52 protein-coding genes (2 of these 52 running past the window's edge) are annotated in these 57671 nt (G+C 72.9%); 26 read left to right on the top strand and 26 right to left on the bottom strand.

Annotation, left to right across the window (positions count from 1 at the left end; all coding sequences use genetic code 11):
* Together icmF and H4O22_RS17995 are read right to left on the bottom strand one after the other, a co-directional pair.
* Positions 1-2236 carry the 5' portion of a fused isobutyryl-CoA mutase/GTPase IcmF gene (gene icmF / locus H4O22_RS18000; protein ID WP_182524685.1) on the bottom strand. The gene continues 899 nt to the left of window position 1, outside the view, so only the first 2236 of its 3135 coding nucleotides appear in the window; its start codon is at positions 2234-2236; the stop codon falls past the left edge of the window.
* 195 nt (positions 2237-2431) lie between these two features.
* A complete protein-coding gene (locus H4O22_RS17995; protein WP_244963019.1) occupies positions 2432-2932 on the bottom strand; it encodes a MarR family winged helix-turn-helix transcriptional regulator in 501 nt (166 codons plus the stop codon).
* Between the two features lie 50 nt (positions 2933-2982).
* On the opposite strand from H4O22_RS17995, the gene H4O22_RS17990 reads away from it, so the two are divergent.
* The 4 genes from H4O22_RS17990 (at position 2983) to H4O22_RS17975 (ending at position 9572) form a co-directional block, all read left to right on the top strand.
* Positions 2983-4305, top strand: coding sequence for an MFS transporter (locus H4O22_RS17990; RefSeq protein ID WP_182524684.1), 1323 nt, complete (start codon positions 2983-2985; stop codon positions 4303-4305).
* A 251-nt stretch (positions 4306-4556) separates the two neighbouring features.
* Positions 4557-5468, top strand: a complete 912-nt coding sequence (locus H4O22_RS17985; RefSeq protein ID WP_220451206.1) for an LLM class flavin-dependent oxidoreductase — start codon at positions 4557-4559, stop codon at positions 5466-5468.
* Positions 5469-5518: 50 nt separating this feature from the next.
* Positions 5519-6160, top strand: coding sequence for a hypothetical protein (locus H4O22_RS17980; RefSeq protein WP_182524683.1), 642 nt, complete (start codon positions 5519-5521; stop codon positions 6158-6160).
* A 223-nt stretch (positions 6161-6383) separates the two neighbouring features.
* Entirely contained in the window at positions 6384-9572 is a 3189-nt protein-coding gene (locus H4O22_RS17975; RefSeq protein ID WP_220451205.1) for a reprolysin-like metallopeptidase, read from the top strand.
* Between the two features lie 97 nt (positions 9573-9669).
* Here the strand turns inward: H4O22_RS17975 and H4O22_RS17970 are convergent, their stop codons facing one another.
* The 6 genes from H4O22_RS17970 to H4O22_RS17945 form a co-directional block, all read right to left on the bottom strand.
* The gene (locus H4O22_RS17970) at positions 9670-10677 is read right to left on the bottom strand and encodes a TIGR03617 family F420-dependent LLM class oxidoreductase (RefSeq protein ID WP_182524682.1); all 1008 of its coding nucleotides are present in this window, start codon (positions 10675-10677) and stop codon (positions 9670-9672) included.
* 51 nt (positions 10678-10728) lie between these two features.
* On the bottom strand, positions 10729-11763 hold the full coding sequence (locus tag H4O22_RS17965) for a LacI family DNA-binding transcriptional regulator (protein WP_182524681.1): 1035 nt from the start codon (positions 11761-11763) through the stop codon (positions 10729-10731).
* A gap of 19 nt (positions 11764-11782) precedes the next feature.
* Positions 11783-13255: a glycoside hydrolase family 1 protein gene (locus H4O22_RS17960; RefSeq protein ID WP_182524680.1), complete on the bottom strand. Its 1473-nt coding sequence runs from the start codon at positions 13253-13255 to the stop codon at positions 11783-11785.
* Positions 13252-14094: a carbohydrate ABC transporter permease gene (locus H4O22_RS17955; protein WP_182524679.1), complete on the bottom strand. Its 843-nt coding sequence runs from the start codon at positions 14092-14094 to the stop codon at positions 13252-13254. The genes H4O22_RS17960 and H4O22_RS17955 overlap by 4 nt, the downstream gene beginning before the upstream one ends.
* Positions 14091-14933, bottom strand: a complete 843-nt coding sequence (locus H4O22_RS17950; protein ID WP_244963018.1) for a carbohydrate ABC transporter permease — start codon at positions 14931-14933, stop codon at positions 14091-14093. Before H4O22_RS17950 ends, H4O22_RS17955 begins: the two co-directional genes overlap by 4 nt.
* Positions 14934-15231: 298 nt before the next feature.
* Positions 15232-16533, bottom strand: a complete 1302-nt coding sequence (locus tag H4O22_RS17945) for an ABC transporter substrate-binding protein (RefSeq protein ID WP_244963017.1) — start codon at positions 16531-16533, stop codon at positions 15232-15234.
* A gap of 291 nt (positions 16534-16824) precedes the next feature.
* Here H4O22_RS17945 and H4O22_RS17940 point away from each other — a divergent pair, with 291 nt between their 5' ends.
* The gene (locus H4O22_RS17940; protein ID WP_182524677.1) at positions 16825-17925 is read left to right on the top strand and encodes an ABC transporter ATP-binding protein; all 1101 of its coding nucleotides are present in this window, start codon (positions 16825-16827) and stop codon (positions 17923-17925) included.
* A gap of 116 nt (positions 17926-18041) precedes the next feature.
* Here H4O22_RS17940 and typA read toward each other — a convergent pair whose 3' ends face one another.
* On the bottom strand, positions 18042-19934 hold the full coding sequence (gene typA, locus H4O22_RS17935; RefSeq protein ID WP_182524676.1) for a translational GTPase TypA: 1893 nt from the start codon (positions 19932-19934) through the stop codon (positions 18042-18044).
* A gap of 56 nt (positions 19935-19990) precedes the next feature.
* Positions 19991-20905 (bottom strand): hypothetical protein, encoded by a 915-nt coding sequence (locus H4O22_RS17930; protein ID WP_182524675.1) that lies wholly within the window; start codon positions 20903-20905, stop codon positions 19991-19993.
* A gap of 231 nt (positions 20906-21136) precedes the next feature.
* Here H4O22_RS17930 and H4O22_RS17925 point away from each other — a divergent pair, with 231 nt between their 5' ends.
* Together H4O22_RS17925 and H4O22_RS17920 are read left to right on the top strand one after the other, a co-directional pair.
* Positions 21137-21277, top strand: coding sequence for a hypothetical protein (locus H4O22_RS17925; RefSeq protein WP_182524674.1), 141 nt, complete (start codon positions 21137-21139; stop codon positions 21275-21277).
* Positions 21278-21315: 38 nt separating this feature from the next.
* Complete coding sequence (locus H4O22_RS17920; protein WP_182524673.1) at positions 21316-22617, top strand: protealysin inhibitor emfourin; 1302 nt, start codon at positions 21316-21318, stop codon at positions 22615-22617.
* A gap of 123 nt (positions 22618-22740) precedes the next feature.
* Here the strand turns inward: H4O22_RS17920 and H4O22_RS17915 are convergent, their stop codons facing one another.
* Positions 22741-23430 (bottom strand): aspartate/glutamate racemase family protein, encoded by a 690-nt coding sequence (locus H4O22_RS17915; protein WP_182524672.1) that lies wholly within the window; start codon positions 23428-23430, stop codon positions 22741-22743.
* Between the two features lie 4 nt (positions 23431-23434).
* Positions 23435-24193 carry an SDR family NAD(P)-dependent oxidoreductase gene (locus H4O22_RS17910; protein ID WP_182524671.1) on the bottom strand — a complete coding sequence of 253 codons (759 nt, stop codon included), beginning with the start codon at positions 24191-24193 and terminating at the stop codon, positions 23435-23437.
* A 93-nt stretch (positions 24194-24286) separates the two neighbouring features.
* Here H4O22_RS17910 and H4O22_RS17905 point away from each other — a divergent pair, with 93 nt between their 5' ends.
* The 3 genes from H4O22_RS17905 (at position 24287) to H4O22_RS17895 (ending at position 26587) form a co-directional block, all read left to right on the top strand.
* Positions 24287-24676: a hypothetical protein gene (locus tag H4O22_RS17905; RefSeq protein WP_182524670.1), complete on the top strand. Its 390-nt coding sequence runs from the start codon at positions 24287-24289 to the stop codon at positions 24674-24676.
* A gap of 118 nt (positions 24677-24794) precedes the next feature.
* Positions 24795-26054 carry a D-inositol-3-phosphate glycosyltransferase gene (mshA, locus tag H4O22_RS17900; protein WP_425325967.1) on the top strand — a complete coding sequence of 420 codons (1260 nt, stop codon included), beginning with the start codon at positions 24795-24797 and terminating at the stop codon, positions 26052-26054.
* Positions 26054-26587 (top strand): type III secretion system chaperone family protein, encoded by a 534-nt coding sequence (locus H4O22_RS17895; RefSeq protein ID WP_182524669.1) that lies wholly within the window; start codon positions 26054-26056, stop codon positions 26585-26587. Before mshA ends, H4O22_RS17895 begins: the two co-directional genes overlap by 1 nt.
* Before the next feature lie 95 nt (positions 26588-26682).
* Here H4O22_RS17895 and H4O22_RS17890 read toward each other — a convergent pair whose 3' ends face one another.
* From H4O22_RS17890 to pilM, 4 genes are read right to left on the bottom strand one after another with little or no spacing between them, the layout of a single operon-like run.
* The gene (locus H4O22_RS17890) at positions 26683-27540 is read right to left on the bottom strand and encodes a prepilin peptidase (RefSeq protein WP_244963016.1); all 858 of its coding nucleotides are present in this window, start codon (positions 27538-27540) and stop codon (positions 26683-26685) included.
* On the bottom strand, positions 27537-28208 hold the full coding sequence (locus H4O22_RS17885) for a hypothetical protein (RefSeq protein ID WP_182524668.1): 672 nt from the start codon (positions 28206-28208) through the stop codon (positions 27537-27539). The genes H4O22_RS17890 and H4O22_RS17885 overlap by 4 nt, the downstream gene beginning before the upstream one ends.
* Entirely contained in the window at positions 28205-28987 is a 783-nt protein-coding gene (locus H4O22_RS17880) for a PilN domain-containing protein (protein WP_182524667.1), read from the bottom strand. The genes H4O22_RS17885 and H4O22_RS17880 overlap by 4 nt, the downstream gene beginning before the upstream one ends.
* The gene (pilM, locus tag H4O22_RS17875) at positions 28984-30024 is read right to left on the bottom strand and encodes a type IV pilus assembly protein PilM (protein WP_182524666.1); all 1041 of its coding nucleotides are present in this window, start codon (positions 30022-30024) and stop codon (positions 28984-28986) included. Before pilM ends, H4O22_RS17880 begins: the two co-directional genes overlap by 4 nt.
* Before the next feature lie 216 nt (positions 30025-30240).
* Here pilM and H4O22_RS17870 point away from each other — a divergent pair, with 216 nt between their 5' ends.
* From H4O22_RS17870 to H4O22_RS17830, 9 genes are all read left to right on the top strand, one after another.
* Entirely contained in the window at positions 30241-31362 is a 1122-nt protein-coding gene (locus H4O22_RS17870) for a type IV pilus twitching motility protein PilT (RefSeq protein WP_244963015.1), read from the top strand.
* On the top strand, positions 31359-33194 hold the full coding sequence (locus H4O22_RS17865; RefSeq protein WP_182524664.1) for a GspE/PulE family protein: 1836 nt from the start codon (positions 31359-31361) through the stop codon (positions 33192-33194). The genes H4O22_RS17870 and H4O22_RS17865 overlap by 4 nt, the downstream gene beginning before the upstream one ends.
* Positions 33181-34398: a type IV pilus twitching motility protein PilT gene (locus tag H4O22_RS17860; protein WP_280530168.1), complete on the top strand. Its 1218-nt coding sequence runs from the start codon at positions 33181-33183 to the stop codon at positions 34396-34398. The genes H4O22_RS17865 and H4O22_RS17860 overlap by 14 nt, the downstream gene beginning before the upstream one ends.
* Entirely contained in the window at positions 34395-35615 is a 1221-nt protein-coding gene (locus H4O22_RS17855; RefSeq protein WP_182524663.1) for a type II secretion system F family protein, read from the top strand. The genes H4O22_RS17860 and H4O22_RS17855 overlap by 4 nt, the downstream gene beginning before the upstream one ends.
* A gap of 4 nt (positions 35616-35619) precedes the next feature.
* Positions 35620-36930, top strand: coding sequence for a carboxypeptidase regulatory-like domain-containing protein (locus H4O22_RS17850; protein WP_227466484.1), 1311 nt, complete (start codon positions 35620-35622; stop codon positions 36928-36930).
* Positions 36927-37646 (top strand): PulJ/GspJ family protein, encoded by a 720-nt coding sequence (locus H4O22_RS17845; protein WP_182524661.1) that lies wholly within the window; start codon positions 36927-36929, stop codon positions 37644-37646. Before H4O22_RS17850 ends, H4O22_RS17845 begins: the two co-directional genes overlap by 4 nt.
* Positions 37643-39385, top strand: a complete 1743-nt coding sequence (locus H4O22_RS17840; protein WP_182524660.1) for a hypothetical protein — start codon at positions 37643-37645, stop codon at positions 39383-39385. Before H4O22_RS17845 ends, H4O22_RS17840 begins: the two co-directional genes overlap by 4 nt.
* Before the next feature lie 129 nt (positions 39386-39514).
* On the top strand, positions 39515-39907 hold the full coding sequence (locus H4O22_RS20450; protein WP_220451204.1) for a type IV pilin protein: 393 nt from the start codon (positions 39515-39517) through the stop codon (positions 39905-39907).
* A 102-nt stretch (positions 39908-40009) separates the two neighbouring features.
* On the top strand, positions 40010-43393 hold the full coding sequence (locus H4O22_RS17830) for an Ig-like domain repeat protein (RefSeq protein ID WP_182524659.1): 3384 nt from the start codon (positions 40010-40012) through the stop codon (positions 43391-43393).
* A gap of 10 nt (positions 43394-43403) precedes the next feature.
* Here the strand turns inward: H4O22_RS17830 and H4O22_RS17825 are convergent, their stop codons facing one another.
* The 3 genes from H4O22_RS17825 to H4O22_RS17815 all read right to left on the bottom strand — a co-directional run bounded on the left by H4O22_RS17825 (position 43404) and on the right by H4O22_RS17815 (position 46392).
* Complete coding sequence (locus H4O22_RS17825; protein ID WP_244963014.1) at positions 43404-44342, bottom strand: DMT family transporter; 939 nt, start codon at positions 44340-44342, stop codon at positions 43404-43406.
* 236 nt (positions 44343-44578) lie between these two features.
* Positions 44579-45256, bottom strand: coding sequence for a response regulator transcription factor (locus H4O22_RS17820; RefSeq protein WP_182524658.1), 678 nt, complete (start codon positions 45254-45256; stop codon positions 44579-44581).
* On the bottom strand, positions 45253-46392 hold the full coding sequence (locus H4O22_RS17815) for a sensor histidine kinase (protein WP_182524657.1): 1140 nt from the start codon (positions 46390-46392) through the stop codon (positions 45253-45255). The genes H4O22_RS17820 and H4O22_RS17815 overlap by 4 nt, the downstream gene beginning before the upstream one ends.
* Before the next feature lie 122 nt (positions 46393-46514).
* Between H4O22_RS17815 and phoU the strand changes: the two genes are divergently transcribed.
* On the top strand, positions 46515-47171 hold the full coding sequence (gene phoU, locus H4O22_RS17810) for a phosphate signaling complex protein PhoU (RefSeq protein ID WP_182524656.1): 657 nt from the start codon (positions 46515-46517) through the stop codon (positions 47169-47171).
* 120 nt (positions 47172-47291) lie between these two features.
* Here phoU and H4O22_RS17805 read toward each other — a convergent pair whose 3' ends face one another.
* The 3 genes from H4O22_RS17805 to H4O22_RS17795 form a co-directional block, all read right to left on the bottom strand.
* Positions 47292-48035 carry a phosphoglyceromutase gene (locus tag H4O22_RS17805; RefSeq protein ID WP_182524655.1) on the bottom strand — a complete coding sequence of 248 codons (744 nt, stop codon included), beginning with the start codon at positions 48033-48035 and terminating at the stop codon, positions 47292-47294.
* A complete protein-coding gene (locus tag H4O22_RS17800) occupies positions 48035-48544 on the bottom strand; it encodes a hypothetical protein (protein WP_182524654.1) in 510 nt (169 codons plus the stop codon). The genes H4O22_RS17805 and H4O22_RS17800 overlap by 1 nt, the downstream gene beginning before the upstream one ends.
* 102 nt (positions 48545-48646) lie before the next feature.
* Positions 48647-49441, bottom strand: a complete 795-nt coding sequence (locus tag H4O22_RS17795) for a UbiA family prenyltransferase (protein WP_182524653.1) — start codon at positions 49439-49441, stop codon at positions 48647-48649.
* A 211-nt stretch (positions 49442-49652) separates the two neighbouring features.
* On the opposite strand from H4O22_RS17795, the gene H4O22_RS17790 reads away from it, so the two are divergent.
* Both H4O22_RS17790 and H4O22_RS17785 read left to right on the top strand, forming a co-directional pair.
* On the top strand, positions 49653-50138 hold the full coding sequence (locus H4O22_RS17790; protein ID WP_182524652.1) for a CarD family transcriptional regulator: 486 nt from the start codon (positions 49653-49655) through the stop codon (positions 50136-50138).
* 82 nt (positions 50139-50220) lie between these two features.
* On the top strand, positions 50221-50814 hold the full coding sequence (locus tag H4O22_RS17785; RefSeq protein WP_182524651.1) for a 2-C-methyl-D-erythritol 4-phosphate cytidylyltransferase: 594 nt from the start codon (positions 50221-50223) through the stop codon (positions 50812-50814).
* A 10-nt stretch (positions 50815-50824) separates the two neighbouring features.
* Here the strand turns inward: H4O22_RS17785 and H4O22_RS17780 are convergent, their stop codons facing one another.
* Positions 50825-51508: an IspD/TarI family cytidylyltransferase gene (locus H4O22_RS17780; protein WP_182524650.1), complete on the bottom strand. Its 684-nt coding sequence runs from the start codon at positions 51506-51508 to the stop codon at positions 50825-50827.
* A 109-nt stretch (positions 51509-51617) separates the two neighbouring features.
* Here H4O22_RS17780 and nirD point away from each other — a divergent pair, with 109 nt between their 5' ends.
* Complete coding sequence (gene nirD / locus H4O22_RS17775) at positions 51618-51974, top strand: nitrite reductase small subunit NirD (protein ID WP_182524649.1); 357 nt, start codon at positions 51618-51620, stop codon at positions 51972-51974.
* On the opposite strand, the gene H4O22_RS17770 is transcribed toward nirD, so the two are convergent.
* Positions 51947-52882 carry an alpha/beta fold hydrolase gene (locus tag H4O22_RS17770; RefSeq protein WP_182524648.1) on the bottom strand — a complete coding sequence of 312 codons (936 nt, stop codon included), beginning with the start codon at positions 52880-52882 and terminating at the stop codon, positions 51947-51949. The genes nirD and H4O22_RS17770 overlap by 28 nt on opposite strands.
* A complete protein-coding gene (gene ispF, locus H4O22_RS17765; protein WP_182524647.1) occupies positions 52879-53379 on the bottom strand; it encodes a 2-C-methyl-D-erythritol 2,4-cyclodiphosphate synthase in 501 nt (166 codons plus the stop codon). The genes H4O22_RS17770 and ispF overlap by 4 nt, the downstream gene beginning before the upstream one ends.
* Positions 53380-53412: 33 nt before the next feature.
* Between ispF and H4O22_RS17760 the strand changes: the two genes are divergently transcribed.
* Together H4O22_RS17760 and H4O22_RS17755 are read left to right on the top strand one after the other, a co-directional pair.
* Positions 53413-54951: a molybdopterin-dependent oxidoreductase gene (locus tag H4O22_RS17760; protein ID WP_244963013.1), complete on the top strand. Its 1539-nt coding sequence runs from the start codon at positions 53413-53415 to the stop codon at positions 54949-54951.
* A complete protein-coding gene (locus H4O22_RS17755; protein WP_182524645.1) occupies positions 54948-55763 on the top strand; it encodes an SDR family NAD(P)-dependent oxidoreductase in 816 nt (271 codons plus the stop codon). Before H4O22_RS17760 ends, H4O22_RS17755 begins: the two co-directional genes overlap by 4 nt.
* Positions 55764-55917: 154 nt before the next feature.
* On the opposite strand, the gene H4O22_RS17750 is transcribed toward H4O22_RS17755, so the two are convergent.
* Complete coding sequence (locus H4O22_RS17750; RefSeq protein WP_182524644.1) at positions 55918-57180, bottom strand: peptidase C39 family protein; 1263 nt, start codon at positions 57178-57180, stop codon at positions 55918-55920.
* 93 nt (positions 57181-57273) lie between these two features.
* Here H4O22_RS17750 and cysS point away from each other — a divergent pair, with 93 nt between their 5' ends.
* Positions 57274-57671: the beginning of a cysteine--tRNA ligase gene (gene cysS, locus H4O22_RS17745; protein WP_182524643.1), read on the top strand. 997 nt of this gene lie beyond the right edge of the window; only the first 398 of its 1395 coding nucleotides appear in the window; its start codon is at positions 57274-57276; the stop codon falls past the right edge of the window.

The following is a 57671-nucleotide window of genomic DNA, read 5'->3' as shown; positions in this document are numbered from 1 at the left end:
GGGTGAACGCGAGCTGGCTGATGGGGTTCGCCCCGGCCTCGGCGATGTGGTAGCCGGAGATGCTCACCGAGTAGAAGTTGCGGACCCCCTGGTCAATGAACCACTCCTGGATGTCGGCCATGCAGCGCAGCGAGAACTCGGTGGAGAACAGGCAGGTGTTCTGGCCCTGGTCCTCCTTGAGGATGTCGGCCTGGACGGTGCCGCGGACGGTCTTGAGCGCCTCCACCGGGTCGACCCCCTGCTCGCGCGCCTGGTCGAGCACGGTGTTGAGGAAGAACGCGAGCACGGTGGGCGCCGGGCCGTTGATCGTCATCGACACGCTGGTCGTCGGCGAGAGCAGGTCGAACCCGTCGTAGAGCTGCTTCATGTCGTCGAGCGTCGCGACGGAGACGCCGGACGTGCCGACCTTGCCGTAGATGTCGGGGCGCTCGTGGGGGTCGCGGCCGTAGAGGGTGACCGAGTCGAACGCCGTGGACAGGCGGGTCGCCTCGTTGCCCTCGGAGAGGAGCTTGAACCGGCGGTTGGTGCGCGCGGGGTCGCCCTCGCCGGCGAACATCCGGGCCGGGTCCTCGCCCTCGCGCTTGAACGGGAAGACGCCGGCGGTGAACGGGAAGAACCCCGGGAGGCCCTCGCGCCGGAAGAAGCGGACCAGCTCGCCGTGGTCGGCGTACGTCGGCAGCGCGACGCGGGGGACGGTGTTGCCGGAGAGCGACTCGCGGCCGGGCTTCTCGGCGTACGCCCGGATGGTGTCGGGCCAGCTGGCGAGCTGCTCGGCGACGGTGGGGTCGAGGTTCGTGCGAGCCTGCTCGAGGAGGCCGTCGACCTCCTCGCGCGCGGTGAGCTCGCCGGCGACCGCCTCGAGGCGCTGCACGCGGCGCGCCTGCTCGGCGACCTCCTCGGTGCGGGCGTGGTAGCCGCGGACCGCGTCGGTGATCTCGGCGAGGTAGCGGACCCGGTCGGCGGGCACGACCTGGCGGATCGTGGAGGAGTGGCGTACGTCGACCGGCGCGAGCGTGCCCTGGTCGAGGGGGAGCCCCTGCTCGCCGAGGAGGCCGCGCAGGTGCTGGTAGAGCGCGGTGACGCCGTCGTCGTTGAAGGTGGCGGCGGAGGTGCCGAAGACCGGCATGTCGGCGGGCTGCTTGCCGAAGGCCTCGCGGTTGCGGACCAGCTGGCGGCCGACGTCGCGCAGCGCGTCGTGGGCGCCGCGGCGCTCGAACTTGTTGATCGCGACGACGTCGGCGAAGTCGAGCATGTCGATCTTCTCCAGCTGCGAGGCGGCGCCGAACTCCGGCGTCATCACGTAGAGGGAGGTGTCGACGAAGGGCACGATCGCGGCGTCGCCCTGGCCGATGCCGGGGGTCTCGACGATGACCAGGTCGAAGCCGGCGGCCTTGATGACGGTGAGGACGTCGTCGAGGTGGTCGGGGAGCTCGTGGGCGCCGCGGGTCGCGAGGCTGCGGAAGAAGACCCGGTCGCCGTCGACGGAGTTCATCCGGATCCGGTCGCCGAGCAGCGCGCCGCCGCCCTTGCGGCGGGTGGGGTCGACCGCGAGGACCGCGACCCGCAGCTTGTCCTGCTGGTCGACCCGGAGCCGGCGTACCAGCTCGTCGGTCAGGGAGGACTTGCCGGAGCCGCCGGTGCCGGTGATGCCGAGGACGGGGGTACGCCGGCGCGCGGCGGCGTCGCGCAGGGTCGCCAGGGCGTCGGCGGGGAGCCGGCCGGACTCGGCGCCGGTGATCGCGCGGGCGATCGCGGCCCGCTCGCCGGCGAGGACCTGCTCGGCGGTCGCCTCGCGGTGGGCCCAGAGGTCGACGTCGCAGTCGCGGACGACCGAGCTGATCATGCCGACCAGGCCCATCCGCTGGCCGTCCTCGGGGGAGAAGATCGTGACGCCGCTCGCCCGCAGCCGCTCGATCTCGTCGTGGACGATCACGCCGCCCCCGCCGCCGACGACCTTGACGTGGCCGGCGCCCTGGGCGCGGAGCGACTCGACGAGGTACTCGAAGTACTCGACGTGCCCGCCCTGGTAGGAGGAGACCGCGACCCCCTGGACGTCCTCCTCGAGCGCCGCGTCGACGACCTCCTGGACGGAGCGGTTGTGGCCGAGGTGGATGACCTCGCAGCCCTGGCTCTGCAGGATCCGCCGCATGATGTTGATCGAGGCGTCGTGGCCGTCGAAGAGGCTGGACGCCGTCACCAGGCGGACGGGGTGCTGGGGGACATGGAGCTCGGGCACGGGGGCCTCCGGGGAAATGGTTGGACGTCCAACCATCTGATGGTAGGCGGACCTCGGCGTACCGGGAAGTAGCCAGAACTAGCCGGACACTGTGCGGACTGATCCGCCGAGTCGGCGCTTGTGTTCGCTTTCCCCACAGGCCCGCTGTGGAGAACCCGGACACAAGCGCCGACTCGGCGTTCCTTCAGTGCGGGCTCAGCCGTCGACGAGGTCGCCGGCGCTGGCGCGCAGCTCGCCGAGCAGCGCGGTCAGCGCGGTGACCTGCTGCGGCGCGAGGCCCGGCCGCTCGAACACGTCGCGGTTGAGGCCCTCGGTCGCGGTCTCGACGACCTCGCGCCCGGCCTCGGTGATGGAGGCGACCACGACCCGGCGGTCGTCGTCGCGCCGCGCGCGCCCGACGTACCCCTGCTTCTCGAGGCGGTCCACCGCGCTGGTCACGCTGGTGGCGTGCACCTGCAGCAGCGAGCCGAGGCGGGTCATCGGCATGCCGCCGGCGGAGGAGAACGAGAGCAGCCGCAGCACCTCGTAGCGGGCGAACGTCAGGTCCAGGGGACGCAGCACCGCGTCGATCCGCTCGAGGAGCAGCTGCTGGACCCGCACCACGGACGTCACCATGGCCATCCCGTCGGCGGCGTCGCCCCACCCGTGGCGCGTCCACTGCCGGTGCGCCTCGCGGATCGGGTCTCGCTCGCTCACGCCCGACAGCGTAGGGAATGCCCGGGGCGTCGTGGGGGTTCTGAGACGACGTGGCCTCCGACGACTCCCGACGCGTCTCGCTGCTGCTCGGGCTGCTCTTCGGCCTGACCGGCATGGGCTCGGCGTCGGCGGCGATCGCGCTGCCCGCGGTGGGCGCGCACTTCGGGATCGGCGTCGGCGACGCGGCGTGGACGATCAGCCTGTACGCGCTGATGCTCGCGGTCACGACGGCCGTCTACGGCCGGGTCTCCGACCTGGTCGGGGTGCGGACGCCGCTGCTGGTGGGCATCGGGCTGATGACCGCGGGCGCGCTCGTCGCCGCCTTCGCGCCGTCGTACGGCGTGCTGCTGGCGGCCCGGCTGCTGCAGGGCGCCGGGGCGGCCGCCGTACCCACGCTGGGGGTGGCGATCCTCAGCGCCAGGTACGACGGGTCGGTGCGCGGGCTCGCCTTCGGTCGGCTGGCCGGTGTGGCCGCCGCGGTCTCGTGCCTCGGCCCGCTGCTCGGCGGCGCGGTGGAGCACGCCTTCGGGTGGCGCGCGGTGATGGCGATCCCGGTGCTGGGGCTGCTGGTCATCCCGTTCCTGTGGCGCGCGCTGGTCGGCGACGGCTCCGGCGCGAGCCTCGACATCCTCGGCGCGGTGCTGGTCGCGCTGACCGCCGCTGGGCTGGTGCTGCTGGTGCAGTCGCCGTCCACCGGCCTGGTCGTCGCGCTGGTCGGGGTCGTGCTGATGGTGCTGGGCGCGCCGCTGGTGGCGCTGCAGGTGCGGCGCCGCCCGCTCGACGGGTTCCTGCCGCTGTCGGTGATCGGCAACAAGACCGTCGTACGCAGCGCGCTGGCGGCCGCGGCGGTGCCCGCCGCGTGGTTCGGCCAGCTGATCGCGGTGCCGGCCGTGCTCGTCGCCGACGGCTGGGAGCCGTGGCAGGTCGGGCTGCTGCTGGTGCCGAGCGCGGTCGTCGCGCTCGCCGTACCCCGGGTCGCCGGGCCGCTGCTCGACCGGATCGGCGCCTCGGCGTCCCTCGCCGTCTCCGGGGTCGCCGCCTCGCTCGCGCTGCTGGTCGCCGCGCTCGGCGCCGCGCTCGACCTCCCGGCGGTGCTCGGCGTCGCCGTACTGCTGGTGACGCTCGCCTTCGGGCTGGGCCAGCCCTCGCTCAGTGCCGCCGTCGGCGCCGCTGTCCACGTCGACGTCCGCGGCGTCGCGCTCGGCATCGCCACGCTGGTGTTCATGACCGGCGGCTCGGTCGGCTCGGCCGTCGTCGGCGGGGCCGGCGACGTGCTCGGCGTACCCGTCAGCCTCGCGCTCCTCGCCGTACTGCCCCTCCTCGGCCTGCTCGCTCTCCTCCCCGAGCTGAAGCGGGTCCCCGAGCCGGTCTGAGCTCCTCGCGGGATAGTCCGGCACGATCCGGTCGCGATCTGGGCCGGGGAACAACCGAAACGTGCCGGACTACCCCGGAGCGGTGCTGGTCGGGGTAATCCGACACATCCGTGCTGTTTTCCACCGCCGAAACGACCAGGGAGTGGCGGACTACCCCGACCGAAGTAGTCCGGCACGATCCGGTCGCGATCCCGGCCGGGCAACAGCCGAAACGTGCCGGACTACCCGGGAGACGGTGGCAGGGTGGGCGCGTGCAGGTGGGGATGACGTTGCCGGTGATGGAGCCGGACCTCTGGGCGGACGAGGGGACGCTGGAGGCGTGGGCCCGGGCGACGGACGAGGGGCCGTTCTCGTCGGTGTGCTTCGGGGAGCGGGTGGCCTTCGACAACCCGGAGACCCTGACCCTGCTGGGGGCGGTGGCGGCGTGGACGCGGCGGGTGCGGATCGCGACGACCGTCGTCGTGCCGCAGCTGCACGACCCGGTGCTGCTCGCGAAGGCGCTCGCCACCGGTGACCGGCTCAGCGGCGGCCGGCTCTCGGTGGGGTTGGGGGTGGGCGGCCGCGAGGAGGACTACCGGGCCGCGGGCGCCGACCCGGCGACGCAGACGATCCGAGAGCTGGCCGACCGCGCCGCGGTGCTGCGCGCGGTCTGGCGCGGGGAGCACGACACCGGGTCGGTACGCCGTGTCGGCCCGCCGCCGGCGCAGGACGGCGGCCCGGAGCTGCTCGTCGGCACGATGGGTCCGCGGACGATCCGGAACGCCGCGGGCTGGGCCGACGGCCTGGCCGGCGTCACCCTCGACCTCGACACGGCGGCGGTCGGCCGCCTCTTCGACCTGGCCCGGACGGCGTGGGCCGACGCCGGCCGTCCGGCGCCGCGGCTGACCACGTCGTTCTGGTTCGCGCTCGAGGAGACCTCGGACGGCGACCCGCGCGCCCAGGTGCACCGGCACCTGCGCCACTACATGAACTGGCTCCCTGCCGGCCTCGTCGACGCGATGGCACCGGCCACGGGCTTCGCCGGCACCGGCCGGCAGCTCGTCGAGACGCTCCGGCGGTTCGCGGACCTCGGCACCGACGAGGTGCAGCTGATCCCGACGTGCTCGGACGTCGCCCAGGTGCACCGGGTCGCGGAGCTCATCGCCTCCGCACCGGCCGGGTGAGAAGTCCGCATAGCGGCCCACGCGGGGCGCCCGCCCCCTACCTTGTCCGGATGCGCAACGAGTGGGTCCCGGCCTCGGCAGCCCTGCTCGTCACCGGCGCGATGGCCCTCGCGCTCGCGTCGATCCTGACGCCGGACGGCTCGAACGCCGCCGAGACCCTGCGGCTGGTCCGCGAGCAGGACAGCCGCTGGCTCGCCGTGTCCGCGATCTACTTCCTCGCCGCCGCCATGCTGATCCTCGGCCTGCCGTCGCTGCTGGTGCTGCTCGACCGCCCGCGGGGACGGTACGTCGGGCTCGCCGGCGTCGTCTCGCTGGCGATCGGCTTCGTCGGGGTCGCCGGCTACGCCGCGCTGCTGGTCTTCTTCCGGGCCCTGGTGAAGACCGAGGCGATCCGCGACCAGGCCCTGGACGCGCTGGGGGAGGACGTGGGCCTGCGGATCTTCCTCTACGGGTGGATCGTGGCGTTCCTCCTCGGCGAGCTGCTGCTGGCCGCCGCGCTGCTGCGGGCGCGCAGCACGCCCCGGTGGGCACCGCTGCTGATGCTGGGCCACGTCCTGACCGTCCCGCTGGCTGCGCTGCTGCCCGACGCGGTCACCCGGACGACGGCCCTGGCCTTCGCGCTCGCCTTCGCCGGAGTCGGGGTCCGGGCGGCCGACGCGCACCTGGGGTCGGTACGCCGCCTCGTGGTCTAGACCACTAGGCGACTGTGAGCCAGGCCACCCCAGGGTGGATTCCGGGCCGGGCCCTGGGGTGCGACACCCCACCCGGTGTCGGCCGGCGACGCCGACGCTGAGGAGTTGGTCACAAAGAGGGGTCCCTATTGCCCGGTTGTCTGACAAAAGACAGGATGCGGGGGCCCGCTGTCGGCAATGCTGCCGACGTTCGCGGGCGGATCCCACTACCCCGAGGACCTCTGTGCAGAAGACACGATCCCGGACCTGGCGCGCTGGCGCCGGTGTCCTCTCGGTGGCCGCCCTGGCCGCCGCCCTCCTCCCCGCCGCCGTCTCCCAGGCGGCACCGGCACCGGCCGCACCGGCCGCCGCGCCGGACTCCGACCTCTGGACGCCCTTCGCGGCGCGTCTCCCCGAGACGAGCAGCGGCAAGCCCCGCCGCGTCGACCCGAGCAAGTACGCGGCGTACACCCTCGACGCCGCCGGCCTCGACGGCCTGCTCGACACCGCGCCCCGCGAGGAGAGTGGCCGTGCGGGCTCCCTGCTGACCGTCCCCTCGCCCGAGGGTGACCTGGTCGAGTTCCGCATCGTCGAGTCCCCGGTGATGGAGGCCGGCCTCGCCGCCGCCCACCCGGAGATCGAGACGTACGCCGGCGTTGCCGTCGACTCCGCCGCCTCGATCCGCCTCGACGTCACGCCGATGGGCTTCCACGCCTCCGTGCGGTCCCCGGGCCAGGCGTCCTGGTACGTCGACCCCGCCTTCAACGGCGACGACAGCGTCTACCTGTCCTACCTCGGCTCCTCGCTCCCCGCGCCCGAGAAGGGCCTGATCGAGCCCGAGGGCATGGCCGCCGAGCACGCCCAGCAGATCGCCAAGGGTGCCAAGGCCGGCGAGGCCGCGCCCGGTGACCCGGTGCTGCACCGCACCTACCGGCTCGCGCTGGTGACCGACACGAGCTACGCGCGCTACTTCGGCACCGAGAACGTGCTCGCCGAGAAGGTCACGCTGATGAACCGCGTGAACCAGATCTACAACGACGACTTCGCGATCCGGATGATCCTGATCGACGAGACCGACAAGCTCAACCTCGACACCGCGGAGAAGGCCTGGGGCGCCAACGGGCCCTGTGGGCCGGTCGGCTGCTTCGCGCCCGACCAGTTCACCGCCGGCTGCACCGGTGGCCTGCTGAACCGCAACCAGTTCGCGCTGGGTCAGCTCGTCGGCCCGGAGAACTACGACGTCGGCCACATCGCGCTCGGCAACAACGGCGGCGGCGTCGCCGGCCTGGGCGTCGTCGGCGGCAACGGCAAGGCCCGTGGCTGCACCGGCCTGCCCCAGCCCGAGGGCGACTACATGGCCATCGACTACGTGGCCCACGAGATCGGTCACCAGTTCGGCGGCAACCACACCTTCAACGGCACGCAGGCCAGCTGCGGTGGCAACAAGGCCGCCCCGTCGGTGGAGCCGGGCTCCGGCTCGTCGGTGATGGCCTACGCCGGCATCTGCCAGCAGGACAACATCCAGCCGCACACCGACCCGTACTTCTCGCAGTGGTCGCAGCAGGAGATCACCGCCACGATCACGGCCACCCCGGTCGTGAGCGAGGTGCAGACCGTGATCCTCAGCGGCTTCGACACCGACGGTGAGTCCTTCACGCTGTCGTACGGCGGCCAGACGTCCGCCCCGATCGTTCGCGGCGCGGCGACCTACACCACCGCGACCATCGACGCGGCCCTCGAGGCGATCCTGCCCGCGGGCGGCACCGTCACCGTGGCCGCCCTCGGCGGCAGCGGCACCCTCTCGGACGCCGGCTTCCAGCTGACGTTCAGCGGCACCACCAACACGCTCGCCGGCACCGACCTGCCGGCCGTCGGGGTCACCCCCAGCGAGGGCGTCACGGCGATCGTCAGCGAGACCACCAAGGGCGCCATGCGCACCAACGGCGGCCGCACCGTGGAGACCATCGCCAACCGCACGCCGGTCGCCTCGGCGCCGGCGACGGCCAGCATCCCGCTGCGTACCCCCTTCCAGCTCACCGGGTCTGCGACCGACGCGGACAACGACTCGATGATCTACCTGTGGGAGCAGTCCGACCGGGGCGCCGGCACCGGCACCTCGCTGGTCAGCCAGACGAAGACCAACGGCCCGCTGTTCCGGGTCTTCGGCACCTTCGCCAACGTCACCCCGGCCGGCACGCTGCTGCTCGACAGCCCCGGGTTGAACATCGCCGACGGGAACCCGACCCGGACCTTCCCGGACATGAAGCAGATCCTCGAGAACAACACCAACGCCGCGTCCGGCGTGTGCCCGGCTGCTCCGGCGGCCCCGGCCTCCGGTGGCGCGAGCAACGTGCCGATCCCGATCGTGGACTGCTTCTCGGAGTGGCTGCCGACCGCCGACTACGTCGGCAGCACCCAGGCCGGCAACAGCGACCCGGTCGCGCTGAACTTCCGGTTCACCGCGCGTGACATGGACCCGCAGGGCGGCGGCTACTCGTTCGCCAACACCAAGGTGCTCGTCGACAAGACCGCGGGCCCGTTCCTGGTCAACTCCAAGAACGCCGCGGCAGCAGCGATCGCCGGCCGTACCGAGGCCATCACCTGGGCGGTCGCGGGCACCAACAAGCCCACGCTGGCCGAGAACGTGAAGATCTCGCTCTCCACCGATGGCGGCGCGACGTTCCCGGTCGTGCTGAACGAGAGCACCCCGAACGACGGCACCGAGCCGGTCACCTGGCCGAACATCGGCACCGAGAAGGCCCGGATCAAGGTCGAGGCCGTCGGCAACGTCTTCTTCGACGTCAACAACGCCGACTTCCAGATCGTGGCCAAGGCCGTCGAGGCGCCGGAGACGACCATCACCTCCGGTCCGGCCGACGACAGCATCCTGCTCTCGCGGAAGACGTCCTTCGGGCTGTCCTCCTCGGTGGACGGGGCGAGCTTCACGTGCACCCTCGACGGGGAGGCCCGGAAGTGCGGCACGCTGCGCGGCCTCGCCGCCGGGACCCACGTGTTCACCGCGGCGGCCACCGCCGAGGGCGCCACGGACGCCACGCCGGTCACCCGGACCTTCACGGTCCCGCTGAACGACCGGCAGCTGCAGGATCGCGGGCCGTGGAAGAACAAGACGGCCGGCGACGCCTACCGCGGCACGTTCTCCACGGTGGCGAAGAAGGGTGCTCGCCTGACCACGAAGGTCAGCGACGCCGAGCGGCTCGCGCTGGTCGTGGGCACCTCGCGGAAGGCCGGCCGGGTGTTCGTGCTGGTCAACGGTGACCGGATCGGCGCCGTCTCGCTGAAGGGCAAGAAGGCCGGCAAGAAGGTCATCGAGCTGCCCGCGTTCGACGAGGCGCTGTCGGGCCGGGTCGCGATCGTGACCGCCAACGGCCGCACCGTCCGCATCGAGGGACTCGCGGTGGTCACGGGATCCTGATCCCGAGCCTCACCTAGCAGCACCAGCAACAACGAGGGCCCGGTGCCCGGCGGTCACCCGTCGGGCACCGGGCCCTCGCACGTGCTCAGCCCAGTGCTCAGCCGAGCGCCCGCAGCGCCGCCGCGAGCTCGCCGACCTGCGCCAGCGGCGCGTCGTACCCGGGGAAGTAGCAGCAGACCCGCTCGGCGATCGCGCCGAACCGCCGGCCCAGCTCGGCCGCGCACTCCTCGGGGGTGCCACGGACCCCGATCGTCGCGACCATCTCGTCGGTGACCAGGTCCATCATCGCGACGACGTCGCCCTGCTTGGACAGGGCGTTGAGCTCCGGCTGGAGGTCGCCCCAGCCCTCGACGTCCAGCACCGCGCGGTACGCCGGGGTGGAGCCGTAGAACGCGAGCAGCCCGCGCACGCCGGTGGTGGCCGCGGCCAGCTCCGCCTCGGTGCGGCCCATCGCCAGGATCGCCTGCGGGAAGACGTCGAACGACGTGCGCCCGCTGCGCTCCAGGCCCTCCGCGATCGCGGGTAGCGTGCGCTCGGCGAGGTGCCTCGCGCTGTGGAACGGCATCACCAGCAGCCCGTCGGCGACCTCGGCGGCGGTGCGGGTCATCACCGGGCCGAGCGCGCCGAGCAGCACCGGCGGCGGGCCGTAGGGGTTCGGTCCCGGGACGAACGTCGGCGGCATCAGCGTGTGCCGGGTGTGCTCGCCGCGGAAGTCCAGCCGGGTGCCGTCCTGCCAGGAGCCGAGGATCGCCTTCACCGCCAGCACGATCTCGCGCATCCGCGCGGCCGGCGGCGACCAGGTCGCGCCGTACCGCTTCTCGACGTGCGGCCTGATCTGCGAGCCCAGGCCGAGGCGGAACCTGCCGCCGGACATCAGCTGCAGGTCCCAGGCGGTGTGCGCGAGGTGCATCGGCGAGCGCGGCATCGCGATCGCCACGTTGGTCATCAGGTCGGTCTCGACCACCCCGGCGGCCGCGGCCAGGGGCAGGAAGACGTCGTGCGGCCCCTCGAAGGTGAACAGCCCGTCCACCCCCGCCGCCACCAGCGCGCGGGCGCGGTCGGCGGCCTGGTCGGGGCGGGCGTCGAGCTGGACGTCGAGGAGCATGGGCCGAACGTAGGGCACCGTGCGGCAAAGTGGAACAGGTTCTACTTCTTCTCAGGCGCTCGCCCGCCGGACCAGGGACGGCGGGAAGATCACCCGCATCGCCGAGGCCGACCGCTCGCCGTCGACCTGCTCGAGCAGCAGCCGGGTCGCCTGCTCGGCCATCTCGCGGATCGGGTTGCGGATCGTGGTGAGCGGCGGGTCGGTGCGCTCGGGGACGCCGAGGTCGTCGTACCCGATCACCGCGACGTCGTCGGGGACCTTCCGCCCGGTCGCGGCGAGCACCTTGAGCGCGCCGGCAGCCATCAGGTCGGAGGCGACGACGAGGCCGTCGAGGTCGGGGTGCCGCCCGAGCAGGGTGGCGGCCGCGCGCTCGCCGCCGGCCTCGGTGAAGTCGCCGTGCTCGACGGCGTCGGTGGCCAGGCCGGCCTGGCGCATCGCGGAGTACCACCCGTCGAGGCGGTCGACGCCCGCGGTCATGTCGGCCGGGCCGGCGACCGTGCCGATCCGCCGGCACCCGCGCTCGACCAGGAACTCGGTCGCCTCGCGACCGCCGGCGACGTTGTCGGCGTCGACGTAGGCGACCTTGTCGGCGCTGGTCCACGGCCGGCCGACGAACGCGCACGGCAGGTCGAGCGCCGCGAGGTGGTCGGCGAGGCTGTCGCTGCGGTGGTGGGAGACCACCAGCGCGCCGTCGATGTGCCGGTTGCGCAGGTAGCGGAGCATCCGCTGCTCCTCCTCGCCGGGCCGCGCGAGCAGCAGCACCAGCTGCAGGTCGCGCTCGGAGAGCACCCGGGTGGCGCCGCGCAGCGTGTGGGCGAAGAACGGGTCGGAGAAGACCCGCTCGTCGGGCTCGGGCACGACCAGCGCGACCGAGTCGGTACGCCGGGTCACCAGGCTGCGCGCGGCCGGGTTGGGGGTGTAGCCCAGCGTCCGGACGGCGGCGTCGACCGCGGCCAGCGCGGCCGGGCTGACCCGGTTGCCGCCGTTGATCGCCCGCGACGCGGTGGCCCGCGAGACCCCGGCCAGGCGGGCGACCTCGTCGAGCGTCGGCGAGCCCCCGGGTCCGAGGCCGCTGCGGGTGCTCACGCGGGCCACGCTACCGACCTCACGGGGTGCCCTCGGGCAGCTGTCCGGTGCGGGCGGCCTCGGCGTAGTAGCGGGCGCTGGCCTTCGGCGTCCGGACCTGGGTGTCGTAGTCGACGTGCACGATGCCGAACCGCTGCCGGTAGCCGTAGGCCCACTCGTAGTTGTCGAGCAGCGACCAGGCGAAGTACCCGCGCACGTCGACGCCCTGCGCGATCGCGGCGTGCGTGGCCCGCAGGTGCGCGTCGATGAAGCCCAGCCGGTCGGCGTCGTCGACGGCCCCGTCGGGGCCGACCTCGTCGTCGTACGCCGCGCCGTTCTCGGTGATGACGAGCGGCGGGGCGGTGTACTCGTCGCGGAGCCGCAACAGCAGGCGGGTCAGCCCCTCGGGCTGGACCTCCCAGTCCATCCCGGTGACCGGCAGCCCGCGCCGGGGGAAGCTGACGTCCTCGCAGCCCGGGAACGGCGTGCCGACCGGCCGCGGCGCGTGCTCGATGCGCGACCCGAGCAGCTGCGACCCGTCCTCGACGGGGCGGCCGCACGCGGCGTCGCCGTGGTAGTAGTTCACGCCCAGGACGTCGAGCGGCGTGCTGATCAGCGCAAGGTCGCCGTCGTGGACGAAGTCCTGCCACTGCTTGCCCTGGAAGGTCATCCCCCCGGTGTCGCCGGCGAGGTCGTCGGCGTACCGGCCCCGGAGGATCGGGTCGAGGAAGACCCGGTTCCAGAAGCCGTCGATGCGGCGGGCCGCGTCGAGGTCGGCGGGCTCGGCGGGGTCGAACGGGTCCGCCACGGTGAGGTTGAGCGTGATGCCGAGCTGCGCCGTCGTCTCCCGGCGGCGGAGCTCGTTGACGACCAGCCCGTGGCCGAGCATCAGGTGGTGGGCGGCGACGACGCCGGCGACGCCCTCCTGGCGGCCCGGCGCGTGCTGCCCGCCGGTGTAGCCGAGGAACGCCGAGCACCACGGCTCGTTCATCGTGGTCCAGTACGGCACCCGGTCGCCCAGGGCGTCGTGCAGGGTCAGCGCGTAGTCGGCGAAGCGGTAGGCGGTGTCGCGGTGGGTCCAGCCGCCGGCCTCCTCGAGCGCCTGCGGCAGGTCCCAGTGGTAGAGCGTGATCCACGGCGTGACGCCCTGGTCGAGCAGCTCGTCGACCAGGCGGGCGTAGAAGTCGATGCCGGCCTGGTTGGGCGCGCCGCCGTCGGGACGGACCCGCGGCCACGCGGTGGAGAAGCGGTACGCGCCGAGGTGCAGCGAGCGCATCAGCGCGACGTCCTCGGGGACCCGGTGGTAGTGGTCGCAGGCCACGTCGCCGGTGTCGCCGCCGAGCACCGCGCCCGGGACCCGGGCGAAGGTGTCCCAGATCGACGGCGTCCGGCCGTCCTCGGCGGTGGCGCCCTCGACCTGGTACGCCGCGGTCGCCGCGCCCCAGAGGAAGTCGGGGGGGAAGACCAGCGGCCCGGGGGTGGCCGGCGTGGTCGTGGTGGGGGAGAAGATCATCCCTTCACGGCTCCTTGCATGATGCCGGCGACCAGCTGGCGGCCGCTGACGATGAACAGGACGAGCAGCGGGATCGTGGCGAGCCCGGTGCCGCAGAGGACGAGTGCGTAGTCGGTGGTCTGGCCCTGGCCGCTGATCGCCAGCTCGTCCAGGGCGACCTGGAGGGTCTGGTTGTCCTTGAGCGCGACGAGCGGCCACATGTACTCGGTCCAGACCGTCATGAAGGTGAACAGGAACAGGATCGCCATCGCCGGCCGGGCCGCCGGGACGGCGACGGTCCAGAAGGTGCGGAGCATCGAGGCGCCGTCGACCCGCGCCGCCTCGATCAGCTCGCCGGGGATCGCGTCGACGAGGAACTGCCGCATGAAGAACACGCCGAACGCCGTGACCAGCGTGGGCAGGGCGACCGCGAGCAGCGTGTCGTAGAGGCCGTAGTCGGTGATGATGATGAACAGCGGCACGATCGCGAGCTGGGTCGGGACCGCCATGGTGAGGATGACGAAGCCCATCAGCGCGTTGCTGCCGCGGAACTGCAGCTTGGCGAAGCTGTAGCCGGCCAGGGTCGAGAAGAAGACGACCGAGGCCGCACAGGCGGTCGACACGATGACGCTGTTGGCCATCGCCTGCCAGAAGTCGATGGTGTCGAACACCCGGCCGGCGTTCTCGAGGAAGTGCCCGCCGGGGAGGAGCGGCGGAGGCATCTCCATCGCCTCGGTCTTGGTGTGCGAGCCGATCACGAACGACCAGTAGAGCGGCAGGGCCGACCCCAGGACGAAGGCGGCGAGCAGGGCGTAGACCACCCAGCTCGGACGGTTCACCAGTCTGCTGCGCCGGCTCATGAGGTCCTCCTCGTGACGTAGCGGGTGAGGGCGAAGTTGAGCAGGGCGATGCCGACGATCACCAGGAAGAGGACCCACGCGGCCGCGGAGGCCCGCCCGTAGAAGCCGTCGACGATGCCGCGGTCGTAGATGTAGAGCGCCAGGGTCATGTACTGGTGGTCGGCGCCGCCCTCGCGGCTGATCGAGTCGTCGAAGAGACGGGGCTCGGTGAAGATCTGCAGGCCGCCGATGGTGCTGGTGACGATGACGAAGATCATCGTCGGCCGGATCATCGGGAGCGTGATCGACCAGAACTGGCGCAGCCGGCCCGCGCCGTCCAGGGCGGCGGACTCGTAGAGGTCCCGGGGCACGGCCTGCATGGCCGCCAGGAAGATCAGGGTGTTGTAGCCGGTCCAGCGCCAGTTGACCATGCTCGAGATCGCGACGTGGCTCCAGAGGCGGTCGACGTGCCACCGGATGGGCTCGAGGCCGACCTCGCGGAGGATCGCGTTGATCAGCCCCGACTGGTCGGCGAAGAGGCTGCCGAAGATGAGGGCGGCGGCCGCGGGTGCGACGGCGAACGGCAGCAGGACGCTCATCCGCCAGAAGGTCGCGGCGCGGAGCCGGTTGTCGAGGAGCGCCGCGATCGAGACCGCGAGGACGACCTGCGGCACCGACGACATCACGAAGATGCTGAAGGTGTTGACCATCGCCTTGCGGAAGATCGGGTCGGCCAGGACGAACTCGAAGTTCTCCAGGCCGGTGAACTCGCCGCGCTCGCGGTAGAGCTTGTCCCAGTCGTGCACCGAGAGGTAGCCGGTGTAGAGGAGCGGGAAGAGCCCGACCAGCGCGAACAGCACGAAGAACGGGGAGATGTAGAGGTAGGGGGAGAACCGCAGGTCCCAGCGGGACCGCCGCCGGCTGCGAACCAGTCGGGCCGCCCGCGCCGGGTCGTCCGCGGTCGCCGTCCCCGGGGGTCGGTGGGCGCGGCGTCGGGGCCGGGTCGTTCATCGGTGAGCATCGGCGCCCTTCCTGTGGGGGTCCTCGGCACGTCGTCGTGGGTGGCGGCGGGTGGAGGTCGGGCCGTCCGGGAGGCGGTCCCGGACGGCCCGACGGTCTGTCCGCTCCGTCAACCGGAGCGAGATCAGCGGGGCGCGATCACTGCAGCGAGGCGACGTCCTGCTCGAAGGTCGCCCACGAGTCATCGGGGCTGGTGCCCTGGTCGACGCGGTTGATGGCGTCCTGGAACTTCTGCAGGATGTCGGAGTACAGCGGACCGTGGTGCGGCTGGACGGTGATCGCCGCGGCCCGGTTGGAGAAGATCTCGCCGGCCGGTGCGCCGTTGAAGTACTCGTCGGTGGCCGTGAGGACGGTCTCGGACTCGAGCGCCTCGACCTGCGAGGGGAAGTTGCCGGTCAGTTCGAAGACCGCGGCCTGCTGCTCGGGAGCGGTGATCCAGGTGATGAACTCCATCGCCTCGGTCTGGTGGGTCGAGGTCTTCGGGATGGAGAGGTACGACCCGCCCCAGTTGCCGCCGCCGCCCGGGAAGACGTCGGCGATGTCCCAGACGACGCCGTCGGGTGCGGGGTCGCCGGTGTTCTCCTTGATGTTGTTGCGCATCCAGCCGGGGCAGGCGATGGTCGCGATGCCCGGGTCCTTGAACCCGGCGGTCCAGTCGGGGCTCCACTGGACGGCCTTGCTGCCGAGGTCGGTGTGCGAGGTGACGGTCTCCCAGACGTTCGCGAGCTCCTCGCTCGTCACGTCGACGGAGTTGTCCTCCTGCTCGAAGGGGTACTCGACCTGGTTCAGCATCGCCTGGGCGATCGACCCGCTGGCGTCGTAGAAGTGGGCGTCCGAGTTCTTCTTGAACTCCTCGCCGAGGGCGAAGTAGTCGTCCCAGGTGCCCATCCGGGCGGCCACCTCCTCGCGGTCGGTCGGGAGGCCCGCGGCCTCGAACAGGTCCGCGCGGTAGCAGATCGCCTCCGGGCCGGCGTCGGTCGCGTAGCCGAGCAGCTGACCGTCCGCGCTGGTGGCGTCGGTCTCCTTGAACTCCAGCCAGCGGCCCTCGACCTCGGGCTGGGCCAGGTCGACCCAGACGTCGGGAGCGGCGACGATCGCCGGCATGTAGTCGCCCTCGACGGCGACGATGTCGGGGAGGCCCTCGCCGCCGGCCTGGATGCTGGTGGTGATCTCGGCCTTCCAGTCGTCCCACTTCGACACCTTGGTCTGCTCGACCTGGATGTCGGGGTGCTCCTCGTTCCACTGGTCGATGAGCGCGTCGTAGCCGAACTCGCCGAACGTGGTGAGGGTGACGGCCTCGCCCTCGGCGAGCTCCTCCTGCTCCGCGGACTCCTTGGGGTCGCTGTCGCCACCGCAGGCGGCGGTCAGCGCGATGACGAGGACGCCGACGGCGGCGCCGGCGAGGGACCGGCGTACCGGTCGAGAGGTTGAGTTGCGCACGGTGACACTCCTTGACTTGCACGGATCGCATGGGTGCATGGATGGCGTCGATCGGAGGTCCCGGGCGGGGGTGGAATGGTGAGAGCGCTTCCACGGATCGACGTCGTCACCATGACATGCGTCACATCGGGTGTCAACGGGTCGCCCGGATCGGCGCGGGGTTGCCGGGTGATGGGCGTGGAAACGCTTCCACTAGACGCCATCCCAGTGGCGTCGTACTGTGGCGGTCAGATGACCCACGTCACACCGCCGAGCGGCTCTCGCGGCGGGTGACCTCCGGAGAGGAACGTCATGGCCACGGTGCGGTTCGAGCACGCCGAGCACGTCTATCCCGGCGCTGAGCGGCCGGCTGTCAACGACCTGGAGCTCACCGTCGAGGACGGCGAGCTGATGGTCCTCGTCGGTCCGTCCGGCTGCGGGAAGTCCACCTCGCTGCGGATGCTGGCCGGGCTCGAGGACTGCACCTCGGGATCGATCTGGATCGGCGACCACGACGTCACCCACGTCGCGCCGAAGGACCGGGACATCGCGATGGTCTTCCAGAACTACGCGCTCTACCCGCACATGAGCGTCGCCGACAACATGGCGTTCGCGCTGAAGATGGCCGGCGTCAGCAAGGCCGAGCGGGCGACCCGGGTCGCCGAGGCGGCGCGGCTGCTGGACCTGGAGGACTACCTCGGCCGCAAGCCCAAGGCGCTCTCCGGCGGCCAGCGGCAGCGGGTGGCGATGGGCCGGGCCATCGTGCGCCAGCCGCAGGTGTTCTGCATGGACGAGCCGCTGTCCAACCTCGACGCCAAGCTGCGGGTCTCCACCCGCACCCAGATCGCCGCGCTGCAGCAGCGGCTGGGGATCACGACCGTCTACGTCACCCACGACCAGGTCGAGGCGATGACGATGGGCGACCGGGTCGCGGTGCTCAAGGACGGCGAGCTGCAGCAGGTCGACACCCCGCTCGCGCTCTACGACAAGCCCGCCAACCTCTTCGTCGCCGGGTTCATCGGCTCACCGGCGATGAACCTGCTGACCGCGAAGACCTCCGGCTCCGGGACCGCCGTCGTCGACGGCTACACGCTGCCGGTCGACCGGTCTGCGGCCGCCCGCTCGACCGGGGCGGTGACCCTCGGCGTACGTCCCGAGTCGTGGCGGCTCGCCGCCGACGGCGAGGAGGGCTACCCGGTCAAGGTCGCGGTCGTCGAGGAGCTCGGCGCCGACGCCTACCTCTACGCCACACCCGCGGACCCGACGTACGAGTCCGGCGAGCTGCTCTCCCAGGTGGTCGCCCGGATCGACGCCCGGATGTCGCTCACCAAGGGCGAGGTCGTCCGCCTCACCACCACCCCCGACAAGGTGCACGTCTTCGACACCGCCACCGGGGAGCGGCTCACCGCCTGACCCCAACGCCGAGTCGGCGTGAGTTCACGTGCGAGTCGGCGTGAGTTGTGCGGTCACCCGCAAACTCACGCCGACTCGGCGTACAACTCACGCCGACTCGGCGTACATGCTGGGGGCTACTTGGCGGACTTGCGGGCGCGGGAGGCGATCTTGGCGCGCTCGTTCTGGTCCAGGATGACCTTGCGGATGCGGACCATCTCGGGGGTGACCTCGACGCACTCGTCGTCGCGGCAGAACTCCAGGCACTGCTCGAGGGAGAGCTTCTTCGGCGGGATGAGCTTCTCGAAGTTGTCGGAGGTGGCGGACCGGATGTTGGTCTGCTGCTTCTCCTTGGTGATGTTGACGTCCATGTCGTCGGCGCGGGAGTTCTCGCCGACGATCATGCCCTCGTAGACCTCGGTGGCCGGGTCGACGAACATGACGCCGCGCTCCTGCAGCGAGGTCATGGCGTACGCCGTGGCCGCGCCCTTGCGGTCGGCGACCAGCGAGCCGTTGTTGCGCGAGCGGATCTCGCCGGCCCACGGCTCGTACTTCTCGAAGATGTGGTGCGCGATGCCGGTGCCGCGGGTGTCGGTGAGGAACTCGGTGCGGAAGCCGATCAGGCCGCGCGCCGGGACCAGGAACTCCATCCGCACCCAGCCGGTGCCGTGGTTGGTCATCTGCTCCATGCGGCCCTTGCGGGTGGCGAGCAGCTCGGTGATCGCGCCGAGGTACTCCTCGGGCGCGTCGATCGTGAGCCGCTCGACCGGCTCGTGGACCTTGCCGTCGATCTCGCGGGTGACCACCTGCGGCTTGCCGACGGTGAGCTCGAAGCCCTCGCGGCGCATCTGCTCGACGAGGATCGCCAGCGCCAGCTCGCCACGGCCCTGGACCTCCCAGGCGTCGGGACGCTCGGTCGGGAGGATCTTCAGCGACACGTTGCCGATCAGCTCCTGGTCGAGGCGGTCCTTGACCAGGCGCGCGGTCACCTTGCCGCCCTTGGTGCGACCGACCAGCGGCGAGGTGTTGGTGCCGATGGTCATCGAGATCGCGGGCTCGTCGACGTGGATCAGCGGCAGCGCGACCGGGTTCTCCGGGTCGGCCAGCGTCTCGCCGATGGTGATGTCGGGGATGCCGGCGATCGCGACGATGTCGCCGGGGCCGGCCATCTCGCCGGGCTTGCGCTCGAGGCCCTCGGTGATGAGCAGCTCGGTGATCTTCACGCGGTTGACGGTGCCGTCGCGCTTCATCCACGCGACCTGCTGGCCCTTGCGCAGCTCGCCCTGGTGGACGCGGACCAGCGCGAGGCGGCCGAGGAACGGCGAGGAGTCGAGGTTGGTGACGTGCGCCTGCAGCGGCGCGCCCTCAACGTACGTCGGCGCGGGGATCGTCTCGAGGATCGTCTTGAACAGCGGCTCGAGGTTGTCGGAGGCGGGCAGCTCGCCGTTCTCGGGGGCCTCGAGGCCGGCGACGCCGGCGCGGCCGGAGGCGTAGACGACGGGGAAGTCGAGCGCGTCCTGGCTGTGCGAGTCGTCGAGCAGGTCCATGAACAGCTCGTAGGTCTCGTCGACGACCTCGGTGATCCGGGCGTCGTGGCGGTCGGTCTTGTTGACCACCAGGATCACCGGCATGTCGGCGTTCAGCGCCTTGCGCAGCACGAAGCGGGTCTGGGGGAGCGGGCCCTCGGAGGCGTCGACGAGCAGCACGATGCCGTCGACCATGGACAGGCCGCGCTCGACCTCGCCACCGAAGTCGGCGTGGCCCGGGGTGTCGATGATGTTGATGGTCATCGGCTTGCCGCCGGCCGCGGGACCCGCGTAGTGCACCGCGGTGTTCTTCGCGAGGATCGTGATGCCCTTCTCGCGCTCGAGGTCGCCGGAGTCCATGACCCGGTCGGCCACGCTCTCGGCCTCGTGCTCGGTGAACGCGCCGGCCTGGCGGAGCATCGCGTCGACCAACGTGGTCTTGCCGTGGTCGACGTGCGCGACGATCGCGACGTTGCGCAGGTTGGCGGTCCTGGTCTCAGACATGGGCGTACAGGGTCACTTCCGGTGGGTGGCGAGGGGCCCGACGGGCCTCGTCGAGTCTACTGGCGCGCGGGGCTGCCGCCGATTTGACGGACGTCGCCCCCGTGGAAGTGGGCCGTCACCGCCGGCACGTCCATCCGGAGGTACGGCGCGTAGCGGCCGGCCAGGGATCCGTCCGGCCAGAAGCGCGCCTCGTGCAGCACGCCGTCCTCGGTCCAGCTGCACCGCCAGATCCCGCCGGTGCGCTGCACCTCCGGGCGCCGGCGCCGGGGCGCGTCCGGCGGGTCGACCGGGGCCCGGCCGGCGGCCGCGCGCCAGGCCTCGCCCAGCAGCGCCACGAGCGTGGTCTCCGCGAGCGGTCCCGGCGGCTGGAAGGTCGCGAGCTGGCGCTGGTCGCCCGCCTCGTCGACCCGGGCGATCCGGCCCCAGTAGCCGTCGTGGCGCACGACGTACTGCTGCCCGTCCGCCGCGACCAGCCGGCAGTACGACGGCGCGTGCACCTCGATCCGGCCGCCGAGGTCCCCGACGGCCGCCACCGTGTCCGGGCCGAGCAGCCGATCGGTGGTCGCGCCCGCGCGCTCGCGGGCCGTCGCGTCCTCGGCCGCCCAGTGCCGGCGGTACCCCTCCTGCCGCATCGCCTCGCGGTCGGGCAGCCGGCCGCTGAGCAGCGACTCCAACAGCAGCTCGGGCGGGGCGCTCGCCCAGTAGTCGAAGCGCACCGTCGTGACCTGGAGGTCGGCCAGCGTCCGGTCGGCGTCGCGCAGGACCCGCATCTGCTCCTCGGCGTACATGCCCACCCAGTCGCCGTCGACGCGCACCACCCAGGTGCCGGACCCGCCGCCGACCGAGACGCCGGGCCGCATGTGCGCGAGGAACGCGCCCAGGGTGGTCTCCCCGGGCACCTCGAGCACCCGGTCGTGGGAGACGGCGTCGTCGCCCATCGTCACGCTGTCCCGGTCCACCGTCACCCGCACGCGCACCAGTGTGCGGGAGGCACCAGGACCGTGGCCGATCGGTCCAGATCGGTCGCCAGGAGCCCGACCTGAGCGAAATCGGGTCAACCGGCCCCTGGGGCCGCCGTCGGACTAGACCCGCCCGCACCGCGGGCCGCTTCCATGGTGGTCGGCCGGCCGTCGACCCCTACCGTCTCGGGCATGAGTGCGCCTCGGGAGCCGCGCCGACGGTGCCGTGCATCGATCGGATCCGTGGTGCTCCACGTCGCCGTCCTGCTGATCGGGGTGCTGATCGCGATCGGCCCGCCCACCCCCACGGCGGCCACGTGGACGACCCCGGCGTCCGACGACGGACCGCGGCTCACCTCCCCCGAGGACACCGCCCGGCGGTAGTCCTTGCCGCTGTCGGTGGTCGCCCGCACGCTGGGGGCATGTGGTGCTCCTTCGTCCCGCCGTACCTGATCCAACGGCTCGCGGCCGCCCGCGCCGCGCCGTACGACCTGACGCTGCTGGAGGACGAGCGCCTCCGGTCCGCGCGCCTCCGTGCCACGCGGCCCGCCCGCGCCGCCGCGGGCGCGCCCGCCTGGACCGTCCACGACGCCGGCGGTACGACCGACCTGCCCGGGCGGCCGGTGCGCTCGGCAGGGGAGGCGCCGGTGGGTGACCCGGCGGTCGACGAGGCGGCCCTCGGCGTCACCACGTCGTTGGCACTGTTCGCCGAGGCCTACGGCCGCGCGTCGTACGACGGGGAGGGTGCGCCGGTCAGCCTCACCGTCCACTACGGCGCGGGCTACGCGAACGCGTTCTGGGACGGCACCCAGCTGGTGTTCGGCGACGGCGACGGGCGGGTCTTCGACCGGTTCACCAAGCCCGTCGAGGTGCTGGGCCACGAGCTCACCCACGCGGTCATCGAGCGCACCGCGGGGCTGGTCTACGAGGGGCAGTCCGGGGCGCTCAACGAGTCGGTCTCCGACGTCTTCGCCGCGTGCGGCAAGCAGCGGCTGCTCGACCAGACCGCGGCGGAGGCGGACTGGCTGATCGGGGTGGGGCTCTTCCTGCCCGGCGTGCAGGCCCGCGCGCTGCGCGACATGGCCGCGCCGGGCACGGCGTACGACGACCCGGAGCTGGGCCGCGACCCGCAGCCGGGGCACCTCGACGACTACGTCGAGACCACCGACGACCGCGGCGGGGTGCACGTCAACTCCGGCATCCCCAACCGCGCCTTCCACCTCGCCGCCGTCGCGATCGGCGGCCGGTCGTGGGAGGGCGCCGGCCGGGTCTGGTACGACGCGCTCACCGGCGGCCGGGTCGGTCCCCGGGCCGACTTCGCGTCGTTCGCCGCTGCGACCGTCGCCGCCGCCGGGCCGCACGCGGACGCCGTCCGCGAGGCGTGGTCGGGCGTGGGCGTGGTGCCGGGGGAGGAAGCCGGGTCAGGACCGGGGTCGGCGGGTGCCCCCGCCCACGCCGGGGTGGTCGCCGTCCGCCGCAGCGGCGGCTTCGCGGGCCTGGTGTCCGAGGGGCGCGTCGAGCTCGGGTCCGACGACCCCCGGGGCGGCGAGGTCGCCGACCTGGTGGGCCGGATCGACCTCGGGCGCGCGCTCACGAGGCGGGAGCCGGCGGTGCCCGACGGCTACCTCTACTCCTTCGAGCTGCCGGGCGGCAGCGCGACCCTCCCCGAGCAGGCGCTCACGCCCGACCTGCGCCGGCTGGCCGAGGTGCTGCTCGAGGGCTGACGGCACGGCTCCTGCGCCGGCGAGAGCTTTGTCGGCCGGCCGATGGAACTCATCCCTGGACGACAAAGGTTCATCGTCCCAGCGCGAGCTTCATCGGCCGGCCGATGAAACTTACGGGCGGCCTCAGGCGAGCGCGCGGTCGAGCGCGGCGGCGACGTGCAGCGTCGTGGCCGGGAAGACGGGGACGTCGACGTCGGCCTGCTGGACGAGCAGCTCCAGCTCGGTGCAGCCGAGCACGACCCCACCGGCGCCGGCGTCCCAGAGGTCCTCGATCACGCGGACGATCTCGCGGCGCGACGCGGTCTCGACCCGCCCGTGCACCAGCTCCTCGTAAATGACCCGGTCGACGGTGGCGTGCTCGGCCGCCGGCGGCACGTGCACGGTGAGGCCGTGTCCCGCGATCCGGTCGGTGAAGAACGGCCGGGACATCGCGAACTCGGTGCCGACGAAGCCGAGCGAGGTCACGCCCTGCGCGGTGGCGGCGTCGGCGAGCACGTCGGCGAGGTGCAGCAGCGGGATGCCGACCGCGTCCGCGACCTGCTCGGCGACGAGGTGGTACGTCGTGGTGCACAGCAGCAGGAAGTCCGCCCCGGCGCGCTCCACGCCCTGCGCGGCCGCGGTGAGGACGGCGGCGACGTCGTCCCAGCGCTCCGCCTCCTGCAGGGCGGTCACCTCGGCGAAGTCGACCGAGGAGAGCACGGTGCGGGCCGAGCTGAGCTGGCCGACGCGCTCCTCGACGCCGCGGTTGAGCGCTTCGTAGTAGGCAGCGGAGCTCTCCCAGCTGAGGCCCCCGACGAGTCCGATGGTCTGCACGCGCTCAGTCTTCCAGCACTCGGTGCACCTTGTGCTGCGCGGCCTGCGCCCGTGGACGGATCACCAGCTCGTCGATGTTGACGTGGGCCGGCCGGGTGACCATCCAGGTGATCGCGTCGGCGACGTCCTCGGCTACCAGGGGCTCGGCGACGCCGGCGTACACCGACTCGGCGCGGTCGCGGTCGCCGCCGAAGCGCACCAGCGCGAACTCGTCGGTGCGGACCATCCCGGGCGCGACCTCCATGACCCGCACCGGCTGGTCCCACAGCTCGAGGCGCAGGGTCTCGGTGACGACCTGGGTGCCGTGCTTGGCGGCGGTGTAGCCGGCGCCGCCCTCGTAGGCGATCCGGCCCGCGGTGGAGCCGACGTTGAGGACCACGCCGGCCCCGCTGGCCACCAGTGCCGGGAGCAGGGCCCGGGTCACCTGCATCAGGCCGATGACGTTGACCTCGTACATCCGCCGCCAGTCCTCGCTGACCGCCTCCGCGACCGGCGCCGCGCCGAACGCGCCGCCGGCGTTGTTGACCAGGACGTCGAGCCGGTCGCCGACCCGGTCGGCCAGCGCGGCGACCGACGCCTCGTCGGTGACGTCGCAGACCACGGCCGTGCCGCCGATCTCCGCGGCGAGCTGCTCGACCCGGTCGGCGCGGCGGGCCGCGCAGAACACGTGGAACCCGGCGGCGGCCAGGCCGCGGGCGGTCGCCGCCCCGATCCCGCTGCTGGCTCCGGTCACGACGGCGGTACGGAGGGGTGGGGTGCTCACCGCGCCATTCTGCGCACCGCGCCGCGTGGGCTGGCACACTGCCTGACGACTGAGACGCTGTCGGCCCAGGACCGGGCCGGGACAGGGGGCGCGATGGACCCGCGGGTGCTCGCCCGGGTGTGCGGGGTGCTGGGCGGACTCGCCTGGGTGGTGCGCTGGGCGCTCGCCGGGCAGGACGCCGGCGACGGTGCGCTCGACGCGGCGTACTGGGCGGGGCTGGCGCTGCTCGGGATCGGGCTCGCGGGTGCCGGAGCCGCCCTGGTCAGCCCGCGCACCCCGTGGCTCCGGGCGCTGGTCGCGGTGTGCTTCCCGCTGCTTGGCTGGTCGGTGCTCATGGTCCTGCGCGACGCCGTCGGCGGCGCGGAGCCCGACGCCCGCCTCGACGGCCTGCTGGGCGTGCTGGCGTTGCTGGTGTGGGTACCGCTCGTGGTGAGGTCGCGCCGCGCCCGTCCCCGTGCGCACGCCGGGACGCACGCAGCCTGACCGCGGTCCCGGCCCTCGGACGTTTCGGAGGGGGCAGCGGGAATCGACACCGGCCCCCGATGGTTGGGTCTCGCGGAGAAGCCCGACCCGCGCCGGGCGAGGACCAGGAGAGGACGACGTGGACCCCATCAAGCGGCTGGCGATGATCAGCCTGCACACCTCGCCGCTGGACCAGCCCGGCACCGGCGACGCGGGCGGGATGAACGTCTACGTCATCGAGGTCGCCCGGCGGCTGGCCGCCCGGGGCATCGAGGTCGACATCTTTACGCGCGCGACCAGCTCCGCGCTCGAGCCGCTCGTCGCCGCGGGCGACGGGATCACCGTGCGGCACGTGCACGCCGGTCCGTTCGAGGGGCTCACCAAGGCCGAGCTGCCCGGCCAGCTGTGCGTCTTCGCGCGCGAGGTGCTGCGCACCGAGGCGGCCCAGCCCCTCGGCCACTACGACGCCGTGCACTCCCACTACTGGCTCTCCGGGCAGGTCGGCGCGCTGGCCCGCGACCGCTGGGGCGTGCCGCTGGTGCACTCGATGCACACCATGGCCAAGGTGAAGAACGCCGCGCTGGCGGTGGGGGACACCCCGGAGCCGGCCGCCCGGATCATCGGGGAGGAGCAGGTCGTCGAGGCCGCCGACATGCTGATCGCGAACACCGACCTCGAGGCCACGCAGCTGGTCGAGCTGTACGGCGCGGACCCCGGCTGCGTCGAGGTCGTGCACCCCGGTGTGGACCTCACCGTCTTCCGTCCCCACGACCGGGCCGCGACCCGGCGCGAGCTCGGGCTGCCCGCCGACGCGCACGTGCTGCTGTTCGCCGGCCGGATCCAGCCGCTCAAGGCGCCCGACGTGCTGCTGCGGGCGGTCGCCGTGCTCCTCGACCGGCGACCGGGCCTGCGCGCCCGGATGGTCGTGCCGGTCGTCGGCGGACCGTCCGGCAGCGGGCTGGACCGGCCGGAGTCGCTGGCGGCGCTGGCGACCGAGCTCGGGCTCGACGACGTGGTGCGGTTCGTGCCGCCGGTCTCGCAGGCCGACCTGGCGCGGTGGTACGCCGCCGCGACGCTGGTCGCGGTCCCGTCGTACAACGAGTCGTTCGGGCTGGTCGCCGCCGAGGCGCAGGCCACCGGCACCCCCGTCGTGGCGGCCGCCGTCGGCGGGCTGACCACGGTGGTGCGCGACCGGCACAGCGGGCTGCTCGTGGACGGGCACGACGCCGGGGTGTGGGCCTCGGCCCTCGGCCGGGTGCTCGAGGACGACGGGCTGCGGGTCTCGCTGGAGGCGGGCGCGCTGGAGCAGGCGCGCCAGTTCTCGTGGGAGGCGACGGCCCGGCGGACCCTCGAGGTCTACGAGCGGGCGCGGTCGGCGATGCGCGAGTCGGTCTCGTGATGGAGTCCGGCCCCGCGCCCGGCTCGGCGGCCGCGGAGCGCGCCCAGGTGGTTCGCGACCACCTGGTCGAGACCGGGATCGAGTTCGAGGAGGCGTCACCCGGCGTGTTCTCGTTGACGCTCCCGGGCGAGAAGAAGCTGCAGACCGCCGTACGCCTCGACCTCGGGGAGCACGCCCTCGGCGTGCACGCCTTCGTGTGCCGCAAGCCCGACGAGAACCACGAGCGCGTCTACCGCTGGCTGCTCGAGCGCAACCTGCGGATGTACGCCGTGTCCTTCGCCGTCGACCGCCTCGGGGACATCTACCTCGACGCGCGGCTGCCGCTCGCCGCGGTCACCCCCGACGAGCTCGACCGGCTGCTCGGCTCGGTGCTGACCTACGCCGACGACTCGTTCAACGCGATCCTCGAGCTCGGCTTCGCCTCCTCGATCCGCAAGGAGTGGGAGTGGCGCAAGCTCCGCGGGGAGTCCACCCGCAACCTCGACGCCTTCCGCGGCTGGCTCGAGGCCGGCGAGGACCCGCCCACCCCCTGACGCACCCCTCGACGCGGGCGACCACTGTCTGCGGAGGGACCTCGCCGAGTGAGCGCACGGGTGCACGACTCGGCGAGGTCCTCCGCAGACAGGGGTCAGGCGAGGCCCACGAGGCGGAGGTAGGCGTCGGCGAGGACGCCGCCGACGAGCACCCCGCCGAGCGTGCCGGCGAGCAGGAACGGGCCGAAGGGGATCCGGGTGCCGCGGCCCGCGCCCGCGCCGCGCTGGAGCGCGAGGGCGACGGCGCCGAGCAGGGAGCCGAGGGCGAAGGCGAGACCGAGACCGACCGCCGCCTCGGCGACACCGAACGCGCCGAGGAAGCCGCCGAGCACCGGGGCGAGGGCCACGTCGCCGAGGCCCATGCCGCGGCCCCGGGTCAGGACGTGCAGGCCGCCGATGACGGCGAGCCAGATGCCGGCGCCGACCAGCACCGGGACGGCCTGGTCGAGGACGGCCTCGGCCCCGCTGCGCGACCCGGTCCACGCCCAGCCGGCCGCGAGGGCCAGCCCGGTGAGCGCGGCGGTCATGCCGGTGAGGACGAACGGCAGCCGCCCGTGGTCGAGGTCGATGAGGGCGAGCGCGACGCCGGCAGCGGCCAGCACGGCGGCCGCGGCGAGCAGCGACCAGCCGGGTGCGCCGCGCAGGTCGGCGAGCCGGATCGCCAGGACGCCGAAGAGCAGCCCGGTGCCGGCCTCGACGACGGGGTAGCGCGCCGAGATCGGGGACGCGCAGTCGCGGCAGCGCCCGCGCAGCACCAGCCAGGACAGCACCGGCACGTTGTCGAACCCGCGTACGGCGTGGCCGCAGGCCGGGCACGCCGAACCGGGGCTGGCGACCGAGAGGCCGGCCGGCACCCGGTGGGCGACGACGTTCACGAACGAGCCGGCCGCCAGCCCGAGGACGACCGCGAGGCCGACCACCACGCCGAGCGGCAGGGCGCCGTACAGGGTCACGGGCGGCCGCCCGCGCGGGTGCCGCTGTCCTGCGCGCCGGCCTTGCCGACCTCGTCGGGGTCGGGCGCCACCAGCGGCGGGGCGACGTAGGTGAAGCCGGTGATCTGCACCGAGGTGGTCTCCGTGTCGCTGGTCACCACGGTCTCCTGGACGAGGAACGCACGGTCCATGCTCTCGAGGTGGCCGAGCAGCTTCTGCAGGTCCTCGTACGGCGCCTCGACGGTGACCACCACGGTCTGGACGGCGAGCGACGCGGGCACGTCGGTGGGCTCGGTCGCGGCCACCTCGCCCTCGGCGACCGCCGGGAGCGGGGCCGTCGGGGACAGCGCGGTCACCTGGTCGGCATCGATCCCGGCCAGGGCGGCGGCCTCGTCGACCATCTCGAAGAAGCCGGGCTGGTCGGCGGTCGGGGGGAACACGGCGGCGAGGGCGTCGGCCTGCTTCTCGGTGGTCGCGAGCTCGTCGCGCTGCTTCTGCAGGGCGTGCACCTTCACCGACAGCAGCTGGTTGGCGTCGGCCGTGTCGACCAGCGTCGTCCGGGTGTCGGCGAGCTCCGAGGTCGCGGGGCCGACGAGGAAGAGCCAGCTGGCGCCCGCGACCAGGACCAGGGCCACGACGCCGGCGACCAGGTTGGCGCGGGCCGTGGTCAGGTAGTTGCGCGTGGTCATCGGCTCTCCTCCCGGACGGGCGTCGCCGGGGCGGCGACTCCGTCGTAGCGGTGGGTGAACGATTCGGGGGAGAGGCCGACGGACCCGGAGAAGGTCACCACGCCCTCCGCGGTCGTCGTGGTGTTGACGAACGGTTCGACGAACAGCGGGTCCCGACCGAGGTCGCGCACGAGCGCGGAGACCGCCTGGCGGTTCGGCGCCGTGCCCTCCAGCGTCACGCAGGCGACCACGGCGCGGGCCGCGAACGGGTCCGGTCCGGGGCAGGTCGCGACGATGCCGCGGGTCTCGGCCAGCAGCTCGGCGGACGGGACGGCGGCGGCGGGGTCGACGGCGCCGTCCGTGGCCGGGCTGGTGAACGAGACCAGGGTGAGCTCGGCGCCCTGCGGGGTCGCGTCCTGCAGCGCGGACAGCGCGTCGGACTGGCTGACCTGGGTCCACATCGTGCCGTGCACGGTCTCGGCGCGGCGCTGGACGTCGCCGACGTACGTCGAGACCGGTGCGAGCTCGGAGATCTGGGCGCGCAGCGTGTCGCCGGCGAACACCTCGGAGTCGAGGTCGGACTGCACGTCGGAGAGGCGCAGCTGCTGGGCGCCCCAGCTGCCGGCGGCCACCACGACCAGGGCCGCGAGGCCGTAGCCGAAGCGCTGCCGGATCTTGCGCACCCGCAGCTCCTCCAGCACCCACGGCGAGAGCAGGTTGACGGCCGGGGTCGCGGACGGCTCCACGAGGACGGGGGCGGGGCGCGCCGTCGGGTCGCTGCGGCGGCTGTGGCGGCTCATGCGGCCGCTCCGAGGCAGAGGCCGTACGCGACGGCGAGCTCGGGGCTCGCCAGGCGCTCGTCGTCCAGCGGGTGCACGGGCATCCGCAGGGCCGCCTCGCAGTGCTCGGTCAGGCCGGGCAGGCCGGCGCCGCCGCCGGTCAGCACCACCCGGGTCGGGGCGGTGGACTCGCCGGTGGCGTGGAACTGCAGCGTCGTGCGGATCTCGCCGATGAGACGGTGGGTCGACTCGAGCAGGACGGCCTCCTCGTGGCTGCGGGGGACACCGCCGACGCCGGGCAGCGCGCCGGGGGTCCGCTTGATCTCCTCGGCCGCCGCGTGCGAGGCGCCGATCTGCTCCACCAGCGAGCGGGTGATCATCTCGCCACCGTTGCCGGGCGCGACGCGGACGAACTCCGGGCGGCCGGCGGTGTGCACGGTGACCGTGATGGTCTGGGACCCGATGTCGACGACGGCCTCGGGGGCCGGCGTACCGTCGGGCATGCTGCTGCGGCCGGGGACGCCGGCGGCGGCCCGCACGGCTGCGAAGGCCGAGAGGTCGGCGCGCACCGGGCGCAGCTTGGCCGCCTGCACGCAGCGGACCAGCCCGTCGACGGCGTCGCGAGCGGTCGCGATGAGCAGGATGCGCGCGACCCGGCTGGTGATGCCCTGGTCGTCGGTGACCTCGCGGTCGCCGAGGGCGACCAGGTCGAGGTTGGCGTCGTCGACCGGGACGGGGAGCAGGTCGGCGACCTGGTAGCGCAGCGAGCGCCGCAGGTCCTCCTCGGGCATCCACTCCAGGTCGAGCTGCCGGACCAGCACCGACGCCGAGCCGACGCCGAGGCGCACCTCGCGCCGGGAGAACCCCTCGGTCGCCCACAGCTCCCGCAGCGCAGCGCTCACGGCGGCCGGGTCGCGGACCAGGCCTGCCTCGACCGCGCCGACCGGCAGCTGGACGCGGCCCTGTCGCAGCAGCGTCGGGCGGCGGCTGCCGTGTCGTACCTCGACGGCGCGCACGGACGTGCTGCCGATCTCGAGGCCTACCACGGTGCGTGCCATCGAGTCCTCCTCACCTGGACGGGTCCTGCGGGACCGGGTGCGGTCCTTGACATGGATGTCGGCCGGTCGGCCCCCGCACTTGACCGTTGTGGGCAGGGAGTTTCGGAAAGTTTCCGGAGCGCCGCGCTCAGGTCGACCCCCCGAGGTGCCGACAGGGAACACGTGACCTCCCGCCGTGGGGGTCGCCGCCCCCACCCGTTGCCCTCAGGAGGACCCGTGACGATCGTCGCCGAAGCCGGACTCGCCGACCTGCGGGCCTTGCTCGAGGCCGTCGTCCAGGCCGGCGCCTCCGACCTCCACCTGCGCTCGGACGAGCAGCCCCGGATGCGGGTGCAGGGCGCCCTCGTGGGGATCGGTCCGGTCGTGACCGCCGACGAGGTGAGCGCGATGATGGGCTCCGCGATGAGCGACGACGTCCGCGCGACGTACGCCGCCGTCATGGAGGCCGACTTCGCCGTGCACCTCCCCGGCGTCGGCCGGTTCCGCGTCAACGCGTTCCGGACCCAGGGCCGCGACGCCTGCGTGCTGCGCCGGATCACCGACGAGCCGCTGTCGCTCGACGCGCTCGACATGCCGCCGGTTGTCCGCAAGTTGGCGATGCAGACCCGCGGCCTGGTCCTGGTGACCGGCCCGACCGGCTCCGGCAAGACCACGACGCTGTCGGCGATGATCGACGCGATCAACGACGAGCGCGCCGTGCACGTGCTGACCCTCGAGGACCCGATCGAGGTCGTGCACCGCAGCCGCACCGCGACGGTCACCCAGCGCGAGCTGGGCAGCGACTCCCACACCTGGTCCGGCGCGCTGCGTGCCGCGATGCGCCAGGACCCCGACGTCATCCTGATCGGCGAGATGCGCGACGCCGAGACCGTGCACGCCGCGCTGTCGGCGGCCGAGACCGGCCACCTGGTGCTCTCCACGCTGCACACCACCGACGCGCTCGAGACCGTGCAGCGGATCCTCGCGTTCTTCCCGCCGCACGAGCAGCCCCGTGTCCGCGCGGCCCTCGCGAGCAGCCTCCAGGGCATCGTCTGCCAGCGCCTGGTGCCGCGCCTGTACGGCCGCGGCCGGGTGTGCGTGCTCGAGGTCGCCGTCGCCGACGCCCGGTTCAGCGACGCCATCGCCGACCCGGACCGCACCAACGAGATCCCCGACATCCTCGCCGACGGCGGCTACTCGGGCATGCAGTCCTTCGACCAGCACCTGGTGCGGCTGGTCATCGACGGCCTCATCGACCTGCGGACGGCCCGCGGCGCCGCGAGCAACGCCCACGACCTCACCGTGGCGCTGCGCCGTACCGGCTGGAAGCCCGGCGCGATCGAGGGGGAGACCCCATGACGGCCTGGCCCAGCGACTGGGCCACCGCGACCCCCGGCCCCCCGGCCTCGGGCCCCGCCTCGGGGTCGGACGAGGAGCTCCGCGACCACCTGACCGCGGTGCGGACCGGCTCGCGCCGTGCCGACCGCTGGCTCTCCGAGGACAGCCGGATCGCGACCACCGCCGAGGCCACCACCGAGGCGCTGCTCGCCGCGCAGGTCGTGACGGTCGAGCAGGCCGCCCGGGCCCGGGCCGCCGCCGCGAGCTCGCACGGCTCGGTCATCGAGGCGCTGCTCGAGGACGACGTCGACCGGGTCCGCGTGCTGCGGGTGGTCGCGGGCGTCGCCGGCGTCGAGCACGTCGACCTCACCGAGATCTCCGTCGACCCCTCCGCGGCGACCGTCGTCTCCGCGGAGTTCGTACGCCGGGCCGGGGTCGTCCCCTACGGCTGGGACGGCGACGAGCTGCTCGTCGCGGTGCCGGTGCGCAAGGTCGCCGACCTCGAGCTCAAGGACGACCTGGGCCGGCTCTCGCGCCGCCCGGTCCGCTTCATGCTGGCCGCGCGCTCGGAGATCGCGCAGCGGCTCAACGACTCCTACCGCGCCGAGGAGGAGCTCGCCGGGCTGTCCTCGGACTTCCAGGGCGACCAGAGCAGCCAGGACGAGGACCTCGACGGCCTCACCGAGGTCGTCGACGACGCGCCGGTCGTGCGGTTCGTCAACCTGCTGATCACCCAGGCGATCGCCGACCGGGCCTCCGACATCCACCTCGAGCCGACCCAGCACGAGCTCCGGGTGCGCTACCGCATCGACGGCGTCCTCGTCGACGCCCACCGGGCGCCGCGGTCGATCATCAACGGCGTCGTCTCCCGGTTCAAGATCATGGCCGGGATGAACATCGCCGAGCGGCGGGTCCCGCAGGACGGCCGGCTCACGGTCGACCACGGCGGCCGCGCGATGGACCTCCGCGTCGCGACCCTGCCGACCGTGTGGGGCGAGAAGATCGTCGCCCGGGTGCTCGACAACACCAACACCCGTCTCGGCCTCGACGACCTCGGCTTCGAGCCGGAGAACCGGGCGCTGTTCGCGCAGTCCTACGCCAAGCCCTACGGGATGATCCTGGCCACCGGCCCCACCGGCTCCGGCAAGTCCACGACGCTCTACGCGACGCTGAACATCCTCAACCAGCCGCACGTCAACGTGATCACGGTCGAGGACCCGGTGGAGTACCGGCTGCCCGGCATCAACCAGGTGCAGACCAACCCCAAGGCCGGCCTCACCTTCGCCTCCGCGCTGCGCTCGATCCTGCGCTCGGACCCCGACATCATCCTGATCGGCGAGATCCGCGACCACGAGACGGCGAACATCGCCATCGAGGCCTCGCTCACTGGTCACCTGGTGCTCTCGACGCTGCACACCAACGACGCGCCGTCGGCCGTGACCCGGCTGGTCGAGATGGGCATCGAGCCCTTCCTCGTCGGCTCCGCCTTGGACTGCGTCGTCGCCCAGCGGCTGTGCCGCTCGCTGTGCCCGCGCTGCAAGGAGGCCTACCGGCCCGCGCCGGAGGAGCTGACCCGGATGGGGTTCCGGATGCCGCAGGACGGACCGCGGGAGCTGTACCGCGCCGCCGGGTGCACCTCGTGCTCGCGCACCGGCTATCGCGGCCGGATGGCGCTGCACGAGGTGATGCCGGTGACGGAGGAGATCGAGCGGCTCGCCGTACGGCGGGCCCCGACCGAGGAGATCGCACGTGCCGCACGGGAGCAAGGGATGACGACGTTGCGCGACGACGGGTGGGCCAAGGTGCTGGCCGGCAAGACCACGGTCGAGGAGGTGCTCCGTGTCGTGGGGTGACTCCTCCTGGGGCGGCGGGTACGACGAGCCGGACCACGCGGACACGCTGGCGCTCGACGAGCTGCTCCAGCAGGTCGTCGAGCTCGGCGGCTCCGACCTGCACCTGACCGTCGGCGTGCCGCCGACGATCCGCGTGCGCGGCGAGATGCAGGCCGTCGTGGGGCGGCCGGTGCTGGAGACGGCGTCGCTGCAGCAGGCGCTGTACGCCGTCCTCACCGAGCGCCAGCGCAAGGTGTTCGAGGAGCAGCGCGAGCTCGACTTCGCCTACGCCGTGCCCGGTCAGGCCCGCTTCCGCGTGAACCTGTTCTGGCAGCGCGAGTCCGTCGGCGCCGTGCTGCGGCTGATCCCGTGGGAGATCAAGACCCTCGGCGACCTCGGCATGCCGCCGATCGTCTCGGGCTTCGCGGCGATGAAGCGCGGCCTGGTGCTGGTCACCGGACCGACCGGGTCGGGCAAGTCCACCACGCTCGCGGCCATCGTCGACCAGGTCAACCGCAGCCGCCGCGGCCACATCATGACCATCGAGGACCCGATCGAGTTCCTCCACGAGCACCGCGGGTGCGTGGTCAACCAGCGCGAGGTCGGCGTGGACACCCAAGGGTTCCGCTCGGCCCTGCGGCAGGTGCTGCGCCAGGACCCGGACGTGATCCTGGTCGGCGAGCTCCGTGACCTCGAGACGATCTCGGTCGCGCTCACCGCGGCCGAGACCGGCCACCTGGTGCTCGCCACCCTGCACACCCAGTCGGCGCAGGACACCATCTCCCGCATGGTCGACGTCTTCCCGAGCGACCAGCAGCAGCAGGTGCGCACCCAGCTGGCCGCCACCCTCAACGCGGTCGTCTGCCAGGCGCTGGTGCCGACCGCGGACGGCCAGGGACGGGTCGCCGCGCTCGAGGTGATGGTCTGCAACACCGGCATCCGGGCGATGATCCGCGACGACAAGCTGCCGCAGATCCCGGGTGCGCTGCAGGCCGGCGCCCGAGAGGGCATGCAGACGCTGGACTCGCACCTGGCCGACCTGGTCAAGCAGGGGCGGATCACCCAGGAGGCGGCGCTCGAGCACTGCGCCGACGCCGGCGACCTGATCACCCTCATCGCCTCCTCCGGGCTGCGCGGGCGCTCCGGGGGCGGCTCGCACGCCGCGCTCGGCAGCAACGAGCTCAACCCGTGGCAGAGCTCCGTGACGGCTGGTGGTCTCGGATGAGCGCCACCGAGGTCTACGAGTACAAGGTCCGCGACACCGAGGGCCGGTTCCGCGAGGGCAAGGTCAAGGCCGCCTCCGAGAGCGCCGTGGCCGACAAGCTGCGGACGATGGGCTACGTCCCGCTCCAGATCAGCAAGGCCGGCACCGGTCTCCAGCGCGAGATCACGCTGCCCGGCTCGAAGAAGATCAAGCTCAAGGAGCTCGCGCTCGTCGCCCGCCAGCTCGCGACCATGATCGACGCCGGGCTCTCGCTGCTCCGCGCGCTCACGATCCTCAGCGAGCAGGCCGACAACCCCGAGCTGCGTCGCGTCCTCACCGAGGTGCGGCAGGGGGTCGAGGGCGGGCGCAGCCTGTCCTCGGCGTTCGCCGCGGAGCCGGGGGTCTTCCCGCCGCTCATGGTCAACATGACCCGTGCCGGCGAGGCCGGCGGCTTCCTCGACGGCGCGATGCGCCAGATCGCGGAGACCTTCGAGGCCGACGTGAAGCTGCGCGGCAAGGTCAAGTCCGCGATGACCTACCCGGTCGTCGTCCTCATCATGGCCGTGCTGATGTGCCTGGGCATGCTGCTGTTCATCGTCCCCATCTTCGAGAAGATGTTCGCCGACCTCGGCGGGACGCTGCCGCTGCCCACCCAGGTCCTGGTCACCCTCTCCGACCTGATGGTCTACATCGTGCCCGCCGCCCTCGTCTTCGGCGTGGCCTTCACCTTCTGGTGGCGCCGGCACCACCACGATGAGAAGGTCCGCGAGTTCGTCGACCCGCTGAAGCTCAAGCTCCCCGTCTTCGGGCCGCTCTTCGCCAAGATCGCCCTGGCACGGTTCACCCGCAACCTCAGCGCCATGCTGTCCGCGGGCGTGCCGATCCTGCGCTCGCTCGAGGTCGTCGGCCAGACCACCGGCTCGGTCGTCGTCGGCCACGCGGTGGACGACGTACGCAAGTCCGTCGCCCAGGGCGAGTCGGTCGCCGGTCCGCTGGCGCGCCACGAGATCTTCCCGCCGATGGTCGTGCAGATGATCGCCTCCGGCGAGGAGACCGGCGCGCTCGACCAGATGCTGAGGCGGATCGCGATCTCCTACGACCAGGACATCGAGGCCACCACCGAGGCCCTGACCTCGCTGATCGAGCCGCTGATGATCGCCCTGCTCGGCGGCGTCGTCGGCGCCATGATCATCGCGCTGTACATGCCGATCTTCTCCGTCTTCGAGCTCATCGGCTGACGTGATGGAGGAGTCGAGGGGACCCGGCGCTCGCCACCGGGACGAGGGCATGACGCTGATGGAGGTCGTGGTGGCGTTCGCGCTGTTCCTCATCATGTCCACCGCCGCGCTCGCCGGGCTGACCCAGGCCGTCGCGCTGACCCGGGAGGACCGCGCCCGGCTGATCGCCGGCGACCTGGCGACCCGCGAGCTGGAGATCACCCGCGACGCGTTCAGCTCCGTGCTGCGCGGCCCCGAGACCCTCACCACCAACCTCACCGTCAACGCGAACCCGCTGCCCGGCGGCACCGCCGGCAAGCCCTTGGTGAGCAACGGCGTGCCGTTCACCGTCAAGCGCACGGCCCAGTGGGCCGCGGTCAACAGTGCCGCGGAGACGACCTGCGACGAGGGCACCAGGACCGAGCTCGCCTACCTCCGGGTCAAGGTCGAGGTCACGTGGCCCGAGCTCGGCGACCGTCCGCCGGTCGTCATGGAGACGGTGATGACGCCCCCGAAGGGCACCTACTCCTCGCTCACCGGGCACATCGGCCTGAAGGTCGTCGACGCGTTCGGCCAGCCGGTCTCCGGCGTGACCGTGACCGCGCGCGCGGCGTCCGGAGCGCTCGAGACGGGGGTGACCTCGGCCGACGGGTGCGCGCTCCTGGCGTTCCTCACCCCGGGCGCCTACTCGCTGACGGTGGCCAAGACGGGCTACGTGACCCCGGCCGGTGACCCGACGGGCGCGACCACCGCCCAGGTGCTGGCCGGCCAGCTGTGGCGTGGCTCGGTCTCCTACGACCAGGAGGCGACCATGGTCGCCAAGCTCGTCACGGAGGCCGGCTTCGCGCTGCCCCAGGGCCTGGCGCAGGTGCCCTTGGCGCTGGCCAACAGCGGGCTGCTGCCGGGTGGCAAGAAGTTCATCAGCGGGACCGGCGCCACCCGCACCCTGGAGCACCTCTGGCCCTACCCGAGCGGCTATGAGGTCTGGGCCGGCAAGTGCCTCGACAACGACCCGCAGTACACGGGACAGGAGCGGGACGAGCCGGTCGCCGTGGGACCCGGTGCCACCACCCACACCGAGGTCCGGCTGGCGCCGGTGATCGTACGCGCGGCCGGTCCGGTCACCGCGACCCTGACCGCCCCGGTCGAGCCCAGCCGCGACCGGGACTGTGCGACGACGCCCCTGCCGCAGGTCTCGCTCGGCGTGGCGACCGGCGGCGAGCTGCGCACCAGCCTCCCGTACGGCGTCTGGAAGCTGACCGCCACCAACGGACGCACGGGTGAGGTCATGCTGCGACAGGGCGCTCCCGCCCCCGGGCAGGTGAACCTCTCGTGAGCGCCCGCACCCGCCAGGACCAGGTGGACCGCGAGCACCGCGACGCCGGGATGAGCCTGGCCGAGGTCCTCGTGGCGATGGGCCTGCTCGGGATCCTGACGACGCTGATCGCGACCGTGGTCATCCTCGGACTCCGGGTCTCCAGCACCATGCAGGAACGGCTCGACGACTCCACCAGCGGCGAGATCGCCATCATGACCACGAGCAAGCTGCTGCGCACCGCGGTCCGCCAGGACCAGCTCGAAGAGCTCGACTGCAGCACCTGCGTGAAGACCGCGATCGTCAAGGCGACGGCCAACGAGATCACCTTCTACGCCAACGTCGGCAACACGGGCCAGGGCCCGAGCCTGGTGACCCTGACCGTGCTGGAGAACCCGAAGGCCCGCGGCACGGCCATCCTGCGCCAGCGCACGCAACGACCGCTTCCGGCGACCAACGGCTTCACCTACTGCAGCTCCACGTCCTCCTCCTGCGCGGCGACGACCCGCACGGTCGTGGACGGCTTGGTCCTGCCTTCGACGGCGTCGTTCTCCTACTACGACTTCTCCGGTGAGCTGATCACCCGCTCGCTGACCGCTCAGCCGGACCTCAACGCCGTCGCCAGCATCGACGTGTCCTTCTCGGTGCGCACGGAGCGGGGCAACGACGCGACCGTCGTCGTGCAGCGGATCCGACTGCCGAACGCCGACATCTCCGACCCCGACCAGACGACATGAGACGCGCCTTGAAGCCCTCGCTCCCCGCCCGGCGTCGCGACGACCGCGGCTCGGCCCTGCTCGTGGTGATCGCCGCGATGACCATCCTCTCGCTGGTCGTCGGCGTCGCCCTCAGCCAGGCCGTCCAGACGCTGCAGACCTCCGAGCACGCCCGGCACTGGAAGCAGGCGCTCGCGGCTGCCGAGGCCGGGATCGACGACTACCTGGCCCGGCTCAACCGCGACGACACGTACTGGCAGGCGGCGGACTGCACCAACCAGGCGTTGCAGGGACCCGCGACCTCCGGAGGGGGCTCCTGCCGGTGGACCGCCTCCACCAAGCCCGGGTGGCTGACCGTGCCGGGCAGCTCGGGCGCTGAGTTCCATTACGACGTCTCCACGAGCAGCACGTTGATCGACGGCGGGATCGACCTGACCAGTACCGGCCGCAGCGGCGACGTGACCCGATCGATCCAGGTGGTGCTGCGGCGCGGCGGCTTCGGGGAGTTCCTCTACTACACCGTCTACGAGACGTTGGACCCCGCGGACGAGCGTGAGTACGGGCTGAACAACTCCACGGCACTCGCCAAGTGCGCGCAGTACTGGTGGGACCCCTTCAAGCCGCGCAGTGGCGCGACCTCGACCTGCACCGACATCCAGTTCGCCGCAGCCGACACCATCAACGGACCGCTGCACACCAACGACGCCATCTGGACCGGTGGCGCGACGAGGTTCCTCGGCACGGTGACCACCTCCTGGCCGACGTGCAAGCCGATCAACGGCGAGCCGCGACCCACGACATCGTGCTACCGGAAGGCCTCCGGCACCTCCAACCCGCAGTTCAGCAAGGGCATCGGCTACCGCAGCGAGATCGAGCTGCCGACCGACCTGGGCGATCTGCGCCAGCACGTGGATGCGACTTCGCCGAACCGCGGCTGCCTCTACACCGGTCCGACCCGGATCGTCTTCGACCCGAGCAACACCGGGGCCAGTCAGATGAAGGTCTGGAGCCCCTACTCGAAGAACCTCACGGCGGCCTGCGGGGGCACCGCCGCGACCCAGACCAACGGGACGACCGTGGCCGTGCCGCAGAACAAGCTGATCCTGGTCCAGGACATCCCCACCGGCTGGTCCGGCGCTCCCGCGAGCGGCCCGTGCGCCAACGGCAAGATCGGCGGCTACCCGCAGTCCGCGGACTACTCCCAGACGCTCGGCGACGCGAACTGCCGCTACGGGACGGTGTTCGTCGAGGGCAGGCTCAAGGGGAGGGTCACGATCTCGGCCGACAACAACATCATCGTCACCAACGACCTGAAGTACGTCGGCGGCACGACCGGCACCGACGCGCTCGGCCTGATCGCCTCGAACAACGTGAAGATCTACCACCCGGTGTCCCGGACCTGCCAGGAGAGCGACCGTCACGGCCGCTGCACCCGGTGGTCGGACTACGAGAACATGTCGGGCCCCGACAACCGGGTGCGGACCAACATCGAGGTGAACGCCTCGATCCTCACCCTCCAGCACTCGTTCACGGTCGCCTCCTACGAGCACGGCAACCGGTTGGGGACCCTGAAGGTCGTCGGCTCCATCGCCCAGCGGTACCGCGGCCCCGTCGCGCTCGGCAGCAACAGCGGCTACGCGAAGAACTACATCTACGACACCCGGCTCCGCTATGCGCCGCCGCCGTACTTCCTGGACCCGCTGCGCGCCGCCTGGGGCCAGAAGACGTACGGCGAGATCAAGGGGAAGTACTCCGGCTGAGAAAGTCCGCCGAGTCGCCCGGAAATCCCTCAGGTGGACGCCCGCTGGACCGATGGATCCGATGCCAGGCGTCGTCTCGGCCCCCCGGACGGGGTGACGACCACACCCTTTCCTCTCCCAGGAGATCCCATGCAGACCACCACCACCCCCGAGAAGCGGGACCAGGGCTTCACGCTCATCGAGCTCCTCGTCGTCGTCCTGATCATCGGCGTCCTCGCCGCGATCGCCATCCCCGTGTTCCTCAGCCAGCGCGAGAAGGCCGCGGACGCCGCGGTCAAGTCGGACCTGAAGAACATGGCCACGCTGCAGGAGACGTACTTCGTCGACGAGCAGACGTACACGAAGGTCAAGGCCGACCTCGCCGACTTCAAGCAGTCGAACGAGAAGGACTCCATCGAGATCGTCAACGCCGACACCGCGGCCTTCTGCCTGAAGGGGATCCGCGAGGGCGGCGAAGGGGCCGACGACACCTACTACTACGACTCCGACGGTGGCGGTCTGAGCCAGGACGTCTGCTCCTGATCGCAGCCACACCATGACCGGTGGCGCACCGCCCCCTCGGGTGCGGAGCGTCACCGGTTCGTCGTACTCCCACCCGTTCCGCCCGCCCTCCGGAGGACCTCCGTGTTCCGCAGTCGTGTCCTGACCCTCGCCCTCGGCCTGGCGCTCGCCGCCGGCGGCGCTGTCCCGCTGGCGTCGCCCCCAGCCGCGCACGCCGCTGCCACGGACGCGCCCATCGGGCTTTCCCCCGCGGGCGGCGCCGTGGCCGACGGCCCGATCGCGCTGGGCTGGGACCGACCCGCGGGAGCGACCAGGTTCGACGTCCAGGTGTCCGCCTCGCCGGACTTCGCCACCACGCTGGTCTCGATCGCGGACACGGTGAACCTCCGCTACGTGCCGACGGTCCAGCTGCCCGACGGCGAGCTCTGGTGGCGGGTGCGGTCCTCGGGAGCCGAGGACAGCGCCTGGACGACCGAGTCGTTCCGGCACGACGAGCGCGCCGCCCCGACGCCGATCCGGCCCGCCGTCGACGCCGTCCTCCAGCCCCCGGTGGACACGCCCCGCTTCGCCTGGCAGCCGGTCGCCGGGGCCACGGCGTACACGATCCAGGTGAGCCGAGACCCCGAGTTCACCGACCCGGCGCTGATCACCGCCAACACCCAGCGGACCACGGCCGCGGTGCTCGTCAACTACCAGCTCGCCGGCACCTACTACTGGCGCGTGAACGCCACCCTCGGCACCGGCTACGCAACCACGTGGTCGGAGCCGCGCGAGTACCGGGTCGAGGGGCTGCTCCCCGCTCGTCTGACGGGGCCCACGGACAGCTTCGATGCCCCGGTCCGCGAGGTCGTGCTCGACTGGGAGCCGGTGCCCGGGGCGGTGACCTACCAGGTCCAGGTGAGTACCGACGGCGGGTTCCTGAGCGTCGTGCACAGCGCCACCGGCGTCACCGGCACCCGCTACGCGCCGCCCACGACGCTGGCCAACGACGAGTACTACTGGCGCGTGCGTCCGGTCGACGCGTCGGGGAACGTCGCTCCCTGGCCCGCGAGCCCCTGGAAGTTCCGGCGCGCCTGGCCCGACCAGCCGCACCTGGTGCATCCGCGGGGCGACATCGACGGCAGCATGCCGTTCTTCTTCCAGTGGGACGCCATGGAGATGGCCAGCAAGTACACAGTCTCCCTCTTCGGGCCGGACGGCAAGGAGGTCTGCGAGGTCACCACCGTGCACACGACCTTGGCCGACGACGGGTGCCGTCCCGGAGCGGCGGGTGACTACTCCTGGGTGGTTCTCGGCAGGGACGAGGGCGGCAGCGCAGCCCCCACCACCGACGTCCTCAGCCAGAAGCCAGTGCCCTTCCATTACGAGCCGGCTCCGACGCCGCCGACCACGCCCGCTCAGTTCAGCGACTCCGACATGGTGACCGGGCACGCCGCCTCGCTCACCGGGACGGCCGCCTTCGGTTCCGACCGGGACGTCTGCACCGCGGTGATCCCCGCGACCTGCGTCGATCTGCGCCAGACGCCGGTGCTGACCTGGGACCCGGTGCCCGGTGCGTTGTCGTACCGCGTGTCCTTCTGGCGCGACCGAGAGCTGACCACACCGCTGGCCGAGCTTCGTCCCGTCGTGGTGCAGGAGCCCCTGTGGACGCCGACCACGACGACACTTCCCGACAGTCAGGCGGGGTCGGCTTACTTCTGGGTGGTGCAACCGTGCGCCAAGTCCGGATCGGGATGTGCTGGGCTCAAGCACGCGCGGCACTCGTTCGCGAAGAAGTCGGTCGCGCCGCGGCTCGTCACGCCCGTGGACGGTGTCGATGTCAGCGACGACGTGACCCTCGACTGGACCTCCGAGCTTCAGGCTCTCCGCCACCCCGACGCGCCCGTGGGGTCCTCGCTCACCACGCCCGCCTCCACCGAGGCGAGGTCGTACGTCGTGGAGACCGCGGTCGATCCCGACTTCGTCAGCCGCATCGAGAGCGTGACGGTCGACCAGACGACGTTCACCAGCTTCAAGGAGACCTACCCCGAGGGCCCCGTGTACTGGCGGGTGCGGGCGATCGACGGAGGCAACACGCCGACGGTGTGGAGCGAGACCGGGCGGTTCGTGAAGCGGTCGGCCGCGCCGGTGCCCACTTCGCCCGCCGACGGTGCCGCGATGGGCGCTGACTACACCCTGAGCTGGGAGCCGCTGCCCTTCGCCGCGGCGTACGAGATCGAGGTCTACGCCGGCCCGACGAAGGTCGCAGGGTCCACGTCGTGGAAGCACGCGTCGTGGGCTCCCTCCGACCCGCTCCCGGTGAGCGACGCCGGGTACACCTGGCGCGTCCGCCGCATCGACGCGAGGGGCCGCAAGGGGGAGTGGAGCCCGGTGCGCTCGTTCCACATGACGGCGATCGTGCCGTCCACGATCGCCCCGGCACCCGGTGCGGTTGTCGTCCCGAGCACGTCGTACTTCCACTGGCAGCCCGACGAGCGCGCCACCAGCTACCGCTTCGAGCGGCGGAAGGCGGGCACCACGAGCCTGGTCGAGAACGTCGCGACCCGGGCCACGGCGTGGGCGCCCACCGCCGCGCTGGCCGCGGGCAGCTGGGAGTGGCGGGTCGTTGCGCTCGACGCCCGGAACGCGTCGCTCGGCGCCTCGCCCTGGCAGGGCTTCTCGGTCGTCGACCCGCCCGCGGTCGTCCGACCGGTGACGGTCGCCGGCAGCGGGGCCGTCGGCACCGAGCTGCGAGCCACGCCGCCGATCTTCGACCCGACGGTCGACGCGATCACCTACCAGTGGTACCGCGGGTCCACGCCGATCGACGGCGCCACCGGCGAGGTCTACACGGTCGTCCGCGACGACCTGGGCAAGAAGGTCTCGGTCCGAGCCACCGGGACCCTCGCGGGCTACACCCCCGCGGTGACGTCGAGCGAGTCGCTCGACGGAGCGACCGGTGCGGCACTGGTCCCGGTCACGCTGCCGTCGATCGCCGGCCGGCCGGTGGTCGGTCAGACGCTCGAGGTCGAGCCGGGCACCTGGCCCGAGGAGCCGCGCCTGAGGTACCAGTGGTTCCGCGACGGCACCGCCATCCGCGGCGCCGACGACGAGGCGTACCGCCTCACCGCGGAGGACGCGGGACGAGGTGTGTGGGTCGTCGAGACCGCCACGGTGACCGGCCTTGAGCCCGGTACCGCCGAGAGCGACGGCGTGACCGTGGCGCGGCTGGCGTCCAGCACGAGCCTCTCGCTCAGCGCCTCGAAGGTGTCGGCGAAGGAGCGGGTCACCGCGACCGTGCGGGTGTCCGTGTCCGGCCTGTCCGCGCCGGGCGGCTCGGTCACGATCCGCGACGGCGGTCGGAAGCTGAAGACGCTGCCGCTCGGGTCCGGAGCCACGATCACCTTCAAGCTGCCGCGGCTCGCGAAGGGCAAGCACAAGATCACCGCGACGTACGGGGGCTCGGCGCAGGCCGCGGCGTCGTCCCGCACGGTGGCGTTGAAGGTGCTGAAGGCGAAGCGCCGCTGACCAGTCAGCCTCAGGCGGGAGCCGCGCAGTCCTCGGGACGAGGGCGCGGCTTCCGCCGGGTCAGCGCGACGCCGAGCAGGGCGAGCGCGCCCCCGGCGTACGCCATCGTCGGCGGGGCCTCGTCGAGGAGCAGCAGGCCGAGGACGATGGTGATCGGCGGGACGAGGTACGTCGTGATGCCGAGGCTGCTGGCGCTCATGTGCCGCAGCGCGTAGGCGTAGGTCGTGAACGCGATCGCGGTCGGGAAGACGCCGAGGTAGACCACCCACAGCGTGGAGGACAGCGGCGCGTCGGCCACCTCGCCCGCGAGCTGCCCGGCGAACGGCAGGCACGTGACCGCGCCGACCGTGCAGGCCAGCCAGGTCACCTGGATCGCGGGCAGCCGGGCGACGAGCGGCTTCTGCAGGATCAGGCTGATCGAGTAGACGACCGCGGAGACCAGGCACAGGACGACGCCGAGCACGTCGCGGTCGCTGCCGTCGGACGTCGAGAGCCCGATCAGCGCGACGCCGCCGAAGGCGAGCGCCAGCCCGAGTCCGAGCCAGACGGTGAACCGCTCGTCGAGCACCACCGCTGCCAGCAGCGCGATCAGCACGGGTGAGACCTGGATCAGCATCGCGGCGGTGCCGGCGTCGACCCGCTGCTCGCCCTCGTTGAGCGCGACGTTGTAGACGCCGAACCACAGCACCCCGATGGTCACGATCGAGACCCACTGCCGCCCGGTCGGCCGCGGCAGCCCGCGCGGCAGCGCCACCGCCGCGAGGCACACCGCCCCCACCAGCAGCCGCCCCAGCGACAGCGCGCCGGGGGAGAAGTCCTGGCCGAGGTGGCGGATCGCCACGAACGCCGACGCCCAGAACAGCAGCGTCACCGACACCGCCACCACCGGCAGCCAGGCCGCCGGCGTGGTCGTCGGGTCCTGTGTCTTCGGCTCCACCGTGCTCGTCACCGGATCAGCCTAGGTACGGCCGCCGACACCGGGCCACGCGGTTTCCGGACGGCGTACCCGGATATCCCGCCAGGGGGGTGCCGGTTTCCCCGGTGCACCGGGGAAACCTGATGTTCGGGGCCGTCGCGATGCCCCGGAACATCAGGTTCTCCCTGAGAACATGGCCCGGCATACGCCCCTCACCGCGTTCGTACGCCGTGCTGCCGCGACGTACGACGGGCTGATCCGGAGAGTCGCTACAGGTCGAGCTTGTAACCCAGCCCGCGCACGGTGACGAGGTACTGCGGCTCGGCGGGGTCCGGCTCCAGCTTGGCGCGCAGCCGCTTCACGTGCACGTCGAGGGTCTTGGTGTCGCCGACGTAGTCGGAGCCCCAGACCCGGTCGATCAGCTGCCCGCGGGTCAGCACCCGTCCGGGGTTGCGCAGGAACATCTCGAGCAGCTCGAACTCCTTGAGCGGGAAGCGCTGCTCCTGCCCCGCGACGGTCACGACGTGCCGCTCGACGTCCATCCGCACCGGACCCGCCTCGAGCGTCGCGGGCGCCAGCTCCGGCTCCTGGCCGCGGCGCAGCACCGCGCGGATCCGGGCGACGAGCTCGCGGGGGGAGTACGGCTTGGTGACGTAGTCGTCGGCGCCCAGCTCGAGCCCGACCACCTTGTCCACCTCGTCGTCCTTGGCGCTGACCATGATCACCGGGACGCTGGAGGTCTGGCGGATCCGCCGGCACACCTCGGTGCCGGGCAGGCCGGGCAGCATCAGGTCCAGCAGCACGATGTCGGCACCGTTGCGGTCGAACTCGGCCAGCGCGGCGTTCCCGTCGGCCGCGATCGCGACCTCGAACCCCTCCTTGCGGAGCATGTAGGCGAGCGGGTCGCTGTAGCTCTCCTCATCCTCGACCACGAGCACGCGGGTCACAGGCGTTCCTTCCTCTCGGCCCCGACGTACCGGGGGAGGGTCAAGGTGAACGTAGACCCCTGACCCTCGACAGACCAGACGCGGACCTCGCCGCCGTGCGTAGCCGCCACGTGCTTGACGATGGACAGCCCCAGCCCGGTGCCGCCGGTGGAGCGGTGCCGCGCGGGGTCGACGCGGTAGAACCGCTCGAAGATCCGGTCGATCTCCTCGGGCGGGATGCCGATGCCCTGGTCGACCACCGCGACCTCGACCTCGTCGCCGTCGGCCCGGGTGGTGACCTGGACGGTCGAGCCGGCATCGGAGTACGACACCGCGTTCGCGACCAGGTTCGCGACGGCCGCGGTGATCTGCTCCTCGTTGCCGAGGACCTCCAGGCCCGGGGCGCCGCCGGTGACGATCCGGATCCCCTTCGAGTCGGCGTCGATCGCGCTGGTGTCGACCGCGACGTGGAGCACGTCGTCCAGCCGGACCGGTGTCGGCGCCTCCAGCGGGTCGTCGGCCTGCAGGCGGGAGAGCTCGATGATCTGCTGCACCAGCTGGGCCAGCCGGTCGCTCTCGGTCAGCATCCGGTCGGCGAACCGCTTGACCGCGTCCGGGTCCCCGGCGGCGTCGTGCATCGCCTCGGCGAGCAGCCGGATCGCGCCGACCGGCGTCTTCAGCTCGTGGCTCACGTTGGCCACGAAGTCGCGGCGTACCTCCTCGACCCGGCGCTCGCGGGTGCGGTCCTCGACCAGCGCCAGCACCAGCCGGGAGCTCAGCGGGGCGACGCGGGCGGTGACGTGGCGCGCCGGGGCGCCGCGGCGGGTCATCACCAGCTCGGTCTCGCGGATCTGCCCGTCCCGGCGGACCTGCCGCACCAGCTGGGCCAGCTCCTCGGCGACCAGGCGGTTGCCCCGCACCAGGCCCAGGGCGTACGCCGGCGCGGAGGCCTTCAGCACCACGTCCTCCTCGTCGACGACGACCGCGCTGCTGCGCAGCACCGAGAGGACCGTCGCCACGCCCGGCGGGACCGCGGGCTCCTCCTGCGGCGGCACCTGGTGCTGCTGGCGGTCGCTGACGTGCCAGGCCAGCACGGCGGCACCGGCGACCAGCGCCCCGATGATCGCGGCGAGGAACGCCTGCGTCGTCGGGTCCACAGCGCCAAGAGTACGGCGGCCCGCCGAGGCGCCCCGACCACGTGGACGCCGCTTCCGCGACTGTTCACCGCGCGTTCACGTCTTCGCCCCGGCCGGTCACCCGGGCCTTCTACGGTCGTCCCATGCGTGATGCGTTCCATGACCAGCTCGACACCGTGTTCGAGGACCTCGCCCGGATCTGCTACGACGTCGAGCAGTCGGTCCGGCTGGCCACCGAGGCCCTGATGACCGGCGACGCCGAGATCGCCGAGCGGGTGATCAGCGGCGACGTCGAGATCGACCGGGCCCGCGAACGGGTCGAGGAGACCGCGTTCTCCCTGCTCTCCCTCCAGCAGCCGGTCGCCGGCGACCTGCGCCTGGTCGTCGCCGCGCTGCGGATGGTGACCGAGCTCGAGCGGATGGGCGACCTGTCGGTGCACGTCGCCAAGATCGCCCGCCTGCGGACGCCGTACGTCGCCGTGCCCGACGAGGTGCGGCCCACGGTGGCGCGGATGGCCGAGGTCGCCGAGACGATGGTCGCCAAGGCCTCGCGGATCATCACCGGCCGCGACGTGGAGGCCGCGATCGAGCTCGGCCGCGCCGACGAAGAGATGGACCGGCTACGGCGTACGTCGTTCGCCGAGCTGCTCGCCGACGACTGGACCCACGGGGTCGAGGCCGCGGTCGACGTGGCCCTCCTGGGCCGCTACTACGAGCGGATCGCCGACCACGCCGTCTCCGTCGCCAACCGGGTGGTCTTCGTCGTCACCGGGCAGAATCCCACCTCGGTCGGCGCCTGAGGATCGGTCCGGTCAGCTGACCGGATCTCGACGCGCCCGTCGCGACCTCGTGCCTCGGTCGCGGGGCACCCTCGATCCCGCTGAGCCCACGGAGCGAGCTCGTGCCTCGCTCGCTCCTGCTCAGCGACCCTGGTTGGCGACCGCGGCCGCGGCGGCGGCGGCCGCCTCGGGGTCGAGGTACTCCCCACCGGGGACGGTGGGCCGCAGGTCGTCGTCGAGGCGGTAGAGCAGCGGCATGCCGGTGGGGATGTTGAGGCCGGCGATGTCGGTGTCGCTGATGCCGTCGAGGTGCTTGACCAGCGCGCGCAGGCTGTTGCCGTGGGCGGCCACCAGGACCACCTGGCCGGAGCGCAGGTCGGGGACGATGTCGGACTCCCAGTACGGCAGGAAGCGCTCGATGACGTCCTTGAGGCACTCGGTGCGCGGCAGCTCCTCACCGAGGTCGGCGTACTGCGGGAGCCCGGCCTGGGAGTACTCGTCGTCGTCGGCGAGCGGCGGCGGGGGCACGTCGAAGGACCGGCGCCAGAGCATGAACTGCTCCTCGCCGTACTCCTCCTTCGTCTGCTTCTTGTCCTTGCCCTGCAGCGCGCCGTAGTGGCGCTCGTTGAGCCGCCAGGACCGCTTGACCGGGATCCAGTGCCGGTCGGCGGCGTCGAGGGAGATGCAGGCGGTGCTGATCGCGCGCCGCTGCAGCGAGGTGTGCACGATGTCGGGGAGGAGGCCGGCCTCCTTCATCAGCACGCCGCCGTGCTTGGCCTCGGCGCGGCCCTTCTCGGTGAGGTCGACGTCGACCCAGCCGGTGAAGAGGTTCTTGGCGTTCCACTCGCTCTCGCCGTGGCGGAGCAGGACCAGCGTCGCGGTCATCAGTGTCCCTCGCTGTGGGCGTACTCGCAGTCGTACTCCTCGCCGGAGGTCGACTCCGAGGTGTCGAAGCCCTCGAACTCGTCGCAGTTGGTGACCACGACGACCTCGAGGTCGACCCGGTCACGGCCGATCTCGGCGGTCATCTCCAGCACATCGCCGGCCTCGAAGTCGCCGGTCACGTGGATGTCCTCCTCGGCGAGGGCGACGTAGCCCTCGGCCGGGATCTCCACGGGCTCCAGGTCGACGGTCAGCCCGTCGCCGCTGAGGGCGGTGAACGTGCTCGGCTCGGGCGCGGTGTTGGCCAGGCCGCCGGCGAGGGTGCCGCTGCCCGGGCGGGCGGCCACGATGACGGTGCTGAGGACGTCGACGGTCCCCTCGTAGCTGTTGGGGCCGGACGCGGCCGTGTAGGGCTGGTCGGTGGCGTAGTCGTCGAAGCCGCACGAGGTCAGGAGAGGTGCGGTGATCGTCGCGGCACACACGGCGAGCGCGATCTTGCGGCGGAGCGGCATCTGGTGGCCTTCACGGTCGGGCGGCACGAACGGCGACAGCCTAGCGTCCGTACGCCGGGCGCCGACGTCCCCTCCCGGGCTCGGGAGGGCGGCCCGGCGGGGCTACTGCGAGAGCCCGACGCGGGTGCCGGCGACGGCGAGCCCGACGACGACCAGCGCGGTGTAGACCGACGCCACGACGAGCAGCCGGCTGGCGCCGAGGCGCAGCCCGAGACGCAGCGGCAGGTAGGTCCACCCGTCGGCGTGGTCGGGCACCAGGCCCCACAGCGCGCGCAGCACGTGGACGCCGACCCCGAGCAGCGCCGCGAGCACGACGACCAGCACCTCCGGGGGTGCGCCGGTGGCCTCCCCGCCCCAGCCGCCGTAGGAGAGGTACGCCGGGTAGAGGGCGAAGGAGAGGGCCCACGGCACCCAGGAGAGCAGTCCCTGCCGCAGCACCACGTTGCCGAGCGCGCCGATGAGGACCGAGCCCAGGTAGAGGCAGCCGGCGGTGACGCCGGTGGCGATGGAGAGCGGCACCAGCACGAGCACCGCGCAGGACAGCGCGAACCACGTCGTGCCCGGGTCGAGGCGGCCCTGGGCGATCGGCTTGCCCGGCAGGTCGTGGCGCCGATCCCGGTCGCTGTCGACGAGGTCGTTGTGCCAGCCGAGGACGACCTGGCCGACCAGGACGGCCGCCAGCACCACCAGGACCTCGCGGGTGGGGCGGCCGGCGAGGGCCGCGACCGCGGCGACGCCGACCGCGGTCAGCACGGCCTGGCGCGGGTGTGCGGCGCGGATCAGCAGCAGCGGCGTCAGGTCGCGCACCGAGAACCTCCGGCGCTGCTCCTCCTCCGGGGAGGTCGCGGACGCGGGGACCGGCGGGCTGGCGGGCTCGCTGAGGGGCTCGGTCGGCATTCCTGCAGTATCGACCACGACACCGCGCCAGTGGCCCGAACACCCGGTTCGACCTGCGGTTTTCCGTCTCGGAGCGGGGTCGGGAGGACCGCCTCCAGCACGGCCCCCCGGGGTCTGTCAAGACCCGAATGCGGCCCTGACCTGCGGAAACAGGGACCGGAGTACCCGGGAAGCGTGGTAGGCTGGCCCCCTAGGAAGGGGAACCTGACATATGACTTTCACCGTCGGCGAAACGGTTGTTTACCCGAATCACGGGGCCGCTGTCATCGAGGACATCGAGATGCGGACCATCAAGGGAGAGGACCGGCAGTACCTCGTCCTGCGGATCGTCGCCCAGCAGGACCTGGTCGTACGCGTCCCGGCCTGCAACCTGGACCTGGTGGGGGTGCGCGACGTCGTCGACAAGGCCGGCCTCGACCGCGTGTTCGACGTGCTGCGTGCCGCGCACGTCGAGGAGCCCACGAACTGGTCGCGCCGCTACAAGGCCAACCTGGAGAAGCTGCACAGTGGCGACGTCATGAAGGTCGCCGAGGTCGTCCGCGACCTGTGGCGCCGCGAGCGTGACCGCGGCCTGTCCGCCGGTGAGAAGCGGATGCTCGCCAAGGCCCGCCAGATCCTGGTCTCCGAGCTCGCGCTCGCCGAGAAGACCAACGAGGACAAGGCCGAGGCCATCCTCGACGAGGTGCTCGCCTCCTGACCCGACCCGACGAGGCCCCCCGGAGAGATCCGGGGGGCCTCGCGGCGTCTCCGGGCTCCGGACGTCATACGCTCGGGTCGCGATGACGACCGATCCGTACGACGTCCTGGACGACCCGGACGGCCCCGAGATCCCCGCGCTGGGCGCGGTGGTCGAGGAGGACCGCGGGTCGCTTCCGTTCGCGCTGCTGCACGGCGAGGCGCTGGTGGCGTGCGCGAGCTGGGCACTCGGCCAGTCGGGCGTCACCCCCGTCGACCTCGGTACGGCGTGGGCCGGACTGGTCGAGGCGGAGGAGCCGTTCGTGCTCCACGACGCGCTGTGCCCGATGACGCCGCCGGCGTTCCTCGCGGCCTGCGTCGCCGAGGCGGTCGAGCACGACGAGGTGGTCGTCGGCGTACGCCCGGTCACCGACACCGTCAAGCACGTCGAGGGTGGCCTGGTCGGCGAGACCGTCGACCGCGCCGGGCTGCTCGGCGTCACCTCCCCGGTGGTGCTGCCGCCGTCGGTGCTGGCCGCGCTCGACCGGCTGCCGAGCACCGACTTCGCCGAGCTGGTGGCGACCCTGGCGGAGCGGTTCCCGGTGCGCACCCGCGAGGCGCCCCCGGAGGGCCGCCGGGTCGCGACCGTCGACGACGTCCGCGTGCTGGAGGCGCTCACCTCGCCCGGCGGCGGCTGAGTCCGGGGGACTACGGCGCGGCGGGGGCCAGCGCCTCGGCGAGCCCGAGGTCCTCGGGGAAGGTGACCTTGAGGTTGCCCGGCCCGCTGCGCACCGCGGCGATCCGGAGGTCGGCGTACCGCGCCAGGCAGCCGGCCGTGTCGGTCGCCTCGAAGCCGTCGGCGTCCGCCGCGCGGTACGCCGCGAGCACCTCGCGTGCCGCGAACGCCTGCGGGGTCTGCACGCCGGCCAGCTCGCCGGGCACCCGGTTCAGCCCGGTGGTCAGCAGGCCGGTCAGCGGCGCGACCGGGATCGCCCCGCCGTGCTCGCGGGCGGCGTCGAGCACCGCCTCCCACAGTCGTACGCCGGCCAGCGGGCGCGCGCCGTCGTGGATCGCGACCAGGTCGACCGTCCCCGCGTCGACGTCCCCGGCGAGGGTGCGCAGCGCCTGCCACTCCGAGGCGTGCCGGGTCGGTCCGCCCTCGACGAGGTGCACCTCCCGCTCTCCGAGGTACGGCGCGACCGCCTCGCCCACCGCCTCCGCCTCGCCCGGCCGGACCACCAGCACCACCCGGCGTACGTCGGGCAGCGCGAGCACGTCGCGCACCGACCAGGCCAGCACCGGCCGGTCGCGGAGCGGGAGCAGGACCTTGTTGCGGTCCGCGCCGACCCGGGACCCCGAGCCCGCGGCGAGGACGACGACGGCGGTGGGCACGGCGGGCAGGCTACCCGCCGGTCCGGGCCGATCGTTTTCACGGCTGTTACACGCCGAAACAGCACCCGAACACGCCGGACCTAGCGTCGTCCGCGCGGAGAGGAGCGTGATGGCGCGCAGCGTGGACGAGTGGCACCCGGTCTGCCGGGTCGCCGAGCTCGAGGTCGACCGGGGCGCCGCCGCGCTCGTGCACGGCCAGGCGGTCGCGCTGTTCCGCACCGCCGACGACCACGTCTACGCGCTGGGCAACCACGACCCGTTCGACCGTGCCTCGGTGATCGCCCGCGGGATCGTCGGCCGGCGCGACGAGGTGCCGTTCGTGGCCTCCCCGGCGCACCGGCACGCCTTCGACCTGCGCAGCGGCCGGTGCCTGGAGGACGCGCACGTCTCCGTGCCGACGTACGACGTCAAGGTGGTCGACGGCGTGGTGCTGGTCGGTCACCGCAAGGCCGACGACGCCGCCTGAGGCTCGATCCGCTCGGTCCGCTCAGTCCCGTCGGGGCTCTCGAGCGCGCCCTCGACCAGCTCGACCAGGTGGCCGGACACGAACGTGTCGCGCTCCAGCGTCAGCATGTGTCCGGCGCCGGGGACGACCAGCAGCCGCGCGCCGCGGATGGCGGCGGCGAGGCGGCGGGCGTGCTCGGGCGGGGTGAGCAGGTCGGCCTCGCCGACGAGCACCCGCGTCGGGACGTCGTCGTACGCCGCGAGCCCGTCGGTGCGCTCGTGCTGCTGGAAGTCGCGGTAGAACCCGGCCATGGTCGCCGGCCCGCAGGCGGTCAGCTGGTCCACGACCACGCCCGCGTCGCGCAGCCGCATCGGCGCCCCGAACAGGAACCGGTTGACCACCCAGCGCTCGATGCCGGGGGAGCGGCGCCGCTCGGCACGGGTGAGCACCTTGGCGCGGGCGGCCAGGACGTACGGGAGCGTGCGGCGCAGCGGGGAGCCGAGCTCCGGCAGCCCGAGGGTGACCGTGCCCAGCCGCCCGGAGGAGGTGGCGACGAACAGCAGCCCCGCGGTCCGCTCGACGAGGTCGGGGCGCACCTCCGGCAGCGCCATCAGCGTCATCCCGCCGATCGAGTGCCCGGCCAGCACCAGCCGGCCGTGCGGGGCGTACCGGTCGACGACCTCGCCGAGGTCGCGGGCGAGGTGCTCGATCGTGCAGGCGGCCTCCGGCGCCCGCTCCGAGCGCCCGTGGCCGCGGTGGTCCCAGGTGAGGATCCGGACGCCGTGGCCGAACCGGGCGAGCAGGTCGCGCACCTGGTAGTGCCAGTCCTCCTCGTCGGCGGTCCAGCAGTGGGCGAGGACGACGGCGACCGGGGCGTCCTCGGCGCCGTACGTCGTGACGTGCAGCTCGAGGCCGTCGGAGGTCCTCACGCCGGCACCGCCACCAGGGCCGTCGCGATCGCCGCGACACCCTCGCCGCGGCCGGTGAGCCCGAGCCCGTCGGTGGTGGTGGCGGAGACCGAGACCGGCGCGCCGACCGCCTCGGAGAGCGCGGCCTCGGCCTCGGCGCGACGGGCGCCGAGCCGCGGGCGGTTGCCGATCACCTGGACGGCGACGTTGCCCACGGCGTACCCGGCCTCGCGGACGCGGCGCGCGGTCTCGGCGAGCAGGCTGGCCCCGGACGCACCCGCCCACGCGGGGTCCGACGTACCGAAGTTCGAGCCGAGGTCGCCGAGGCCGGCCGCGGCGAGGAGCGCATCGCAGGCGGCGTGGGCGGCGACATCGGCGTCGGAGTGCCCCTCGAGACCCTGGGGCTCGTCGGGCCAGGCGAGCCCGGCCAGGTGCATCGGTACGCCGTCGACCAGGCGGTGCACGTCGGTGCCGATGCCGGTGCGGAAGGGGACGGGTGCGGCGGGAGGGGTGGGCACGCGCTGATCATGCCGTGCGTCATGATCGGGGGTGTGGAGACCTCGCGCCCGTGGTCGCTCGCCGGCCTCGCGGCGGGGCTGGCCGGACTGGCGACCAGCTACGCCGTCGCGATGGCGCTCACCGTGCGCGAGTCGCCGGTCGTCGCCGTCGCCGAGGTCGTCATCCAGCACCTGCCGGGCCCGCTGGTCGACCGGGCCATCGACTACCTCGGCGCCTTCGACAAGCCGGTGCTGGTGCTGGTCATCGTGCTGGTGCTCGCGGGGCTGTTCGCGTGGGCCGGGCGGCTCGCGCGCCGCAGCTGGTGGGCGCCGGCCGTGGTGTTCGCGGTGCTCGCGGCGATCGGCGCCGCGGCCGTGGTCGCCCAGCGCAACCAGCAGCCGGTCGACTTCGTCCCGGTCGCCGCCGGCCTGGTGACCTGGCTGGTCTGCCTCTCGCTGCTCACGGAGCCGCTGCGGCGGGCCCGCCCCGAGCAGGGGGCGGCCGGACGCGACGAGAGCCTCGCGCACACCCGCCGCGTCTTCCTCGTCCGCGCCGGGCTGGTCGCCGGGGCGGCGGTGGTCGTGGGCGCCGTCGGGCGGGTGGTCGGCAGCGGCCGGCGCCGGGTCGAGCAGGCCCGCGGACTGCTCAAGCTCACCGGGGTGACCGCGCCGCGGGTGCCCCCCGCGGCGCGCGTCGGCGTCGAGGGCGTGTCGCCGTGGATGACGCCGACCGACGACTTCTACCAGATCCACGCGGGCATCGGCGTCCCCGTCATCGAGCCCAAGGACTGGTCGCTGCGGGTGCACGGGATGGTCGACCGCGAGCTGGTGCTGAGCTACGCCGACCTCGTGGAGCGGGAGTTCACCGAGGCCTGGGTGACGCTCGCGTGCGTCTCGAACGAGGTGGGCGGCGACCTGATCGGCAACGCCTGGTGGAGCGGCGTCCGGGTCGCGGACCTGCTCGCCGAGGCCGGCGTCCAGGAGGGCGCCGACGCCGTCAAGCAGACCTCCGACGACGGGTGGACCTGCGGCACCCCGCTCGCGGCGCTCACCGACGACCGCAACGCGCTGCTCGCCGTCGCGATGAACGGGCGGCCGCTGCCGATCGACCACGGCTTCCCGGTGCGCACGGTCGTGCCCGGGCTGTACGGCTACGTCTCGGCGACCAAGTGGGTCGTGGACCTCGAGGTCACCCGCTTCGAGGACTTCGAGGCGTTCTGGACGACCAAGGGCTGGGCGGAGCTCGGGCCGGTCAAGATGTCCTCGCGCATCGACGTCCCCCGCTCCGGCGACGACCTGGAGGCCGGCGAGGTCCGGATCGCCGGCGTCGCCTGGGCGCAGCACACCGGCATCGAGTCCGTCGAGGTCTCCGTCGACGGCGGCGCGTGGCAGCGGACCGAGCTGGCCCGCACCCCCAGCGTCGACACCTGGGTGCAGTGGGCGCTCACCACCACGCTCGAGCCCGGCGACCACGTGCTGCGGGTGCGGGCCACCGACCTGGACGGCGCCGTGCAGACCGGCGCCGTGAGCGAGACGGTCCCCGACGGCGCGACGGGGTGGCACGAGGTGGAGGTCTCGGTGAGCGACGGATGACGGATCCCTCCGGCCTCGGTGCCGGCCTCGGTGCCGGCTTCGGTGCCGACTTCGGCGGCCGCCCCGGCGCCGCGCTGGTCGTCGGCGGCAGCGGCGGGCTGGGGCTCGCGATCGTGCGGATGCTCGCGAGCCGCGGCGCCGCGGTCGCGCTCACCTACCGGTCCCGCCCGGAGGCGGGGGAGGCGGCGGCAGCCGCAGCCCGCGAGCACGGCGTCGCCGCCACGGCGTACCCCCTCGACCTGGGGTCGGCCGACGAGGCCGCCACGGTCGTGGACCGGGCCGCCGCCGACCACGGGGGGCTGCACACGGTGGTGTACGCCGCCGGCCCGCACGTGCCGATGACCCACCTGTCCGCGGTGGCGCCGGCGCAGATGGCCGCGCAGCTCGCCGCCGACGCCGCCGGGTTCTTCGCCGTCGTCCAGCCCGCGCTGCCGCACCTGCACCGTACCGAGGGCTCGGTGGTGGCGGTGACCACCGCGGCCACCGCCCGATACCCCGTGCGCGACGGGCTCTCATCGGCCCCCAAGGCGGCGGTCGAGGCGATGGTGCGCGCGCTCGCCGCGGAGGAGGGGCGGTACGGCGTCCGCGTGAACGCCGTCGGCCCCGGCATGCTCACCGACGGCATGGCCGCGCGCCTGATCGAGGACGGCGAGCTGTCCGAGGAGGCCCTCGCCATCACCCGGCGCAACATCCCGATGCGCCGCTTCGGCAACGCCACCGACGTCGCCGAGGCCGTGTGCTTCCTCGCCTCGCCGCGCGCCGGCTTCATCTCGGGCCAGAAGCTGGACGTCGACGGCGGCTACGGGGTCTGACCGCGTCCGTGCGGGCGAGGCCAAGAACGCCGAGTCGGCGCTGGTGTTCGGGGTCTCGGCGGGCGCGGCGAGACCAACCCGGGCGGAGCAGGCGGACACAAGCGCCGACTCGGCGTGCGGGGGCTTCGTCACCCCATGGCTGACGCCGGGGGCCTCACCAGGCGCCGCGCGAGCCCTTCGGCAGCGGGTGCGCGTCGTCCCGGATGACGTAGACGAGCCCGCCCGAGGTGGGCAGCCAGGCGTCCTCGAACTGGCCGCGGTCGTAGGTGCGGCGTACGCCGGCGCGGCTCGAGGCGGCCGGGTCGTTGACGACGACGTCGCCGGAGTCGGTGAACCCGACGATCACCAGCAGGTGGCCGTTGGTGGCGGAGATCGGCGCGCCCCGGAGCTCGCCGGCGCCGAACGAGATCGAGGCGACGACGGGGATGCCCGCCGCGACCAGCTTCTCCGCCTGGCGCAGCGACGCGAGCCGGGTGACGAGGGCGTGGCCCGCGAGCGGGGCGGCGTACGCGGTGTTGAACGGCCAGTTGCCGGTGCCGTCGTACGCGTGGTCGTAGGTCATCCGGGCGGCGTGGTCGACGTACGGGTCGACGTGCCCGCGCGGCACCCAGGAGTACGCCGCGGGCCGGGGCAGCGCGTCGTAGTAGCCCAGCACCATCGAGGTGGCGGTCGGTGAGCACCAGGCCTCCCCGCCACCGCCCCAGCGGGTGTAGTCGCCGTCGTGGACCATCTGCGAGGCGCGCGGCACGTCGAGGACGATGCCGCGGCCGGGGCCCGGCCGGGAGGTCGGCGCGTCCGTCCCCGGGAGCCGCGAGGCGACCGCCCCGGCGGCGTCGAGCGACGGGGCATTGCTGGTCGCGCCGGCGCGGCGGAACAGGGTGACCTGGAGCTGCCAGGAGGTCAGGCCGGCGGCGGCCGCGACGTCCCAGGTGTCCACGTTGACCCGCGCGAGGTCGTCGTCCTGGCCCGAGACGGAGGTCCGCTCGACGTGCTTGTCGCCGGACGCCCAGCGGCCCATCACGTCCCAGCTCGAGCGGGTGCCGTCCGCGGCGCGGCCGCGCACCCGCACCTCGATCCAGGAGTCGCGCGGGGTGGTCGCCTCCCACGACGGGATCAGCTCGGTGAGCCCGAAGCCGGGGGTCGTCCAGGGCGAGGTCCAGCGGCCCGCGTCGTACCGGGTGCCGCCGACGCGGCGGGCGGCGACCGGGTCGGTCAGCACCACCCGGCCGCGAGCGACCTTCGTGCCCTTCGTCGTGCCGGCGCGCAGCTCGGCCCCGGTGTCCCAGTCGGCGTGGGCGACCGTGCGAGCGGCGGCCCGGGGCGCCGAGGAGGCGTCGGCCGCACCCGCGGGCGGGACCGCGGCGAGCGGGGCGAGGACGGCCACGGAGGTCGCGAGGACGGCGAGGGGGAGACGCACCCGGCCACGGTACGCCGACGAGTCACTCCTGTCCCATGAGTCACACGATCCCGCGATGCCGCCGCAGCGCCGGGGAACTTCTAGACTCGGGGGGTGACCTTCCGGCTCTATGACACCGCGACGCGCGAGGTGCGCGACTTCGTCCCCCTCGAGGAGGGGAAGGCGGGTCTCTACCTCTGCGGCCTCACCGTGCAGTCGGAGCCGCACGTCGGTCACGTGCGCAGCGCGGTCGGCTTCGACGTGCTGCAGCGCTGGCTGCGCCGGTCCGGCTACGAGGTCACGTTCATCCGCAACGTCACCGACATCGACGACAAGATCATCGCGAAGGCCGCCGAGCAGGGCCGCCCCTGGTACAACCTCGCCTACGACATGAAGCGCGAGCTCGACGCGGCGTACGCCGCCATCAACGTCGCGCCGCCGACGTACGAGCCGCTGGCCACCGGCCACGTGCCGGAGATGCTCTCGATGATCGAGGTGCTCATCGAGCGCGG

Origin of the sequence: Nocardioides dongkuii, assembly GCF_014127485.1 — a bacterium.
GTDB lineage: Bacteria > Actinomycetota > Actinomycetes > Propionibacteriales > Nocardioidaceae > Nocardioides > Nocardioides dongkuii.
This window is presented reverse-complemented; position numbering and strand designations above follow the sequence as displayed.

Excerpts from the sequence above, each read along its gene's own strand:
- H4O22_RS17795 (WP_182524653.1), bottom strand. The coding sequence starts at position 49,441 with ATGCCGACCGAGCCCCTCAGCGAGCCCGCCAGCCCGCCGGTCCCCGCG.
- H4O22_RS17880 (WP_182524667.1), bottom strand. The coding sequence starts at position 28,987 with ATGAGCCGCCACAGCCGCCGCAGCGACCCGACGGCGCGCCCCGCCCCC.
- H4O22_RS20450 (WP_220451204.1), top strand. The coding sequence starts at position 39,515 with ATGCAGACCACCACCACCCCCGAGAAGCGGGACCAGGGCTTCACGCTC.
- H4O22_RS17855 (WP_182524663.1), top strand. The coding sequence starts at position 34,395 with ATGAGCGCCACCGAGGTCTACGAGTACAAGGTCCGCGACACCGAGGGC.
- nirD (WP_182524649.1), top strand. The coding sequence starts at position 51,618 with ATGGCGCGCAGCGTGGACGAGTGGCACCCGGTCTGCCGGGTCGCCGAG.
- H4O22_RS17980 (WP_182524683.1), top strand. The coding sequence starts at position 5,519 with ATGCGCAACGAGTGGGTCCCGGCCTCGGCAGCCCTGCTCGTCACCGGC.
- H4O22_RS17865 (WP_182524664.1), top strand. The coding sequence starts at position 31,359 with ATGACGGCCTGGCCCAGCGACTGGGCCACCGCGACCCCCGGCCCCCCG.
- H4O22_RS17850 (WP_227466484.1), top strand. The coding sequence starts at position 35,620 with ATGGAGGAGTCGAGGGGACCCGGCGCTCGCCACCGGGACGAGGGCATG.
- H4O22_RS17895 (WP_182524669.1), top strand. The coding sequence starts at position 26,054 with ATGGAGTCCGGCCCCGCGCCCGGCTCGGCGGCCGCGGAGCGCGCCCAG.
- H4O22_RS17840 (WP_182524660.1), top strand. The coding sequence starts at position 37,643 with ATGAGACGCGCCTTGAAGCCCTCGCTCCCCGCCCGGCGTCGCGACGAC.
- H4O22_RS17885 (WP_182524668.1), bottom strand. The coding sequence starts at position 28,208 with ATGACCACGCGCAACTACCTGACCACGGCCCGCGCCAACCTGGTCGCC.
- H4O22_RS17960 (WP_182524680.1), bottom strand. The coding sequence starts at position 13,255 with ATGATCTTCTCCCCCACCACGACCACGCCGGCCACCCCCGGGCCGCTG.
- H4O22_RS17905 (WP_182524670.1), top strand. The coding sequence starts at position 24,287 with ATGGACCCGCGGGTGCTCGCCCGGGTGTGCGGGGTGCTGGGCGGACTC.
- H4O22_RS17785 (WP_182524651.1), top strand. The coding sequence starts at position 50,221 with ATGACGACCGATCCGTACGACGTCCTGGACGACCCGGACGGCCCCGAG.
- H4O22_RS17955 (WP_182524679.1), bottom strand. The coding sequence starts at position 14,094 with ATGAGCCGGCGCAGCAGACTGGTGAACCGTCCGAGCTGGGTGGTCTAC.
- H4O22_RS17790 (WP_182524652.1), top strand. The coding sequence starts at position 49,653 with ATGACTTTCACCGTCGGCGAAACGGTTGTTTACCCGAATCACGGGGCC.
- phoU (WP_182524656.1), top strand. The coding sequence starts at position 46,515 with ATGCGTGATGCGTTCCATGACCAGCTCGACACCGTGTTCGAGGACCTC.
- H4O22_RS17800 (WP_182524654.1), bottom strand. The coding sequence starts at position 48,544 with ATGCCGCTCCGCCGCAAGATCGCGCTCGCCGTGTGTGCCGCGACGATC.
- pilM (WP_182524666.1), bottom strand. The coding sequence starts at position 30,024 with ATGGCACGCACCGTGGTAGGCCTCGAGATCGGCAGCACGTCCGTGCGC.
- typA (WP_182524676.1), bottom strand. The coding sequence starts at position 19,934 with ATGTCTGAGACCAGGACCGCCAACCTGCGCAACGTCGCGATCGTCGCG.
- H4O22_RS17920 (WP_182524673.1), top strand. The coding sequence starts at position 21,316 with ATGTGGTGCTCCTTCGTCCCGCCGTACCTGATCCAACGGCTCGCGGCC.
- H4O22_RS17755 (WP_182524645.1), top strand. The coding sequence starts at position 54,948 with ATGACGGATCCCTCCGGCCTCGGTGCCGGCCTCGGTGCCGGCTTCGGT.
- H4O22_RS17970 (WP_182524682.1), bottom strand. The coding sequence starts at position 10,677 with ATGCTCCTCGACGTCCAGCTCGACGCCCGCCCCGACCAGGCCGCCGAC.
- H4O22_RS17805 (WP_182524655.1), bottom strand. The coding sequence starts at position 48,035 with ATGACCGCGACGCTGGTCCTGCTCCGCCACGGCGAGAGCGAGTGGAAC.
- H4O22_RS17940 (WP_182524677.1), top strand. The coding sequence starts at position 16,825 with ATGGCCACGGTGCGGTTCGAGCACGCCGAGCACGTCTATCCCGGCGCT.